We start from the raw sequence: 49,218 nt of genomic DNA, 5'->3' as shown, positions 1-49,218 counted from the left end.
GGCCGCCCGCCGGTGCTCGGTGCCGGCCGCCTCGCGCAGCCCGAGTGCGGGCGCCACGGCCTCGGCCCTGCGGGCGCGCTCCATGCGCTCCCGGTCCGCCTCGCGGGTCCCGGCGCGCTCCTCCAGCCGGGCGGCCCGCTCCCGCGCCTCGGCGAACCGGTGCTGGAGGCGGGCCACTTCGCGCACGTCCTCCAGTACGCGGTCCGCGGCGGCCCGTGCCGACTCGGTGGCTTCCTGGGCGCGGTGGGCGATCGTGAGGGTCTCGCGGGCCGTGCTCCTGGCGACCGCCGCCCACTCCAGCACGGCCCCGGCGAGCCCCGGGTCGCCCGGTTCGAGGTCGGGCAGCGGCAGTTCGACGAGGTCGCCGGCCGCCTGGTGCATCCGGTGGGCGTCGGCGAGCAGTTCGGCGTCCCCGGCGCGCACCCGCGTCTCGGCCGTGCGTCTGCGCTCGGCCAGCCGCTGCTCGACGGCGGTGAAGCGCCGGGTGTCGAAGAGGCGGCCGAGGAGTCTGCCGCGGGCCTCGGCGTCGGCCCGCAGGAAGCGCGCGAAGTCGCCCTGGGGCAACAGCACGACCTGGCAGAACTGTTCGCGGCTCATCCCGAGGAGCTGGGTGATCTCCTCGCCGATCTCCTGGTGGGAGCGGCTGAGGTCCTTCCAGGAGGCGCCCGGCGCGTGGTACTCGCGCAGCCAGCTCTGCGCCTTCTCCGTCGTGGTGCCCGTGCCGCGCCGCTTGGGGCGCTCGAAGGGCGGCTGCCGGGTGACCTCCAGACGGCGTCCGGCCACGGTGAGTTCGAGCGCGACCTCGGTGCGGGTGGCCGCGGGCGCGTGGTCGCTGCGCAGCGAACCGCCCTGCCGGGCGCCCGGCACGGAGCCGTAGAGCGCGAAGCAGACGGCGTCCAGGACGGAGGTCTTTCCGGCGCCGGTCGGCCCGTGCAGCAGGAAGAGCCCCGCGGCCGACAGGTCGTCGAAGTCGACCTCCTGGGCACCGCCGAACGGCCCGAAGGCGGTGATGCGCAACCGGTGCAGCCTCATCGGCCCTCCTCGAAGTCCGGCCCGTGGAGGGGACCTTGCGGCTGGACGAGGCCCTGCGGCTGGACGAGGTCCTGCGGCTGGGCGGGGCCTTCCCGGCCGTCCGGGGCGTACGGCGGGGTCACCTGGCGACCTCCCGGACCGTGTCGTCGGCGCGGACCGTGTCGAACGCGTCCCGCAGCACCGCCTGTTCGCGCTCGTCGGGTCCGGCGCCGCGCACATGGGCCACGAAGTCCTCCGCGATCTGCTGGTCGCCGCGGCCCGCGAGCCGCCGCGCGTACGAGACGTCCGGGTCGTCCGGTGCCCGCTCCGGGGCGAAGACGAGGCTGAGCGTGTGCGGGAACCGCACGGTGAGGCGTGCCATGGGGTCGGCGGGGCGCACCGGGTCGGTGAGGGTGGCCTCGACCCACGCCTCCTCGTGGCGCGCCAGCCCCGGATCGGCGAGCAACTGCGCCAACTCCCCCCGGATACGGGCCAGTGCGCGCGGTACGGGGCAGTCGACGCGCTCGGCCCCGACCGAACCGTCCGCCCCGAGGTCGACCAGCCACATGCTCTTGCGGTGGTCCGCCTCGGAGAAGGAGTACGGCAGCGGCGACCCCGAGTACCGCACGCGCGCGGTGATGGCCTGGCTGCCGTGGAGATGGCCGAGCGCGACGTAGTCGACCCCGTCGAAGACACCGGCGGGGACGGACGCGACACCGCCCACCGTGATGTCCCGCTCGCTGTCGCTGGCCTCGCCGCCCGTGACGAAGGCGTGGGCGAGGACGACGGAACGGGTGCCCGGCGCGCGGGTGGCGAGGTCGGCCCGCACCCGGTCCATGGCGGCGGCGAGCACGCTCTCGTGGCCCGCCTTCTCCACCCCGAACTCGTCCTTCACCAGCGCCGGTTCGAGATACGGCAGTCCGTAGAAGGCCACGTCCCCGAAGGCGTCGCGCAGCAGCACCGGTGTGCCGCAGGCCGCCGGCTCGGTGCGCAGGTGGATGCCCGCGCGGTCGATGAGCCCGGCGCCGACACCGAGCCGGCGCGCCGAGTCGTGGTTGCCGGAGATCATCACGGTGGGGACGCCGAGGCCGGCCAGGCGGTGCAGCGCGTCGTCGAAGAGCCGGACCGCGGCCAGCGGGGGCACGGCCCGGTCGTACACGTCGCCCGACACGACCACCGCGTCCACGCCGCGCTCGCGCACGGTGGTGACGAGGTGGCCGATGAACTCGGCCTGGGCGCCGAGCATGTCGACCCGGTGGAACGCCCGGCCCAGGTGCCAGTCGGAAGTGTGCAGGAGCCTCATGATCCCCGAGACTAACGGCTGGGTCGGACACCACGGGCGGCTGCTCCCGTATCGCCCCGGTCCGCGGCCTATGCGTCCCCGTACGCCTCTCCGCCCGGTTCGAACCCCGCCGTCCCCGCCGTGCTGTCGGCCAACCAGCTCCGGAAGTGGGCCACATCGGCGTCGGGCAGGGCGATCTCCAGGGTGACGGCCTCCCCGTAGCGCACGTCGCGCACGTCGCGGCCGGTCGACCGCAGGTCGTTCTGCAGCCTGCCCGCCCGCTGGTGGTCGACGGTCACGGTCGCGAGCCTCAGGCGCCTGCGGGTGCGCGTGCCGAGGGCGTCCAGCGTCTCCCCGACCACGCCGCCGTAGGCGCGGATGAGTCCTCCCGCGCCGAGTTTGACGCCTCCGTAGTAGCGGGTGACGACGGCGGCGACGTACCGCATGTCGCGCCGCAGCAGCATCTGGAGCATCGGGAGGCCCGCGGTGCCGCCCGGTTCGCCGTCGTCGCTCGCCTTCTGCACGGCGGCGTCGGCGCCGATGACGTACGCGAAGCAGTTGTGCGTCGCGTCCGCGTGCTCCTTGCGGACGGCCGCGACGAAGTCCCGCGCCTCCCGCTCGGTGGCCGCCGGTGCCAGCGCGCAGCGGAAGCGCGAGTGGCCGATCTCGGTCTCGTGCACGCCTGCGCGGGCCACGGTGCGGTACTCGTCCTGCATCGGACCAGCGTATGCGTGCCGCGCGCGTGCGCACGACCACCGGTCACCGCGACCGCGAGCGTCACCCGGAGCCCTTGGGGCCCCGCGGCACGATCATGTCCGTGAGCAGGGCCGCGCCGGGGCCGAGCGCGGCCCAGGCGCTGCCGTGCCAGGCGAGGACGGCGACGGCCGAGGTGGGGAACTTCCTGCGGACGTCCTCCAGCGCGTCGCCGAGGCCGTCCCCGGCCAGCGCCAGGACCAGTTCCTCCAGGCCGGGGTTGTGCCCGACGAGCAGCAGGGTCCCGACCTCCGCGGGCACCTCGCGCACCACGTCGAGCAGCTCGGGCACCTCCGCCGCGTACAGCCGCGCGTCGTGCCGTACCGGCGGGGGCGTGCCCCACTCGGCGGCGGTCAGCTCCCAGGTCTGCCGGGCGCGGACGGCGGTGGAGCAGAGCGCGAGGTCCGGCAGGCAGTCGGCCGCGGCGAGGGCACGGCCGGCGGCCGGGGCGTCCCGGCGCCCGCGCGGCGCGAGGGGCCGCCGGTGGTCGGGGACGCCGTCCGGCCAGGCGGACTTGGCGTGCCGCAGGACGGCGAGCCGGCGCAGCGGGCCCGCTCCGGCGCGCGCGATCACGCCGGAGCCCCGCGGCCGACGTCCTGGGTGAGTCCGAGCCCGAGGAGCCGGTCCGCATAGGCGTACGTCTCGAAGCGGGCCCCGTCCGGAACGGTCCCCGAGGTCTCCACCCCGCGCAGCACGGCGAGCACGGCGGGCACGTCCAGGTCGTCCTCCCAGGCGGCGCGCAGCCGGTCCCGTACGGGGTCGGGGATGGGGCCGGAGGGCCGGGTGGCCCAGGCGGCGACCGCGCTGCGCCAGTGCTTCACCCGCCGCTCCGCCTCGGCGAGGTCGGCCGCGCCGAGCCGCAGGGGTTCCCGGCGGGGGCGGGCGAGCAGGGCGTAACGCAGGGCCGTGGCGCTCTCCTCGTCGTCCGCCGCACCGCTGTCGAGGCGNACCGCGCTGCGCCAGTGCTTCACCCGCCGCTCCGCCTCGGCGAGGTCGGCCGCGCCGAGCCGCAGGGGTTCCCGGCGGGGGCGGGCGAGCAGGGCGTAACGCAGGGCCGTGGCGCTCTCCTCGTCGTCCGCCGCACCGCTGTCGAGGCGGGCCGGGGCGACCTCCAGGCACAGACCGCCGGCCGCCGCGGCCGGTGGCGCGGCACCGGCCGCGGCGCCGGCCGTGTGCCCGGCCGTGTGGCCGGCCGTGTGGCCGTCCGTGTGGCCGTCCTCCGCCGGGGCCAGTACGTGCAGCACCTGCGCCTCGCCCAGGCCGGGGGCGTCCGGGCCCGGGCCGTCCGGGCCGCTCTCCCGTCCGTCCTCGAAGGGCTCGAAGGGCTCGAAGGGGCGGATGCCGAGCGCCGTGGCCCTGGCGCGGAGTTCGGCGCGTCGGTCCGTGCCGGTGAGGACGGTCCAGACGGGTGTCCCGCCGATCTCCAGGGCCCGTACGAGGACGTCGGCGACGAGGAGCACGCGCAGGCCGGTGGTGTCGGGGCGCGGCACATGGGCCTGGACGCGGGTCAGGCCCCGGCGGGCGGGGGTGGCGGTGGCGGAGGCGCCTGTCCGGGCGTCGGTGATACGCAGCACGGGCCGAGCGTAGGCGGACGGGACGCCGTGCGCGGGGATCCCGACGTCATTCCGGACGCGCGTCAGCGGATTCCTGGGGCGCCGGCCGGCCCAGGGTGCCCAGGAAGCGGACGTGCGGCCGGCCGTCGGCGTCGCGGGTGACGGCGGCCCGGACGCCGTACACCCCGGCGATGAGGTCCTCGGTGAGGACGTCGCCCGGGGTCCCGCAGGCCACCGTGCGTCCTTCGCGCAGGACGAGGAGCCGGTCGCAGAACATCGCAGCGAGGTTCAGGTCGTGCAGGGCGACGACGCTGGTGACCGGGAGCGAGGCGACGAGGGCCAGCAGGTCGAGCTGGTGCTGGATGTCGAGGTGGTTGGTCGGTTCGTCCAGGAGCAGTTCGCGGGGTTCCTGGGCGAGGGCGCGGGCGATCTGGACGCGCTGGCGCTCGCCGCCGGACAGGGTGTGCCAGGACTGGTGGGCGCGGTCGGCGAGACCGGTGCGCGCCAGGGCCTCGCGCACGGCCTCCTCGTCGGCCCCGGACGGGGGCGACCAGGCGCGCCGGTGCGGGGTGCGGCCCAGGCGCACGACCTCCAGGACGCTCATCTCCGCCTGGGTGTCCGCCTGCTGCTCGACCACCGCGACCCGGCGGGCGATGTCACGGCGGCCCAGCGCGGCGAGCGGCCGGCCGTCGAGGGTGACGACGCCCGAGGCCGGGGCGAGGACGCCGGAGAGCAGGCGCAGGAGGGTGGACTTGCCGGAGCCGTTCGGGCCGAGAAGGCCGACGGTGGTGCCGGGGGCGGGGCTGAGGGTGACGCCGTCCAGGATGACGCGCCCGTCGGCGGTGCGGGTGACATGCCGGGCCCGCAGCCCTTCGGCCGGCCCGGCGTCCGTGTGCGAGGCACCGCGCCCGGCATCCGCGTGCGCGCCGCCGCGCCCGGCGTGGGTGTGTGCGCCGCCGCGGGCGCCGGTCGCGCGCGCGGCCGTCATCGCGCCCTCCGTGTCCGGTACAGCACCAGCACGAACACCGGTACGCCGATGAGCGAGGTGACCACGCCGACGGGCACCTCCTGGGGATCGAGGACGGTACGGGCCAGGGTGTCCACCCAGACCAGGAACACCGCGCCGGCGAGGGCGGCGACCGGCAGCAGCCGGGCGTGGCCGGAGCCGACCAGCGCCCGCGCGGCGTGCGGCAGGACGAGGCCGACGAAGCCGATGGCGCCCGCCGAGCTGACGAGGGCGGCGGTCAGGAGGGCCGTGGCGCACAGCAGCACCAGCCGCGTGCGGGCCACGGACACCCCGAGGGTGGCGGCGGCGTCCTGGCCGAAGGCGAAGGCGTCGAGCGTGCGCGCGTGCGCCAGGCAGACCGCCAGCGCGACGGCCAGCACCGCGAGGCAGATCCGGACGTCGGTCCAGCCGGTCCCGCCCAGCGAGCCGAGCAGCCAGAACAGCACACCGCGGGTGGTCTCGGCGTCGGCCGCGGTCAGGACGACGAAGGAGGTGAGCGCGGAGAAGAGCTGCATCGCGGCGACTCCGCTGAGCACCACCTGGTCCGTCGTGCCGCCGAGGGTGTGGCTGAGCAGCAGGACGAGCCCGAAGGAGAGCAGCGCGCCGAGGAACGCGCCCGCGGAGACGGACACCAGGCCGCCGCCCGCCCCGAGGACCACCACGACGACGGCGCCGGTCGAGGCGCCCGAGGACACGCCGAGGACGAACGGGTCGGCGAGCGGGTTGCGCAGCAGGGACTGCATCACCGCGCCGCACACGGCGAGTCCGGCGCCGCAGACGGCGGCCAGCAGGGTGCGCGGCAGGCGCAGCTCCCAGACGATGCCGTCCCGGACGGGGCTCAGTCCGCTGCTCCCCCAGCCGAGGTGGGAGGCGACCACGGACCAGACGTCCCCGACCCGGATGTCCGCGGGGCCGATGGTGATCGCGACGGCGACGGACGCGACGAGCAGGGCCGCACCGGCCGCGCAGAGCGGCCACACACCCGGTCGTGTCACCCCGCGAGCCCGAACTCCCGCAGGGCCGCCGCCACTTGCTCGACGCCGTCGACGGTGCGGATGGTCGGGTTCAGGGCCTGCCCGCTGAGCCGGACGTACCGCTTCTCCCTGACGGCGGTCATGTTCCTGGTGACCGGGTCGGACTCCAGGAACTCGATCTTCCTCTCCGCGGACTCGGCGGTCTGCGACTTGCGGGTCAGATCGCCGATGACGAGGACGTCGGGGTCACGGTCGGCCACCGTCTCCCAGTTGATCTGGGGCCATTCCTGGCGGGTGTCGTCGAAGACGTTCCTCGCGCCCAGCGCCCGGGTCATGATGCCGGGGGACCCGCAGCAGCCCGCCATGTAGGGCGACTCGGCGTTGGCGAACCAGTACAGGAGGGAGACGTCCGTGGCGTCGGCGCCGGAGGTGGCCCTCGCCATGCGCCGCTCCAGTTCGGCGACGAATTCCTCGCCCCGCTCCTCGACGCCGAACACCTCGGCCAGATCGCGTATCTCGTCGTGGACGGCGTCGATGCCGAGCGGCTCACTGCGGGCGCCGTCGCCGTCGCCGGTGTTGTCCTTGCCCACGCAGTCCGAGGGCGCGACGTACGCGGGCACGCCGAGTTTCTCGAACTGCTCCCGGGTGGCGACGCCTCCCTTGCCGAGCACGGACTCGAACGAGGCGGCGACGAAGTCGGGGTCGGCGTCCAGGACCCGTTCGAAGGAGGGGGCGTTGTCGGCGAGCCGCTCCACCTTCGCGTTGGCCTTCTCCAGAGCCTTCGGCACGGGGTCGGTCCAGGTGGCGGTGCCGGCCATGCGGTCGGCCAGGCCCAGCGAGAGCATGATCTCGGCGGAGCCCTGGTTGAGGGCGACGGCCCGGCGTGGCGGGGACTCCACCCGTACGGTGTGCCCGCAGTTGTCCAGGGTGACGGCGGCTCCGGTGTCCGCGCCGGGCGGGTCGGCCGCTCCGCAGCCGGTCAGCAGGAGGGCCGCGCACAGGAGCAGGGCGGCAGGGCGGGCGGGGCGTGCGAAGGGCACGGAAGTTCCTCGGGCGTCGAGGGCTCGGACGCGGAGCCCGGTCGTACGGTGCTCCCCCGCCGTCCTGTGACCGCGGGGGCCGCCAGCAGGTCTTCGGACTCGGGTTCACCCGGACGGGGCGCCTTCCCGGACCGTCGTTCCGGTCCAGTGGCCGATGCCCCGCCCGTCACCCTCACCGCTGCGCGTCAGCTCCGGATTTCCACCGGATTCCCTGACCCACGTACATGGGTTCGACTGGCTCCGGCAAGCTATCACGGCGCCTTTCGCGACGGCGCGGCCCCTCGGCGGGACCTGCGCCGGGACCGGCGCCGGGAATCACCGCGGCGTGTCCGCTGTTGTGCCGCGCAGCAGCCACCACCCCATTCCCAGGAGGCCCCGTGCACGGCGACCAGGCAACGATCCGCAAGATCCTCACCGAGCTGGGCGACACCTGGGCCGTCGTCGGCCTGTCGTCGAACGAGGAGCGTCCCGCGTACGGCGTCGCGGCGGTGCTCAAGCGCTACGGCAAGCGCGTGGTCCCGGTGCACCCGAAGGCCGAGACGGTCCACGGGGAGAAGGGGTACGCCTCCCTGGCGGACATCCCCTTCGAGGTCGACGTCGTCGACGTGTTCGTCAACAGCGACCTGGCCGGTTCCGTCGCCGACGAGGCCGTCGCCATCGGCGCCAAGGCCGTCTGGTACCAGCTCGGCGTGATCGACGAGGCCGCCTGCGGGCGCACCCGCGCGGCGGGCCTCGACATGGTCATGGACCGCTGCCCGGCGATCGAGATCCCCCGCCTGGGCTGACCCGCGCGGCCGGGCCCGTTCCGGTGGCGCGGTCCCACCGCTGTTCCTCCGGGGTCACCGCTGTTTCTTCGAGGTCACCGTGAACTGCGCCCCGTCGGGGTCGCGCAGCACCGCCTCCGCGGCGGTCGCCCCGTCCCGGACCGTGCCCCCGTGGGCCAGTGCGGCGCGCACGCAGGCGCCGACGTCGGCGACCGCGAAGTGCACCTGCCAGTGGGGCCGGATCGTGGGGTCGGGGGCCGCCTCCACCGCGCCCGAGTGGATACGGGCCACGACGTCGCCCTCGCTGCGCAGGACCACCTCGTCCCCGTCGTAGTGCACCTCGCAGCAGCCGGGCCGCGAGGTCGCCCATTCCAGCACCCCGCCGTAGAACATGGCGGCGTCGAAGGCGTTGCGCGTGTGCAGGCGCAGGAAGGCGGGGGCGGCCCGCCGCCAGGTGTCCCAGCCGACGACGAGCCGGCCCTCCCAGATGCCGAAGACGGCTCCGTCGCGGTCCGCCAGCAGGGCCGCCCGCCCCGGCGGGAAGCCGATGGGCCCGACGGCGGTCGTCCCGCCGCGCTCCTGGCCGCGGGCGACCGCCTCGTCGGCGCTGTCCACGGCGAAGTACGGGGTCCAGGCGACGGCCATCTGCCACATCGAGGCGACGGCCGCGATGCCCGCGACCGGCACTCCGTCCGCGTAGGCGATCCGGAAGCGGTCCATCAGCGAGGCCGTCCGGAAGTGCCAGCCCAGCACCGCCCGGTAGAAGTCCTCGGCGGTCTGCTGGTCGCGCGCCGTCAGGCTGACCCAGCACGGGGCACCGGCCACCGAGTGGCTGGAGACGACGTCGTTGCGGACACTTGCGTCGCTGTTCATGGCAGTACCGTTCCTGAGATCGCGCCGGGGGCGTGGGCGGGTACCCGACAGCGCCGCAAGCGCTCGCCGGGCCGTGGTTCCGTCTCCCTCAGCATCCCCCGCCCGCGCCCCCCGCGCCCGGAGGCAGGCGGGATCCCGGTCCCCGAGCACCCGGAAGGCCACGTCCGGAACGGGCCGGACGCCCGTTCCCCGGCGGACAGATCACCCGGCGGCCCACGCCGCGCAGGTTGACGAGGGCCGCGAGCCGCGCCGTCCGGCCGGTCCCGCGGGGCCGGCCGGACGGCTCAGGCGACCCCGAGCCCCTCCACCACCTCGGCGTTCGGCAGTTCCGCGAAGGCCCGCCCGGGCACGAGCAGCTTGCCGCGCCGCCGGCCGCTGCCCACCAGTACGTACGGCAGGTCGACGACGGCGGGGTCGACCAGCACCGGCCACCCGGCGGGCAGCCCGATCGGGGTGATGCCGCCGTACTCCATGCCCGTCCCGCCGGTCGCCGTGTCCATCGACGCGAACGATGCCTTGCGCGCGCCGAGCCGGCGCCGGACCACGCCGTTCACGTCGACCCGGGTGGCGGACAGCACCACGCAGGCGGCGAGGGTCGTCTCCCCGCCGCGCCTCCCCTCGACGACCACGCAGTTCGCGGACCGGTCGAGGAGGTCGGGGCCGTAGTGCTCCAGGAAGGTCGCGGTGTCGGCCCACTCCGGCTCGGTGTCGACGTACACGATCCGCTCGGCGGGAACGCTCCCGCGCCAGTCGCGTACGGCGTCGGCGACCGGGCCGGTCAGTACGTCGAGGCGTTCGGGGGCGGGCGTGGCGTCGGCGAAGTCTCCGAGGGGTGCGCGCATGCCCGCACGCTAACAGGCGGGCGAAGGGCCTTCGCCGGGTGCCTCAGCGCACACCGGGGACCGACACCGTCATGACCATCTCCACGGGTACGTCACCGGCGTTGGCGTACGTGTGCGGGGTGTTGGCCTCGAAGGAGGCGCTCGCGCCCGCCGGGACGCGGTACTCCGTGCCGTCGACGGTGAGCGCCAGCTCGCCCTTCGTGACGTGGATGAGTTCGACGGTGCCCGCGGGGTGCGGGTCCGAGGGGCTGCCCTCGCCCGGCATCAGCAGCCAGTCCCACATCTCCAGCGGGCCGGGCGCGTCGGCGCCCGCGAGGAGCCGGTTGTAGCTGCCGGCATCGGTGTGCCAGAGCCGTACGGCCTGCTCGGCCGGGACGATCCGGACCGTCGGGCCCTGCTCGTAGTCGAGCAGGGTGGTGATGCTGATGCCCAGCGCGTCACCGATCTTGACGACCGTGCCGAGGCTGGGGTTGGTCCGGGCCTGCTCGATCTGGATGAGCATGCCGCGGCTGACCCCGGCCCGGGCGGCGAGCGTGTCCAGCGTGAAGCCGCGCTCGGTGCGCCAGCGTCTGACGTTGCGCGCCAGCGACTGGGTCAGCAGGTCGAGGTCCGACACATTCCGTCCAATATTTTGAATTACGCAATTCAGTCGACCGGGCCACGGAGGGGCCGGCGGATCGGTCACCGAACTTTACTGCCCTGTCCGGCCGGTGTGCCGGCTGCGGGCCGTCGTGGCTGGTCGCGCAGTTCCCCGCGCCCCTTCGGGGCCCGTCTCTCCGGGGGCCCGTAGTGCTGCCAGGCCCTCCGCGTCCAGTTCGGCCAGTGCCAGTAGCTGTTCCGGGGTGATGCCGTCGGGGATCGGGACCGGCGCCGGGGTCCTGAGCGGCGGCTGCCAGCCGTCGTCCGGGGTCCAGCGCCGCACGACCCGGGCCGGCGCCCCGGCCACCACCGCGTGGTCGGGCACGGCACCGCGCACCACCGCACCGGCCGCCACCACCACGTTCCGCCCGATGCGCGTCCCCGGCAGGATCACCGCGCCCGTGCCGATCCAGCAGCCCGGGCCGATCTCCACCGGCTCCATCCGCGGCCACTGCTTGCCGATGGGCTTGTGCGGATCGTCGTACGAGTGGTTGGTGGACGTCACGTACACATAGGGACCGAAGTAGCAGTCGCTGCCGATCGTGACCGTCGTGTCGGCGATGACGTGGCTGCCGCGGCCGAGGACGACGCCGTCGCCGATGCTCAGTATGGGCTCGGGGCCGAGGTCGAGGTCGGGCATCAGCCCGGCGGTCAGGGTGACCTGTTCGGCGATGACGCAGTGGTCGCCGAGGCGGATCCACGGCTCGCCGAAGACCGTGCCCTGCGGGAAGGCGAGCCTGGTCCCCGTCCCCAGCGCGCCGAAGCGCAGCCGTCCGGGGCGCTCGGCGGTCACCGCGCCCGTCCGCCGCACCCAGGCCCAGCCGGCGTGGACGGCCCGCTGGACCAGACGGCGCCGCCGGGACGAGAACGTGTTCTTGCTCTTGGGCACCCGCACACCGTACTCAGCGGCCCGTCCGCCCAGGAGCCCGTCCGGCTGTGATCTTCGCCCCACCCGTCGCGGTCCCGTCCCCGTACGTCCCTGTACGGTGCCGGTACCCACGAGGACGAGGAGACGGCGATGACGCACGGGGCGCTGGTCATGGGGATCGGCGGCAAGGAGCCGCGGATCGACGCGGAGGCGTTCGCCGCGCCCACGTCCGTGGTGATCGGCGACGTCGTCCTGCGGCCGGGCGCGAGCCTCTGGTACGGCGCGGTGCTGCGCGCGGACTGCGGTCCGATCGTCATCGGCGCGGACAGCAACGTGCAGGACAACTGCACGCTCCACGTCGACCCCGGGTTCCCGGTCACCGTCGGGGAGCGGGTGTCCATCGGGCACAACGCCGTCGTGCACGGGGCGACGGTCGAGGACGGCTGTCTGGTCGGGATGGGGGCCACGGTCCTCAACGGGGCGGTGATCGGGGCCGGTTCGCTCGTCGCGGCGCAGGCGCTGGTGCCGCAGGGCATGCGGGTCCCCCCGGGCTCGCTCGTGGCCGGGGTGCCCGCGAAGGTGAAGCGGGAGCTCACCGACGAGGAGCGGGAGGGGATCTCGCTCAACGGGGCGCTGTACGTGGAGCTGGCGAAGGCCCACCGGGCCGCCCACGGAGGGTAGGCCCGGGTTCCGCGGACGGCCGCGGGTCCGTCCCCGACGGGGCTAGTCGGTCGCCGGGACCGGCTCCCGCTCCGGTGCCATGTTCCTCGCCTTGCGCCTGAGGACCAGCATCGAGGTGAGGCCGATCAGCACGGCGGCCACCAGGCCGAGCCAGGAGAAGCGCTTGAGCCAGGACTCGGCGACCACGCCCACGTAGTAGACGACCGCGGTGGTGCCGCCCGCCCAGAGGATCCCGCCGAGCACGTTGGCCGTCAGGAACTTCCAGTACGGCATGCGCAGCACACCCGCGAGCGGGCCCGCGAAGATGCGCAGCAGGGCGATGAAACGGCCGAAGAAGACGGCCCACATGCCCCACTTCTGGAAGGACCGCTCGGCGGTGGCGATGTGGCCCTCGCTGAAGTGCTTCGGGAACCTCGCGCCGAGCCGGGCCAGCAGCGGGCGCCCGCCCTTGCGGCCGATGGCGTAGCCGATGGAGTCCCCGATGATCGCCCCGGCGGTCGCGCAGACGCCGAGCACCACGGGGTCGATGTCGCCGTGCTGGGAGGCGAGCAGGGCCGAGGAGACCAGGATGATCTCGCCCGGCAGCGGGATGCCCAGGCTCTCCAGTCCGATGACCAGGGCCACCAGCGCGTAGATGCTGACCGCGGGCACGGTCTCCAGCCATTCCTGGACGTGCAACGCCTGTTCCTCCCGATCCACCGCGGTCCGGGCCGGGCCCGGCGTGCGCCCGGTCGCGCGCACGCCGGGCAGCCTACCCGTTCACTTCTCCGGCCCGGAGCCTCCGCCGGCCTCCCCCACCCCCTGCCCCTACGCCCTGCCCCCTGCTCACACCCCGGCCCGCACCTCGACCGTCGTACGCAGCCTCAGCGCGCGGGACGAGGCTCCCACCCACACGGTCCGCCGCCCCGTGTCGCGCACGGTGAAGGCCACGTCCAGCCCGTCCGCTGCCCGCCGCACCGCCAGGTCCCCGTACCCGAAGGAGGTGTACGAGAGTGGTTGTTCATCGCGTAGTGCTTGACGGTCGCGATGAGGCCCTCCTCCTGGATGCCCCTGATCTCCTCGGCGACGAGGTCGGCGGAGAGGAGCGGGTCCTCGCTGAAGGTCTCGAAGTCGCGGCCCGCGTAGGGGGTGCGGACGAGGTTGGCCATCGGGGAGAGCAGGACGTCCTGGCCGAGGGCGCGCCCCTCGTGGCCGATGACCCGGCCGTAGCGGCGGGCCAGGGCGGGGTCGAAGGCGGAGGCGAGCAGGACGGGCGCGGGCAGGGCGGTGGCGCGGCGCCGGACGCGGACGCCGGCGGGGCCGTCGGCCAGGCGCAGGGGCGGGATGCCGAGCCGCCGTACGCCGGGGACGTAGCCCGCCTGGCCGAGGGACTCCGGGTCGGTGGCGCCGTGCAGCAGGGAGACCTTCCCGTCCAGGGTGAGCCGGGTGAGGAGGCTCTCGACGCGGGGACCCGCGGCCGGTTCGCGCGCGGCCGCCCGGGCCGGCGCGGGGGCGCCTGCGGTCGCGGCGAGGGCCACGGCGGTGGCCCCGCCCAGCAGGCGCAGGACGGAGCGCCGGGACACGGTGCCGGGCATGAGGTGTCACCCCTCGGTGGGTACGGGCACGAGGAGGCGAACCGCGGGGCGCACGGTCGGCGGCCCTTCCGGGCTCGCCCTCCGGACGCACTGTGCGGCACGGGGACCGGGACACTCCGTCAGGCGCCACCGGAACGGCGGAAATCCCCCGCCTGCGCCGCGCGGGCCCGGCGGTCGTGGTCGGCCGGGGGCGTCAGGGGCGTACGAGCAGCTGGAAGTCGAAGGTGTAGCGGGACGCCCGGTAGACGTGGGTGCCGTACTCCACGGCCCGTCCGGTGTCGTCGTAGGCCGTGCGCCGCATGGTGAGCAGTGCGGCTCCCGCGGGTTCGTCGAGCAGGCGGCCCTCCTGGGCGGTGGCGCTGCGGGCGCCCACGGTCTGGTGGGCGCTGTGCAGGGTGATCCCGGCGGACCGCATCAGCCGGTAGAGGCCGGTCGCCTCCAGCCGCGCGGTGTCCAGGTCGAGGAGCGCGGCGGGCAGGTGGTTGCGCAGGTGGGCCATGGGTTCGCCGTGGGTGGAGCGCAGCCGTTCGAGCACGATGACGTCCCGGCCCTCGGGGATGCCGAGGGCCGCGGCGACCTCCGCCGAGGCCGACTCGATCTCGTTGCGCAGGACCCGGGTGGCGGGACTCTGCCCGGCGGCCGCGAGGTCGTCGTACAGGCTGCTCAGTTCCAGCGGGCGCCGGACCTGGCTGTGCACCACCTGGGTGCCGATGCCCCGGCGGCGTACCAGCAGGCCCTTCTCCACCAGGGACTGGATGGCCTGGCGGACGGTCGGCCGGGACAGGCCGAGCCGCGCGGCGATGTCCACCTCGTTGCCCAGCAGGTCGCCCGGGGCGAGCGCCCCGTGCTCGATGGCGGACTCCAGCTGCTGGGCGAGCTGGTAGTAGAGCGGGATCGGGCTGCCCCGGTCCAGGGCGACCTCCAGGCGTTCGAAGGCCCCGGCGGTGGCCGGACGCGCGGTTCCGGTCTGTGTCACGGCAGCCCTTCCCTTCGGGTGCGGCGTGCGTCAGGAGTTGCTGGGGAAACCCAGGTTGATGCCGCCGCCGTCGGCGGGGTCGGGCCAGCGGGTGGTGATGACCTTGCCCTGGGTGTAGAAGGCCACGCCGTCGTTGCCGTAGATGTGGTGGCCGCCGAAGAGGGAGTCCTTCCAGCCGCCGAAGGAGTGGTAGCCGACGGGGACGGGGATCGGCACGTTGACGCCGACCATGCCGGCCTGGACCTCCAGCTGGAAGCGGCGGGCGGCGCCGCCGTCCCGGGTGAAGATCGCCGTGCCGTTGCCCCAGCGGGAGCCGTTGATCAGCTCGACGGCCTCCTCGTACGTCTCGGCGCGCACCACGCACAGCACGGGGCCGAAGATCTCGTCCCGGTAGGCGTCCGCGGTGACCGGGACCTTGTCCAGGAGCGAGACCCCCAGGAAGAAGCCCTCCTCGTGGCCCGGCACGGTGAGGCCCGTGCCGTCCACGACGACCTCGGCGCCCTGCGCGGCGGCGCCCGCCACGTACGAGGCGACCTTGTCGCGGTGCTCGCGGGTGATGAGCGGGCCCATCTCGCTGCCCGGGTCGTCGCCGGGGCCGATCCGCAGGTTCCCGGCCCGTTCGGCGATCTTCCCGACCAGCTCGTCGCCGGTGCCGCCGACCGCGACGACGACCGAGACGGCCATGCAGCGCTCGCCCGCCGAGCCGTACGCGGCGTTGATGGCCTGGTCGGCGGCGAGGTCCAGGTCGGCGTCGGGCAGCACCAGCATGTGGTTCTTGGCGCCGCCGAGGGCCTGCACGCGCTTGCCGTGCTCGATGCCCTTGAGCTGGATGTACTTGGCGATGGGCGTGGAGCCGACGAAGGAGACGGCGGCGACGTCCGGGTGCTCCAGGAGGCGGTCCACGGCCTCCTTGTCGCCCTGCACGACGTTGAGCACGCCGTCCGGCAGTCCGGCCTCGGAGGCCAGCTCGGCCAGCCGGAACGAGGCGGAGGGGTCCTTCTCGCTCGGCTTGAGGACGAAGGTGTTGCCGCAGGCGACGGCCAGCGGGAACATCCACATCGGCACCATCGCCGGGAAGTTGAACGGCGTGATGCCCGCGACGACACCGAGCGGCTGGCGGATCGCGGCCACGTCGACCCGGTTCGAGACCTGGGTGGACAGCTCGCCCTTCAGCAGCTGCGGGACCGAGCAGGCCAGTTCGACGATCTCCATACCGCGGGCGACCTCGCCGAGCGCGTCGGAGTGCACCTTGCCGTGCTCGGCGGTGATCAGCCGGGCGAGCTCGTCGCGGTGCGCGTCCAGCAGTTCGCGGTACTTGAAGAGCACCGAGGTCCGCTTGGCGAGCGAGGCGGTGCCCCAGCTCCCGAAGGCGGCCTTCGCGGCGGCGACGGCGGCGTCCACCTCGTCCGCGGAGGCGAAGGGCACCTGCTTCTCCTGGGCCCCCGTGGCCGGGTTGTAAACGGGGCCGAAGCGGCCGGAGGTGCCCGCGACGGGCTTCCCGCTGATCCAGTGGTCGATGTTCTTCATACGGTGCCGGTCCTTTTCGTGAACGGGAGGGAGCGGGAGGGACGCCCGGGCGGGTGCGGGAGGGAGCGGGAGGGACGCCCGGGCGGGTGCGGGAGGGTCACAGGTGGCGGCGGCGGCCGGCGGCCTGCCGGTCGTACTGCGCGCGGGCGCGGGTGGCGGCCTCGCGGGAGGCGACCTCGGCGACCGGTACGTCCCACCACGCCTCGGCGCCGGGGGCGGTGGGCGTCGGGTCGGTCTCGACGTACACGCAGGTCGGCCGGTCGGAGGCGCGGGCGGCGGCCAGGGCGTCGCGCAGTTCGCGCACGGTCCTGGCGCGCAGGACGTCCATGCCGAGGCTGGCGGCGTTGGCGGCCAGGTCGACCGGCAGCGGAGCACCCGTGAAGCTTCCGTCGGGAGCCCGGTAGCGGTAGGCGGTGCCGAAGCGCTCGCCGCCCACCGTCTCGGACAGGCCGCCGATGGACGCGTACCCGTGGTTCTGGAGGAGCACCAGGTTGACGGGCAGCCCCTCCTGGACGGCCGTGACGATCTCGGTGGGCATCATCAGGTACGTGCCGTCGCCGACCAGCGACCAGACCGGGACGCCGGGTGCGGCCTGCTGGACGCCGATGCCGGCCGGGATCTCGTAGCCCATGCAGGAGTAGCCGTACTCCAGGTGGTACTGGCGGGGGCCGCGCGCACGCCAGAGCTTGTGCAGGTCGCCGGGGAGCGAGCCGGCGGCGTTGATGACCACGTCCTCGTCGCCGACCACGGCGTCCAGGGCGCCGAGGACCTGGGTCTGGGTGGGGACCGCGTGCTCGTCGTCCGCCCGGTAGGCGGCGTCCACGACGGCCTCCCAGCGCTCCTTGCCCTCCCGGTACTCCGCCTCGTACGCCTCGTCCACCCGGTGGCCGGCCAGCGCCCCGGTGAGGGCCTCCAGACCGGCGCGGGCGTCGGCGACCAGGGTGCGCGCGCTCAGTTTGTGCGCGTCGAAGGCGGCGACGTTGAGGTTCAGGAACCGCACGTCCGGCTCCTGGAAGAGCGTGCCGGAGGCGGTGGTGAAGTCCGAGTAGCGGGTGCCGACGCCGATGACCAGGTCGGCGGTGCGGGCCAGGCCGTCGGCGACGGCGGTGCCGGTGTGGCCGATGCCGCCGACGTCCGCGGGGTGGTCGTACCGCAGGGAGCCCTTGCCGGCCTGGGTGGACGCGACGGGGATGCCGGTGGCGTCCGCGAACGCCCTGAGTGCCTCCTCGGCCTCGCTGTGGTGGACACCGCCGCCCGCGACGAGCAGGGGGCGCCGGGAGCCCCGTACGGCTTCCACTGCGGCGGCCAGCTCGGCCGGTTCGGGCGCCGGGCGGCGGACGTGCCAGACCCGGTCGGCGAAGAACTCCTCGGGCCAGTCGTACGCCTCGGCCTGGACGTCCTGCGGCAGGGCGAGGGTGACGGCGCCGGTGTCGACGGGGTCGGCGAGCACCCGCATCGCGTTCAGGGCGGACGGGATCAGCGCCTCGGGGCGGTGGACGCGGTCGAACCAGCGGGAGACCGGGCGCAGGGTGTCGTTGACGGACAGGTCGGCCTCGACCGGGTGCTCCAGCTGCTGGAGCAGCGGGTCGGCGACGCGGGTCGCGAAGTAGTCGCCGGGCAGCAGCAGGACGGGCAGCCGGTTGACCGTGGCCAGGGCCGCGCCGGTGACGAGGTTGGTGGCGCCGGGGCCGATGGAGGTGGTGACGGCCTGCGCGGAGAGCCGGTTGAGCTGGCGGGCGTGGCCGACGGCGGCGTGCACCATGGCCTGTTCGTTGCGGCCCTGGTGGAACGGCATGGCCTCCTCGCCCGCCTCGAGGAGCGCCTGGCCCAGGCCCGCCACGTTGCCGTGGCCGAAGATCCCCCAGGTGCCGGCGATCAGCCGGTGCCGCACGCCGTCGCGTTCGGTGTACTGCGCGGACAGGAAACGCACCAGTGCCTGGGCGACGGTCAGACGGAGCGTGGAGCGGCTCATCGGTTCCTCACTGGGATGCGGAGGCGGGACAGGAGGTCGGGGGCACAGGATCGGAGGGTCAGGAGTCGGGGGCCAGCCGGGGGTCGACCGGCTGGCTCTTCCAGGTGTCCCGGATCCAGGCGTGGTCGGGGTGGTCGCGGATCAGCCAGGCGCGGTCGGCGCCGGGGCCCGCCATGACGTTGAGGTAGTACATGTCGTGGCCCGGCGCGGCGATCGAGGGGCCGTGCCAGCCGTCCGGGATCAGCACGACGTCCCCGCCGCGCACCTCGGCCAGCACGTCCGTGCCGCTGCCGTGGCCGGACGGCGAGACCCGCTGGTAGCCGAGCCCGGGGGTGCCCTCGTGGCCGGCGATCTCGAAGTAGTAGATCTCCTCCAGCTCGGACTCCTCGCCGGGCCGCTCCTCGTCGTGCTTGTGCGGCGGGTAGGAGGACCAGTTGCCGCCGGGGGTGATGACCTCGACCGCGATGAGCCTGTCGCACTCGAAGACGTCGGCCGCGCCGAAGTTGCGGACCCGGCGGGAGCAGGTGCCGCTGCCGCGCAGTTCCACCGGCACGGCGTCGGCGGGGCCGTACCGGGCCGGCAGGCGGCGCTCGCAGCGGGCGCCGGTGAGGGCGAACCGGCCGCCCCCGGGGGAGGTGAGGGCGGCGGTCGCGTCCCTGGGCACGTAGACGAAGTCGCTGACGCCGCTGAACACGTCGGCGCGGCCCCGCAGCGCGAACTCGTCCCGGCCGAAGTCGTCGGTGACGGCGACGGAGCAGGAGCCGCCGAGCGGGAGGACGATCCACTCGCTGTCCCCGGCGGTGAACAGGTGCGTACCGCCGGGCGGCAGTTCCAGGACGCGCAGGCTGGAGTACGCCCAGCCCGCGCTCTCCGGGGTGACGTCCACGGCGTACGGGTCGCCGGTGGCCTTGCCCGCGGGCAGATGGTGTGCGCTGGTCACGAGAGGGGGTCCTTCCGATGTCCGGGCGGGCTGGTCGGGCGGGCTGGTCGCGCGGTCAGAGCAGGCCGACCGCGGTGTCCACCGCGGTCTCGACGGTGCCCTCGGCGGGGTAGAGCAGGGACCGGCCGACGACCAGGCCCTGGACGGTGGGCAGCCGCAGGCACTTGCGCCACTTCTCGTACGCGCCCTCCTGGTCCCCGCCGACCTCGCCGCCGAGCAGGACGGCGGGCAGGGTGGAGGTCTCCAGCGCGGCGGCCATGTCGTCCGGATCGCTGGTGACGGGCAGTTTCAGCCAGGTGTACGCGGAGGTGCCGCCGAGGCCGGAGGCGATGGCGATGGAGCGGGTGACGCCCTCCGCGGAGAGGTCGTTGCGGACCTTCCCGTCGACGCGGCGGGAGATGAACGGCTCCACGAACACGGGGAGCCGTCGTGCGGCCATGTCGTCGATCGCCCGGGCGGACGCCTCCAGTGTGGTCAGCGAACCGGGGTCGTCGTAGTCGATGCGCAGCAGGAGCTTGCCCGCGTCGAAGTTCATCCGGGCGATGTCCTCGGCGCGCTGGCCGGTGAAGCGGTCGTCCATCTCGAAGGCGGCGCCGGCCAGGCCGCCGCGGTTCATGGAACCCATGACGACCTTGCCCTCCAGCGCGCCGAGCAGCAGGAGGTCCTCCAGGATGTCGGCGGTGGCGAGCACCCCGTCCACACCCGGCCGGGACAGCGCGACGCACAGGCGCTCCAGCAGGTCGGCGCGGTTGGCCATGGCCAGCCGGTGGTCGCCGACACCGAGCGCGCCGCGTGCCGGGTGGTCGGCGGCCACGATCATGAGGCGGCCGCTGTCGCCGACGAGGGGGCGCCGGCCGCGGCGGGCGGCCGCTTCGGCCACGGCCTCCGGATGCCGGGCGCGCACCCTGACGAGGTCGGGGATGGTGATGCTCAAGGGGTTGGCTCCGTTTCGGGGATTGCGGTGTCAGCCGCGGGAGGTGACGAGGTCCTCGACCTCGGCGGCGGTCGGCATCGCGGAGGAGCAGGCGAGGCGGGAGGCGACCAGGGCGCCGGCCGCGTTGGCGTACCGCATCGTCCTCTCCAGTTCCCAGCCGGCCAGCAGTCCGTGGCAGAGCGAGCCGCCGAAGGCGTCGCCGGCGCCGAGGCCGTTGACCACCTCCACGGGCACGGGCGGCACTTCGGCGGCGGTGCCGTCGCGGTGGACGGCGAGGACGCCCTTGGGTCCCTGCTTGACGACGGCCAGTTCCGCACCGGCTTCGAGGAGCGCCTCGGCGCAGGCGCGCGGTTCCCGGACCCCGGTGGCGATCTCGCACTCGTCGAGGTTGCCGACGGCGACGGTGGCGTGCCGCAGGGCCTCGGTGTAGTACGGGCGGGCCTCCTCCGGGTCCTTCCAGAACATCGGACGCCAGTCGAGGTCGAAGACGGTGGTCCCGGCCCTGTCGCGGGACTTGAGGGCGGCGAGGGTGGCCGAGCGGCTGGGCTCCTCGCTCAGTCCGGTTCCGGTGATCCAGAAGATCTTCGCCGCGCGCAGGGCGAAGAAGTCGAGTTCGTCGGTGTGGATCTCCAGATCGGGCGCCTTGGGCTGCCGGTAGAAGTACAGCGGGAAGTCGTCGGGCGGGAAGATCTCACAGAACGTGACCGGCGTCGGGTGGTGCGGGACCGGGGTGACCCAGCGGTCGTCGACCCCGAATTCCTCCAGAGCCTGGTGGAGATAAGCTCCGAAGGGATCATCGCCGGTACGGCTGACGATCGCCGTCGTGCGCCCCAGGCGTGCCGCGGCGACCGCCACGTTGGCCGCCGAACCGCCGAGGAACTTGCCGAAGGTCTCGACGCGGGCCAGCGGTACGCCGGTCTGCAGGGGGTAGAGATCGACCCCCAGGCGACCCATGGTGATCAGGTCGAAGGACTCGGTCATACGCGTCGCTCCTCGTGGTGGCTGCGGACTTGTGGGGGTGGGGGTGCGGGGACCGGTGTCCTAGGTGTAAGACCGGGCGCCGATCCATGTCAAGACTTTGTACTTACATTCTCACGTGATCGTGAAGTGATGTCTTAACAAAGTATTGACAGCGGGGTATATCAGGGACTTACATCCCCTCCCAGCAGATCCCAACCGAACAGCCGAGCTTTCAGCTCCCTTCTCCCCCTGTCGCACAGTGAGGTGCCGGAAAGATGGACCGCACGTCTCGCCCCCGCTCCCGCAGATTCGCCCTCGTCGCCGCGGCCGCCGCGGCGGCCCTGATGGTCACCGGCTGCTCCAGTGACTCCGGCGGCAAGAAGGCCGAGGAGGACTCGGGCAACGCGTCCGCCGGCAAGGCCGACACCCCCCGCATGAAGGTCGCGATGATCACCCACGCGGCCCCCGGCGACACCTTCTGGGACCTCGTCCGCAAGGGGGCGGAGACCGCCGCCGCCAAGGACAACGTCGAGCTGGTGTACTCCAACAACCCCGACTCGGCGAAGCAGGCCAACCTCGTCCAGAACGCGATAGACCAGAAGGTCGACGGCATCGCGCTCACCCTCTCCAAGCCGGACGCCATGAAGTCCGTGGTCGCCAAGGCCAAGAAGGCGGGCATACCCGTCGTCGGCCTCAACGGAGGCATAGACGACTGGAAGGAGCAGGGCCTCCTCCAGTACTTCGGGCAGGACGAGTTCGTGGCCGGTGAGGCATTCGGCGAGAAGCTCAACGAACTCGGCGCCGAGAACAACATCTGCGTCATCCACGAACAGGGCAGCGTCTCCCTGGAGGCGCGCTGTTCCGGTGTGAAGAAGACGTTCAAGGGCAAGACCACCACCCTCAACGTGAACGGCACGAACATGCCGTCCGTGAAGTCGACGATCAACGCCAAGCTCAAGCAGGACTCCTCGATCGACTACGTGGTCACCCTCGGCGCCCCGTTCGCCCTGACCGCCGTGCAGTCCGTGGACGACGCCGGCAGCAAGGCGAAGGTGGCGACGTTCGACCTCAACAAGGAGATGGTCGACGCCGTCGAGGGCGGCGACATCGAGTTCGCCGTCGACCAGCAGCCGTACCTGCAGGGCTACCTGTCGGTGGACTCGCTGTGGCTGTACAGGACCAACGGCAACTTCAGCGGCGGCGGCCAGGAGCCGGTGCTGACCGGCCCGGCGTTCGTCGACAAGGAGAACGTGGCCGACATCGCGAAGTTCGCCGCGAAGGGCACGCGGTGACACCCATGACCCAGGCAACGGCACCGGCGGCGAGCCCCTCGTCGCCGGCCTCGCCGGCCGCTCCCCAGGACGGCCGGACCTCACGGCGGTCGCTGAGCCGCAGACTGGCGGCGCGCCCCGAGATCGGCGCCCTCATCGCGGCGATCGTGGTCTACGTCTTCTTCTTCACGGTGGCCACCCCCTTCCGTGAGGCGGGTTCGCTGGCCAACGTGCTGTACGAGGCGTCCGTCATGGGCATCATGGCCCTGCCGGTGGCGCTGCTGATGATCGGTGGCGAGTTCGACCTGTCCGCCGGTGTCGCGGTCACCACCTCCGCGCTGACCGCGAGCATCCTGAGCTTCCAGCTGTCCGTGAACGTGTGGACCGGCGTCGTCGTAGCCCTGGTGGTGGCGCTGGCGATCGGCGCCTTCAACGGCTGGCTGCTGGTCCGCACCGGCCTGCCGTCGTTCCTGATCACCCTCGGCTCGTTCCTGATCCTCCAGGGCGCCAACCTGGCCGTCACCAAGTTCTACACCGGGAACGTCGCCACCGACTCCATCAGCGACATGGACGGCTTCGACCAGGCGCGCAAGGTCTTCGCCTCGGAGATCGGCATCGGCGGTGTCGACGTCAAGATCACCGTCTTCTACTGGCTGGTCCTGGCCGCCGCCGCGACCTGGCTGCTGCTGCGCACCAAGTTCGGCAACTGGATCTTCGCGACGGGCGGCAACCAGGAGAGCGCCCGCGCGGTCGGCGTGCCGGTCACCTTCACCAAGATCGCCCTGTTCATGACCGTGGGCGCCGGTGCCTGGCTCGTCGGCATGCACATCCTGTTCTCGTTCAACACCGTCCAGTCCGGCGAGGGCGTGGGCAACGAGTTCCTGTACATCATCGCCGCGGTCATCGGCGGCTGCCTGCTCACCGGCGGTTACGGCTCCGCGGTCGGCCCGGTCATCGGCGCCTTCATCTTCGGCATGGTCTCCCAGGGCATCGTCTACGCCAACTGGAACCCCGACTGGTTCAAGGCATTCCTCGGCGTCATGCTCCTGCTCGCCGCCCTCGTCAATCTGTGGGTCCGCCGCCAGGCAACCCGGAGGTAACCCATGACCGACAACACCACCTCCACCTCCACCGGCGGCACCCCGGCCGACGCCCCGGCGGTCGCCGACGCGCCGGTCACCGGCACGAAGGCCGTCGACGCGAAGGCCGCGGACCGGGACGGCGGACAGCCGATCGTCCAGCTGCGCGGGGCCGGCAAGGCGTACGGCAACGTCCGCGCCCTGCACGGCGTGGACCTGGCAGTCCACCCCGGCCGGGTCGCCTGCGTGCTCGGCGACAACGGCGCCGGCAAGTCCACGCTCATCAAGATCGTCTCGGGGCTGCACCAGCACACCGAGGGCGAGTTCCTCATCGACGGTGAGGCGGTGCGGCTGAACACCCCGCGCGAGGCCCTCGACAAGGGCATCGCCACCGTCTACCAGGACCTGGCCACCGTGCCGCTGATGCCGGTGTGGCGGAACTTCTTCCTCGGCTCCGAGATGACCAGGGGCCCCTGGCCCGTACGCCGCCTGGACATCGCGGCGATGAAGCGGACCGCGGACGCCGAACTGCGCGCCATGGGCATCGTCCTGGACGACCTGGACCAGCCGATCGGCACCCTCTCGGGCGGCCAGCGGCAGTCCGTGGCCATCGCCCGCGCCGTCTACTTCGGCGCCCGCGTCCTGATCCTGGACGAGCCCACCGCCGCACTGGGCGTCAAGCAGTCCGGCGTGGTGCTCAAGTACATCGCCGCCGCCCGCGACCGGGGACTCGGCGTCATCTTCATCACCCACAACCCGCATCACGCCTACATGGTCGGCGACCACTTCAGCGTCCTGCGCCTGGGCACCGTGGAGCTCTCCGCGGCCCGCGGCGACGTCACGCTCGAAGAGCTCACCAACCACATGGCCGGCGGCGCCGAACTGGCCGCCCTCAAGCACGAACTGGCCCAGGTCCGCGGCGTCGACGTCGGCGGGCTGCCCGGGGAGCAGGACGTGAAGGCCCCCCTCGCCGCGTCGGAGGGCACGTCCTGATGACGCGGCGCGGAACGCTGGGCGTGGCCGTCGTCGGCACCGGCAGGATGGGGGCCGACCATGTGCGCCGGCTCCACGAGGTGACGAACGGGGCCCGGGTGGTCGCGGTCGCCGACGTCGACGCGGAACGGGCCAAGCGGACCGCCGACGGCATCGAGGGCTGCTCCGCGCACACCGACCCGGCCGCCGCGATGGCCGCGGACGGTGTCGACGCGGTCCTCGTCGCCTCGCCGGGGGCCGCCCACGAGGCGGCCCTGATGACGGCCTTCGAGCACGACCTGCCCGTCCTGTGCGAGAAGCCCCTCACCCCCGGCCCGGCCTCGGCGCTGCGCGTCCTGGAGGCGGAGCAGCGGCTCGGCCGGCGCCGGGTGCAGGTGGGCTTCATGCGCCGGTACGACGCCGAGTACATGCGCCTCAAGGCGCTGCTGGGGACGGGGCGGCTGGGCCGGCCGCTGATGCTGCACAACCGGCACCGCAACGTGGCGACCCCGCCCGGCTTCACCGGCGAGATGATCGTCAACGACTCCCTCGTGCACGAGATGGACATCACCCGCTGGCTGCTCGGCCACGAGATCAGCGCGGTCACCGTGCTGAAACCGGCGGCGTCGGGCAACGCCCCCGAGGGCCTGCGCGATCCGCAGTTCGTCGTGTTCGAGACGTCCGGCGGCGCGATCGTGGACGTCGAGGTCAACCTCAACTGCGGCTTCGGGTACCAGGTGCAGGCCGAGGTGGTCTGCGAGCGCGGCACGGCCCGCATCGGTGACGGCCACTCCCTGGTCACCCAGCAGGACGGCCGCTGGGGCGGCGCCGTCGCCCAGGACTTCACCGAGCGGTTCGAGGACGCGTACGACCGCCAGGTGCAGGCATGGGTGGACGCCACCCGGCGCGGCGAGGTCACCGGGCCGAGCGCCTGGGACGGCTACGCCGCGGCCGTGATCTGCGAGGCGGGCGTCCGCGCCCAGCGGGAGGGCGTCCGGGTCGAGGTCACCCTCACCGAACGCCCGGCGTTCTACGCCTGAGCCGCCCCTGGAGGGACGGGGACCCCGTCCCTCCAGGGGCGCGGGGAACCGCGCGACCCGCCCTCACCCACCCGCGGCCGACGAGCCCTCCGGCCCGCTCGGCCCGACCAGTCCGGCCCGACCCGCCCGGACTGGCGCTACGCGCCCGGGGGCTCCGTACGCGGCCGGGGCGCGAACCCCGCCCCCCGGTAGCACTCGTCGATCAGCCGCATCGTCGCCACCGCGTCCCCCGCGTCGAGCGGCAGCGCCGCCCCGCCGCGCACATGCGCGGCGAACGCCTCCAGCTGGTACGTGTACGAGGACCGCCTGCCGAGCCGTTCGGTCCGCTCCCCCGCCGGCGTACGGACGACGACCCGGTCGTCCCGGTGCGGCAGGACGAAGTTCAGCGCGGTCGCCTCACCGCGGGAGCCGACGATCCGGCAGGTCATCCGCAGCTCGCCGTGAGCCATGTGGCAGCGGGCGGAGCCGGTGGCCCCACCCGGGAAGGCGAGGTCCGCGTCCAGCCACTCGTCGACCCCGGGGGCACCCGCGCGGCCCTCGCCCCGGGCGCCGGCCAGGCTGGGCTCCCCGCCCGCCCAGGGGGCGAGCATCCGCAGGGCGTGCACGCCGTAGCAGCCGAGGTCCATCAGCGCGCCGCCCGCCAGGGACAGCGACCAGCGGGGGTCCTCGGCGGGTGGGGCGGGGACGGCGACGAACGCCTCGGCGTGCCGCAGCTCGCCCAGTTCGCCGGACTCCAGCAGCTCGTGCAGGCGCCGGGTGACGGGGTGGAAGAGGTAGTGGAAGGCTTCCATGAAGACGGTGCCCGCCTCCGCGGCGGCGCCCTGGACCTCGACGGCCTCCTCCGTGTTGCTCGCGGAGGGCTTCTCCGTCAGCACGTGCTTGCCCGCGGCGAGCGCGGCGAGGTTCCACGGTCCGTGCAGGCCGTTCGCCAGGGGGTTGTAGACCACCTCGACCCCGGGGTCGGCGATCAGGTCGGCGTAGGAGTCCAGGACCCGTTCGACGTCGTTCTCGGCGGCGAACGCCTCGGCCCGGGACCGGTCGCGGGCGGCCACCGCGACGAGGCGGTGGCCGGTCGCGCGGGCGGGGCCCACGAGGGACAGACCGGCGATGCGGGCGGCGCCCAGCACTCCGATGCGCAGCGGTTCGGCGGGGATCGTCATGCGCCGCGTACCTCCTCGATCGTGACGGGGCGGTGCTCGCGCAGGGAGAGGGTGCATGCCTCGGCGATCCAGCCCGCCTCCAGCGCCTCGGCCACGGTGCACGGCGAGGTCAGCCGCCCGGCGACGACGTCGGTGAACGCGCTGAGTTCGGCACGGTACGCCGCGGCGAAGCGGTCCATGAAGAAGTCGTGCGCGGGTCCCGCGGGGAAGGTGACGCCGGGCTCGACGGAGCGCAGCGGCAGCTTGTCCTCCAGGCCGACCGCGATGCTGTCCCGGAAGCCGTGCAGCTCCATGCGGACGTCGTAGCCGCGGGCGTTGTGGCGGGAGTTGGAGACCACGGCGAGGGTGCCGTCGTCCAGCGTCAGGACCGCCGCCGTGGTGTCGGCGTCCCCGGCCTCGGCGATGTAGGGCTCCCCGCGGTTGCTGCCGGTCGCGTACACCTCGGTGACCTCGCGTCCCGTGACCCAGCGGATGATGTCGAAGTCGTGCACGGAGCAGTCCCGGAAGATCCCGCCGGAGGAGGCGATGTACGCGGCCGGGGGCGGCGCCGGGTCCAGGGTGGTGGAGCGCACGGTGTGCAGCGGACCGAGCTCGCCGCCGCGGACGGCGGTGCGGGCGGCCACGAAGCCGGCGTCGAAGCGGCGGTTGTAGCCGATCTGGATCTCCACGCCGCTGTCGAGCACGGCGTGCAGGACCTCGACGCCCTCCTTCATGGTGCGGGCGACGGGCTTCTCGCAGAAGACCGGCACGCCCGCCTCGACGGCAGCGCGGAGCAGGCCGGGGTGGGCGTCGGTCGCGGCGGCGACGACCACGCCGTCCACGCCGGCGGCCAGCACGGCCTCGGGCGAGTCCTTCGCCTCGGCGCCGAAGCGTTCGACGGCCGCCGTGACCGCGCCCCGGTACGGGTCGGCGACGACGAGGGACTCGACCACGTCGAGCCGGGAGAGGGTCTCGGCGTGGAAGGCGCCGATCCGGCCGAGGCCGAGGATGCCGATGCGCATGGTTCGAGGGCTCCTTGCTGATGTGCTGATTGCTGATGTGCTGGTTGCTGACGTTCTTGGATGCGGGCGTGCCTGGACGCGGGCGTACCTGGACGCGGGGCCGGGTCCGCCGGGCGGCGGGTCGGCCCAGTCAGCTCTCGCGGCGTCCGGCGGCGGCCCGCAGCGCGTCCCGCAGTCGGTCCGGAACCCACTCCTCGCGCAGGGCCCGGCGCAGGAGGTCCGCCTGGGACGGCGGGGCCAGTCCTTCGACGGGCGGGTCGGAGTCCAGGTTGGTCGGAAAGGGGTAGCCCTCCGCACAGGACGCGACGACCCGGTCCAGCCACTCCTGGTCCGCGCCCGCCGCCCTGCGCCGGAGCAGTACGGGGTAGACGGCGTTCGACAGGGCCTCGCGGTCCACGGTCTCCATGGCCCGGCCGAAGGCCGAGGACACCTGCAGCAGGTTGGCCATGCGGCGGATGTCCGCCGACCTGTTGTGCCCGGCGGCGTGGAAGAGGGCGGGGTTGAAGAACGCCGCGTCCCCGGCCGCCAGCGGCAGTTGCACGTGGTGCGCCTCGAAGTGTGCCCGGAACTCCGGCAGCCGCCAGGCCAGGTAGCCGGGCTCGTACTTCTGCGAGTGCGGCAGGTACATCGTGGGGCCGGACTCGACGGGCATGTCGCAGTGCGCGACCGCGCCCTGCAGCGTCAGGGCCGGCGAGAGCCGGTGGACGTGCGCGGGGTACGCGGCGGCGGCCTCGTTGCTCAGGAAGCCCAGGTGGTAGTCGCGGTGCACGGTCTGCGCGGCGCCGCCCGGGTTCACCACGTTGATCTGCGAGGTGACCTGGTAGCCGGGGCCCAGCCAGGCGTGCGAGACCAGGGCCAGGAGGTCGTTGGCGTAGTAGTCGGCGAACGCCTCCGGGTCCAGCAGGGCCGCCTTCTCCAGCGCGTTCCAGACCCGGTCGTTGGCGCCCGGCCTGGCGAAGTGGTCGCCCGCGGTGGCACCGGAGGCGCGCTGCCCGGCGATCAGGGCCTCGAAGGCCCCGCTCGCCCGGTCCAGGACGTCCCGGTCGGGGAAGGCGCCCCGGAACACCACGATGCCGGGTCCCTCGGCGAGCGCCCGGACCAGCTCCGTCCGCACGTCGTGGAGGCCCCCGGGCGTACGGATCGCGGCGCGCAGGCCCTCGCCGTCGTATAGCAGCACGTTCCGCTCGACCGCGGCGGCGTACGGGTAGTCCGCGGCGTCGGTGCTCCGTTCCACCAGTTCGCGGAAGGCGCCGAGGTCGCAGTCGTCGGCGGACAGCCAGGCGCGGGCTCCCGGACCGTCCGCGGCCGGCCGCGTGCGGGGTCCTGACAGGGTGCGGGACATCCTCGTCCTTCCGGGGTCGTCCTCCGCGCGGTCCCGGCGGACCGCCCGGCCCGCGTGGCCGCGGGCCGGNCCCGGACCGTCCGCGGCCGGCCGCGTGCGGGGTCCTGACAGGGTGCGGGACATCCTCGTCCTTCCGGGGTCGTCCTCCGCGCGGTCCGCGGCGACGCGGCGACGCGTTGATGTCATTCTTGTGACGCCGCACCCCTCAGGCAATCGTCAGCGAGCCGTCAAAAACCCCTCAAGAGCAGGAGCCGATCCATGGGCCACCCGTACGCGATCAGGGAGATAGCCCGTCAGGCGGGTCTCAGCGAGGCGACCGTGGACCGGGTCCTGAACGGGCGGGGAGGGGTCCGCGAGAGCACGGCCCGGTCGGTGCGCCAGGCCGTCACGGACCTGGACCGGCAGCGGACGCAGGTGCGGCTCACCGGCCGCACCTTCATGACCGACGTCGTCATGCAGACGCCGGAGCGATTCTCCACGGCTGTGCGCACGGCCCTGGAGGCCGAACTGCCGTCGCTGCACCCGGCGGTGCTGCGCTGCCGGTTCCACTTCCGGGAGACGGGCGCGCCGGACGAGCTGATCGCGACGCTGGACCGGATAGCCCGGCGCGGCTCCCAGGGGGTGATCCTCAAGGCGCCGGACGTGCCCGGGGTGACGGCGGCCGTCGGCAGACTGGTGACCGCGGGCATCCCGGTGGTGACCCTGGTGACGGACCTGCCCGCCAGCGGCCGGCTCGCCTACGTCGGCATAGACAACCGGGCGGCGGGCGCCACCGCCGGGTACCTGATGGGCCAGTGGCTGGGCGACCGCCCGGGCCGTGTCCTCACCACCGTCAGCCGCGGCTTCTTCCGCGGCGAGGAGGAGCGCGAGATGGGCTTCCGGGCCACGATGCGCACGCTGCGCCCGGCCCGGCGCCTGGTCGAGGTCACCGACAGCGACGGCCTGGACGCCACCCAGTACGACCTGGTGCTCGACGCGCTGCGGCAGGACCCCGCCATCCGGGCCGTCTACTCGATGGGCGGCGGCAACAACGCCACGCTGGACGCCTTCGACGCCCTCGGGCGGCCGTGCGACGTCTTCGTCGCGCACGACCTCGACCACGACAACGCCCGGCTGCTGCGCGCCGGGCGCCTGTCCGCCGTGCTCCACCACGACCTGCGCCAGGACATGCGCACGGCCTGCCGGGCCGTCATGCGGGCCCACGGCGCCCTGCCCCCGGACCCGGCGCCCTCGCTCCCCTCGGCGATCCAGGTCGTCACGCCGTACAACATGCCTCCGGAGCCGCCCCTGCCCGACGGCCGGGGATGACGGCCGCCCCGACGGCCGGGGGCGGCGGGCCGGGGTGGACGGTCGGGGGCGAATGGTCGCGGGCGGACGGAATCCTCGGTACCGGTACGTCCGCGTTCGGGCACATCTGCTCCCGGTCCGGTACGTACCCGACGAGGGGCAGTGACCCGATCGTGTCCGAAACGGCACTAGGGTTACGGGCCATGTGGCCAGGAAACCAGCCGCCCGGGGGCGAGCAGAACCCGCAGGACCCGAACCAGAACCCGTACCAGCAGCCGGGGTACCAGCAGCCGAATCCGTACCAGCAGCCGGGCTGGCAGCAGACCGGACCCCAGCCGCAGGGCCCGCCCACCCAGCCGATGCAGCCCGGCTGGAGCGCGCCCGGCGCGCCGCAGCCCCCGTCGGGCGGCGGCGGCAACCGGACGAAGCTCGTCGCGATCGTGGCGGCGACGGCCGTGGTCGTCGCGGCCGGTGTCACGGGCCTGCTGGTGCTGGGCGGCGACAAGGACGACGAGGCCGACGGCGGCAAGGACGACAGGGCGAAGCGGACGCCGTCGGCGAGCGCGCCCGAGGACCCGGGCGCGTCCGCGTCCGCCGGGGAGGACGACCCGCGCGGCACGGACAGCGAGAAGCCGACGATCGCGGGCTGGAAGGTCGTCATCAACCCCCGTTTCGGCACGATGTTCGACGTGCCCGCCGAGTGGGAGATCGAGAGCACCGACACGAGCGTCGGGTTCGAGTGGGAGGAGAAGGGCAAGACCGACCGCACCACGGTCACCGCCCCCGCCTACCTCAAGTCCAAGTGGTGCACCAGCGACAGCGACAAGGACGGCCGCGAGGAGGACACCGCGCTGGCCACCGCCGGGACGCGCGGCGAGAACGGCGCGAAGGACGCGGCCGAGGCGGCCGAGACCCGCGTGCCGTGGTGGATCTTCGGTGGGTACACCCAGCCCGACAAGAAGAGCATAAAGTTCGGCAAGGCCAAGCCCTACACGACGAAGTCGGGCCTGGAGGGCAGCGTCGCCGAGGCGTACTCCAGCAACACGCCGCAGAACAAGAAGTGCGACAGCGAGGGCAAGGCCATCACCTTCGGGTTCAAGAACGGCGCGGGCGATTTCGTCACCTGGAACCTGTACGGCGCCAAGGGTGTCGGCGACGAGATCCCCGAGGCGACGGTCCAGAGGATCCTCAGCACCGTGCGCCTCACCAAGGACGCGCCGACGGAGGGCTAGCCTCCCCGGCCTCCCTGGCCACCCCGCCGGGAAAGGGGCCGGCAACCCGTTTGGCAAGTCGGCCCACCGGCGGGGATAGTCGCCGGGTGAACGCCGCCGACTCCCCCTCCCGACCGCGCCGTCCCTCCTGGGCGGGCCGCAACTACACCTTGCTGACCGCCGCCGCGGTCGTGACGAACCTGGGCAGCCAGGGCGCGTTGATCGCGGCGGCGTTCGCCGTCCTGGACGAGGGCGGCGACGGCGGTGACGTGGGTCTGGTGGCGGCGGCCCGCACCCTGCCCCTCGTGCTCTTCCTGCTGATCGGCGGCGCGGTCGCGGACCGGCTGCCCCGGCACCGCGTGATGGTCGCGGCCAACACCCTCAACTGCGTCTCGCAGGCGGCCTTCGCGGCACTCGTGCTCGCCGGTGAGCCGCAGCTCTGGCAGATGATGCTCCTCACCGCCCTGGGCGGCACCGGCCAGGCGTTCTTCAACCCCGCGGCCGAGGGCATGCTGCTCTCCTCCGTCAGCGGCGAGCAGGCCGGCCGCGCCTTCGCGATGTTCCGCCTCGCCATGCACGGGGCGGGGCTCGGCGGCGCGGCGCTCGGCGGTGCCATGGTCGCCGTGGCCGGGCCGGGCTGGGTGCTCGCGGTGGACGCGCTGGCCTTCGCGGTCGCGGGCGGTCTGCGCGCCTTCCTCGACGTCGGCCACATACCGCCCCGGGTGCCGGGCACCGGCCTGCTCGCCGATCTGCGCGAGGGCTGGCGGGAGGTCGTGGGACGGCCCTGGCTGTGGGCGGTCGTCGCCCAGTTCTCGGTCGTGGTCGCCGTCGTCGGCGCGGCCGAGGCGGTGTACGGCCCCCTGGTCGCCCGGGACAGTCTCGGCGGCGCGGGCCCGTGGGGCCTGGCGCTCGCCGCGTTCGGCGCGGGCACCGTCGGGGGCGCGCTGCTGATGATGCGCTGGAAACCCCGGCGGCTGCTCCTCGCCGGGACGCTCTGCGTGTTCCCGCTCGCCCTGCCGTCCGCCGCGCTCGCCGTCCCGGTCCCGGTGGGCGCCCTGTGCGCGGTGATGTTCGTCACCGGCGTCGCCATCGAGGTCTTCGGCGTCTCCTGGATGACCGCGCTGCACCAGGAGATACCGGAGGACAAGCTCTCCCGGGTCTCGGCGTACGACTGGTTCGGCTCGATCGCGATGGTCCCGCTCGCCACCGCCCTCGCGGGCCCCGCGGAGTCCGTCTTCGGGCGTACGGAGTCTTTGTGGGGCTGCGCGGTCCTGGTGGTCGTGGTGACGGCGGCGGTGCTGTTCGTGCCGGACGTCCGGAACCTGACCCGGCGCACGAAGGAGGTGGCGCAGGGGGCGCCCGCGAAGGGCACACCGGCGCACTTCGAAAGCTGACCCGACCGGACGGGACGGGATCGAACCGGACGGGATTGAACCGGATTGGATTGGATTGGATCAGACCGGACCGGACCGGATTGGACCGGTCCCGGCCTTCAGCCGATGCCGAACGCCCCGTCCGGCGGCTGCGGCGACGGCACCGCGTCCTCGTCGCGTACGGGTCCGGCGTCCCCGATGAGGGCCCGCAGCGGGTCCCCGTGCTCGACCCTCGCCGGAAAGGCGTCGGAGGCCGTACGGCGCGTCAGCGTGGCGAGGTCCAGCGGCCGGTGCGAGGCGAGGAGGACCACGTTCCCGAAGCGGCGGCCGCGCAGCACGCCCGGCTCGGCGATCAGCGCGAGCTCCTCGAACGCGGTGGCGAACGTGGCGAGCTGGGAACGCAGGAAGGCGAAGGGCGAGGCGTCGGCGAGGTTGGCCAGGTACACGCCGTCGCCCCGGAGCACGCGCGCGGCCTGACGCGCGTACTCCTGCGAGGTCAGGTGCGCGGGCACCCGGGAGCCGCCGAACACGTCGGCGACCAGGACGTCGGCCGAGGCGGCGGGGGCGGCTTCGAGCCAGGCGCGGGCGTCCGCGCCGTGCAGGGCGATGCCCGCGTCCCCGGGAACGGGCAGCCGCTCGGCGACGAGGTCCAGCAGTGCGCCGTCGGCCTCGACCACGTCCTGCCGGGAGCCGGGCCGGGTCGCGGCGAGGTAGCGGGGCAGCGTGAGCGCGCCGCCGCCGAGGTGCAGCGCGTCCAGCGGGCGCCCCGGTGGCGCGACCGAGTCGAGGACGTGGCCGAGCCGGCGCGCGTACTCGAACTCCAGGTGCGTCGGCTCGTCCAGGTCGACGTAGGACTGCGGCGCCCCGTCGACCGTCAGCAGCCAGGCCCGGCTGCGGTCGACGTCCGGCATCAGTTTGGCGGTCCCGTGGTCCACGGTCCTGGTCACGGGTATCGGCTCGTCCACGGGTCCATTGTGCCCGGGGCCGCCGCGCCCGGTTCCGCCGCAGCCGGTCCGGGGAGGGGGCGGCCACGCGGGCGCCCGCCTCCCGTACGGGACGGAAGGCGGACACCCACCCGGCGACACCGATCCGGCCGGCGCCGATCCGGCCGGCGCCGCTTCAGCCGACGGCGCCTCAGCCGACGGCGGTCACCGTGCCGGCGCCGACCGTGCGGCCGCCCTCACGGATCGCGAAGCCCAGTCCCGGCTCCAGCGGTACCTCGCGCCCGAGTTCGACCGTCATGGTGACGGTCTCACCGGGCCGCGCGACCGCGCGGTCACCGAGGTCGACGTCGCCGACCACGTCCGCGGTGCGGAGGTGGAACTGCGGCCGGTAGCCGGTGGACACCGGCGTCGTCCGTCCGCCCTCGCGCGCCGACAGCACATGGACCCGCGCGGAGAAACGGCGGGCGGGGACGACGCTGCCGGGCGCCGCGACCACGTGCCCGCGGCGCACGGCGTCGCGCGGGACGCCGCGCAGCAGCAGCGCCACGCTGTCACCGGCCTGCGCCTCGTCCATGGGCTTGCCGAACGTCTCCAGTCCGGTGACCACCGTCTCCACGGCGGTACCCGTCACTTCGACACGGTCGCCCACCCTGATCGTGCCGCGTTCGACCGCGCCCGTGACGACCGTGCCGCGGCCGGTGACGGTGAGCACGTTCTCCACCGGCAGCAGGAACGGCGCGTCCACGTACCGCTCGGGCATGGGCACGTACGTGTCCACCGCGTCGAGCAGCGCGCCGATCGCCTCGGTCCACCGGGGGTCGCCCTCCAGCGCCCTGAGCCCGGAGACCCGTACGACCGGTACGGAGTCGCCCCCGTAGCCGTGCGCGGTCAGCAGTTCGCGGACCTCCAGCTCGACGAGGTCGGTGAGCACGGTGTCCTCGCCGTCGTCGACGGCGTCCGCCTTGTTCAGGGCGACGACGATGTGGTCGACGCCCACCTGCCGGGCGAGCAGCACGTGCTCGGCGGTCTGCGGCATGATCCCGTCGGGTGCGGAGACCACCAGGATCGCCCCGTCGAGCTGGGCCGCGCCCGTGACCATGTTCTTGACGTAGTCGGCGTGGCCGGGCATGTCCACGTGGGCGTAGTGCCGGGTGTCGGTCTCGTACTCGACGTGCGCGATGTCGATGGTGATGCCGCGCGCGGCCTCCTCCGGCGCCCGGTCGATCCGGTCGAACGGTACGAAGGTGGCGGAGCCGCGCTCGGCGAGGACCTTGGTGATGGCGGCGGTCAGGGTGGTCTTGCCGTGGTCGACATGGCCCATGGTGCCGATGTTCAGATGCGGTTTGGTGCGCACGTAAGCCTTCTTGGGCATGGCTGTACCTCGAAGCCTCTTCGGTTTCAGCGGAGCTGAGTGAAGGTCCCGGCGCCGGACGGCCGGGACGGGGACCCCGAGGACCCGCCGACCCTCCCCCTGCGGGGTCCGCCGGACGATCCGGGAAGGGTCAGCTTCGGGCGCCTGCGGCGGCCATGGGCTTGAGGACGGTGGCCCTCGGGACGGCAGCCTTCGCGGCGTCCGCGACTGCGGGCGCTGCGAAAGGGAAGGCGTACCGGACCATGGGGCGATCATCGCCGACGGGTCCGCCCACGTCGAATGGTTTTCGGGGCCGTGGGGAGGAGAGACGCCTCACACGCCGGCGCGGGTGACCGTCGGCGAAGTGGCGGCGAAACGCTGCCGCTCGCGCCCCGACGACCGCCGGCGGCACAGCACCGCGGCCGTGCGGTCCGCTTCGCCGGGCCGCGGCGCCCCCGGCGTCCCCCGGCGGGTCGTACGGGCGAGCGCGCGGTGATCACACGAGGTCAAAGCCGGAAGAGGGGCGATTGCCCCGCAGGTGGGCGCGGGCCTTCGCGGCCCGTTCCGGACCCGTCGCGACGGCGCGGGTGACGACCGGCCGCGGCGGCGCGGTGTCCGCGGGAACGCTGCACGGCGGCCCCGAAGACGCCTCCGACGTTCCGGAAGCTGTGACGCCCGTGAGACGAACCATACGGCGCTCACACACACGGGTCGGTTAGTGTCACCGGATGCTCGATGCCACCACCCGCTCTGGGGGCACCGCCACGGTCACTCCCCCGCTCCCCGCCACGGAACTCGTCCCCGCCGAGTTCGCCGCCGAGTTCGCAACCGAGTTCTCCACCCCGCCGGCCGGCCTGGCCGGCCGCTGCACGAGAGTCCTGCTCTCCCCGTGGTCCCGGCTTTCGCTGCTGGTGGCACTACTGCTGTCGGCCGCCGCGACGGTGCTGTTGTTCGAGCCGCAGAGACTGCTGTCCGACGGCTGGCCGCCCCAGCTGAACGGTGCCGCGGCGGCCGTGGTCTTCGCTGTCGCGTACGGGCTGTGCACGGTCGCGTTCGTGCCCCGGCCTCTCCTGAACCTCGCGGCGGGCGCCCTCTTCGGCTGGCAGCTGGGACTGGGGGCCGCGCTCGCCGGTACGGTCCTCGGGGCCGGGACCGCCTTCGGGCTCGGCCGGATGCTCGGGCAGGACGCGCTGCGGCCCCTGCTGCGGGGCCGCTGGCTGAAGGCCGCCGACGGGCAGCTCAGCCGGCACGGCTTCCGCTCGATGATGGCCGCGCGCCTCTTCCCCGGGGTGCCGTTCTGCGCCGCGAACTACTGCGCGTCCGTGTCCCGGATGGGCTGGTTCCCCTTCCTCCTCGCCACCGGCCTGGGTTCGATCCCCAACACCGCCGCGTACGCCGTCGCGGGCGCCCGCGCCTCGGCCCCGACCTCCCCGGCCTTCCTGATCGCGATGGCCTTCATCGCCCTCCCGGCACTGGCCGGCGCGGCGGTCGCCTGGCGCAAACGCCACCACATCCGCTCCCGCTGAGGCGGACACGGCGGGGCACGGCCCTGCTTTTCAGGGGCGCGGGGAACCGCGCGCTCAGCCCTCACCGGGCCGCCGCACCCGGCATACCTCCGAGCCCGCAGCCCGCGACCCCGCAGCATGCGACCCGTGGCTACACCCTTTCCAGCACCATCGCGTTGGCCAGGCCGCCCGCCTCGCACATCGTCTGGAGCGCGTACCGGGCCCCACGGGTCCGCATCGCGTGGACGAGCGTGGTCGTCAACCGTGCCCCGCTCGCACCGAGCGGATGCCCGATCGCGATCGCGCCGCCGTGGACGTTGACCTTGGCGAGGTCGGCACCCGTCTCCCGCTGCCAGGCGAGGACGACGCTGGAGAACGCCTCGTTGACCTCGAACAGGTCGATGTCGCCGAGGGCCAGCGAGGCCCTGCGCAGCACCTTCTCGGTGGCGGGCACGACACCGGTGAGCATCAGCAGCGGATCGGACCCGGTGACGGCGAAGCTGTGCAGCCGGGCCAGCGGCCGCAGGCCGAGCCGGGCCGCGGTCTCGCCCGACGTGATGAGCACGGCGGCGGCACCGTCGTTCACGGGGCTCGCGTTGCCCGCGGTGACGTTCCACCCGATCTGCGGGAAGCGCTCGCCGAAGTCCGCGTCGTAGTAGGCGGACTTCAGCCCGGCCAGGACCTCCGTGCTGCTGCCGGGCCGCACGCACTCGTCGCGCGTCACCCCGTCGAGGGGCGCGACCTCGGCGGCGAAGAGCCCGCTCTCCCACGCCTCCGCGGCCCTGCGGTGCGACTCCACCGCGAAGGCGTCCATCCGCTCACGGGGGATCGACCACTCGGCCGCGATCAGCTCGGCGCTGATGCCCTGCGGGACCAGCCCTTCGGGGTACCGCCCGGCCACCCCGGGCCCGAAGGGGTCCTTGCCCTCCGGCACGTTCGACCACATCGGCACCCGGCTCATCGACTCCACTCCGCAGGCCACGACCAGGTCGTACGCCCCCGAGACGACGCCCTGCGCCGCGAAGTGCACGGCCTGCTGGGAGGACCCGCACTGGCGGTCCACCGTCGTCGCGGGCACCGACTCGGGGAAGCCCGCGGACAGGACGGCGAACCGGGTGGTGTTCATGGCCTGCTCGCCGACCTGGTCGACGGTGCCGCCGATCACGTCGTCGATGAGCGCGGGGTCGACACCGGAGCGCTCGACGAGCGTGCGGAGGGTGTGGGCGAGGAGTTCCACGGGATGGACGTGGGCGAGCGAACCGTTCGGTTTGCCCTTGCCGACCGGGGTGCGTACGGCTTCGACGATGACTGCGTCACGCATGTCTGGCCCCTCGGAGTCAGTGGGTTTGATTTTCCAACTCGCTAAGTGACTCCACAGTAGCCGAGTGGGTTGGAAGAACCAACCCACCCCGTAGAATGCGCCGCATGAAGGAAGCCCGCCCTTGTTCGATCGCCAACACGCTCGCCCTCGTCGGCGAGAAGTACTCGCTGCTCGTGCTGCGCGAGGTGTCCCTGGGCGCCACGCGGTTCGACCAGCTGGCGCGCAACACCGGCGCACCGCGCGACGTACTGACCACCCGGCTGAAGCGGCTCGTCGAGGCGGGCCTGCTGAGGAAGGTCGCCTACAGCGAGAGGCCACCGCGCTTCGAGTACCGGCCCACCCGGGCGGGCCTGGAACTGGAGCCGGTACTGCTCACGCTCATGGCGTGGGGCGACCGCCATCTCACCGGCGACGACCGCCCCATGGTGCTCGAACACGCGGGCGGCGACGGGTCCCTCGGCGGCCACGAACTGGTCCCGGTCGTCACCTGCGCGGAGTGCGGCGAGGAGGTCCGCCACGACGACCTGACGCCCCACCCCCTGGCTCCGGGGTGGACGGTCACGGGTCCCGCGACGGCATGAGCCGCGACGGCCTCCGCGCGACCACGACGGATCACATGACGGCACAGGTCACATGACGGCACGGATCACATGACGGCACGGATCACACGACGGCACAGGTCACATGACGGACCGTCCGGCGGCGGACCGGGCGGCGGCGGACCGGGCGGCACTCGCCACGGGTGCTCCGCCAGGTACGCGGCGATCCCCTCGCACTCCCAGGCACCGTCGGCGACGACGACGCGGTGGCGGCGGGTGAGCGCGTCGCCGGGCGCGAGTTCCAGTTCGCCGAAGAAGGCGAAGGACGGCGCGAGGGCCGCGAAGGGCTCGTTGCGGGGTGACCGAGGTCGTCCAGGTCGGCGCCCACGAGCCGGACGCCGGGTCCACGTCATGCACCTCGATGCGGCGCTCGAACACGGAACACGGAACAACCCGCCGCACCCGCTGCACCCCGCACAAGGGAGGCCCTGTCGTCGCACGGTCACCCGGGGGCGCTACGCTGCCCCGGGCGCGCCTGATCACCGCGGACGACAACGCGGCACGTACGCCTGTCCATTCGCTCCGCTCCCGCCATCAGCACTTGGATCACGAAACTTCATGTCTTGGTTTGAATCCCTCATCCTCGGACTCGTCCAGGGGCTGACCGAGTTCCTGCCCGTCTCCTCCAGCGCGCACCTGCGGCTGACCGCCGCGTTCGCGAAATGGGAGGACCCGGGAGCGGCCTTCACGGCGATCACCCAGATCGGCACGGAGGCAGCGGTGCTGATCTATTTCCGCAAGGACATCGCGCGGATCGTCTCGGCATGGTTCCGCTCCCTCACGAACAAGGCGATGCGACAGGACCACGACGCCCAGATGGGCTGGCTCGTGATCGTCGGCTCGATTCCGATCGGCGTGCTCGGCGTCACGCTGAAGGACCAGATCGAGGGGCCCTTCCGCGATCTGCGCATCACCGCGACCACGCTGATCGTGATGGGCATCGTCCTGGGCGTGGCGGACCGGCTCGCGGCCCGTGACGAGACGGGCGGGAAGCACAGGGCCGCCCGGGAGCGCAAGACGCTCCGGGACCTCAGCGTGAAGGACGGCCTGATCTACGGCCTCTGCCAGGCGATGGCCCTCGTCCCCGGTGTGTCGCGCTCCGGCGCCACCATCAGCGGCGGTCTTCTGATGGGGTACACGCGTGAGGCCGCCGCCCGCTACTCGTTCCTGCTCGCCATTCCGGCGGTGCTCGCCTCCGGCGCCTTCGAACTGAAGGACGCGAGCGAGGGTGGCCATGTCACCTGGGGCCCCACGATCTTCGCCACGATCGTCGCGTTCCTGGTGGGCTACGCGGTCATCGCCTGGTTCATGAAGTTCATCACGACCAAGAGCTTCATGCCGTTCGTCTACTACCGCATCGCACTCGGCATCCTGATCATCGTGCTGGTCAGCATGGGTGCGCTGAGCCCGCACGCGGCGGAGTCGTCGGGCTGACGCCCGCACCGCGCCGGGCGGTTGCCGGCATGACGAGACCGCCCGCCGGATTCCCCCGCGGCGGGCGGCCCGTGCCCGGTGTCCGGGGAGGAGAAGCGGTCGCCTCCTCCGTGCCCGGACAGGCACGACGGTAGCGGCCGCGCCCTTCGCGGGCATCCGAATAAAACGACGGCTTCCGGCCCTTCGGCCCCCGCGGGCCCGGGGCGTGACCAACCGCATACGGCACGGGCGGTCATCCGGTGGCGGGCCGTCAGTCCTTGGCCCTACGCTGATGCGCATGTCCCCCGATCACCTGACTCCTGGTTCCGTGCGGTCCGCAACCGCACTGAATGAGCAGATCCGAGCGTTATGGATCCGCGCGGGCGGTTTCCTCTCGGCGCAGGACCGTGCCGCGTACGAACTGCTGCTCGTGGAGTGGGCCGCGGCGGTACGCGACGAGATCGTCGAAGCGGCCTGAACTCCGGAGCACGCGGGCCCCGCTGCGGCGCCCCGCCCCCAGCCCGGTCCTCCCTCCTCCCCGTCCCGGTCCGGCCCCCGGCCCGGTCCGCCCCCGGCAGACCTTCAGCGGGGGCCTTCCGGTCGGCCGCCCGCAGGTGACCGTCACGTCACCCGCGCCGGCCCCGGCGTCCGCGTCACATGGTCCCGGAAGGTGCGCGGCGGGCGTCCCGTGAGACGCCGGACCGTGTCGGTGGTGCGGTCCTCGGCCCCCTCCCCGTTCGCGCGGTCCATACCGGCGAGCATGGCGGCGTACTCGACCGGCATCGAGGCCGCCAGACGGTCCCGCATCTCCTCGTACGTCAGCGACCGGTGGACGACCGCGCGCCCGGTCACCTCGGTCAGCACGGCCGCGACGTCCGCGTGGCTCAGCGCCTGCGGACCGGTGACGACCAGGTCGGTGCCGGGAGCCCGGACGTCGGTCAGCGCGTGCACGGCGACGGCCGCGATGTCGTCGGCGTCGACGAAGGCCACCCGCCCTTCTCCCGCCGCGGTCATGATCACCCCCTCCTCCCGGATGCTCCGGGCGTGCATGTGGTCGCCGGTGAAGTTCTGCATGAACCACGAGGGCCGCAGCACCGCCCACTCGTCGAACAGTCCGGGCAGGGCCCGGTGCACCTGCCCGACCGCCGGCCCTCCCGCGGGGACCGCGGAGGAGCTGAGCAGTACGGCCCGGCGCAGTCCCGCGGCACGGGCCTGCTCCAGGAAGGGCAGCATGACGTCGGCCGGCGACGCGGAGTCCACGGGCGCGACGAGGTAGGCGCGGTCCGCGCCGTCGAGGGCCGCCGCGTACGTCGCAGGGTCGTACCAGTCGAAACGGACGGCCTCCGCACCGCCGACGGGGACGGCACGGCGGCTCGCGGCCCTGACCCGGTGCCCCCGGGCGGTGAGGCGCGGGACCACACGGCTGCCGGTCGTGCCCGTGGCCCCGAGGACGAGGGCGACTCCGGTCCCGGCCCCGGCCCCGGTCATCGGTCGCCCCGCGTGAAGTCGGCTGCGCCGCCCCGGGGGACGGCGAGCGGGTTCCAGTAGTCGCGGTAGTGCGTGATGCGGCCGTCGGCCACGGTCACCACGGCGATGTAGGTCATGTCGAACGGCGCCCCGGTCTGCACCAGCCGCCCCACACCACGCATCTCCACCACGATCGTCCCGGCCTCGCCGGTCTCGTGGATCCTCAGGTCCGGGAAGTCCCGCAGGTCGATGTGGTCGGGGTAGTGGCGCATGTACTCGGAGACGGCCGCCCTCCCCTCCAGTCGCTTCGGCCACCCGTCGGGCGCGAAGGGGAATTCGAGGACGCCGTGGTCGTCCCACAGGGCGACCCAGGCGGGGATGTCCTTGTCGAGCAGCAGCCGCAGTCCATGGCGGAACAGGTCCGCCGGTCGCGGGGCGGTGGCCGGGGGCATGGCGGTGGTCATGGATCTCCTCGGATACGATACGGACCCGCGGTCCGCTTGATTCAACAATACGGACCGACGGTCCGCTTATGCAACCCGCGCCACCTTCGACCGCCCGCGCCCCGCACCCCGCACCCCGCACCCCGCACCCCGCACCCCGCACCCCGCACCCGGAAGGAACCACGTGTCAGAGCGCAAGCCCCGTGCCGACGCCGTACGCAACCGGGAAGCCGTCCTCGCCGCCGCCGACCGGCTCTTCGCCCGCAGCGACAGTCCCGAGCACGTGACCATGGCCGACATCGCGGCCGAGGCGGGAGTCGGCAAGGGCACGCTCTTCCGTGGCTTCGGAGACCGCACCCGGCTGATCCAGGCGCTCTTCGAGACCCGGCTGGAGCCGATCCGCCGGGCCGTCACGGAAGGCCCGTACCCCCTCGGGCCCGGCACTCCGCCGGAAGAGCGCGCTCCGGCTCTCCTCGATGCCCTCCTGTGCTTCAAGCTCGACCACCGGCACCTCTCGCTGGCGCTGGAGGAGACGGGGACGGGCAGTCCCTACGGCGCGGGGCACTACGACTGGTGGCACACCACGCTCCGGGGCGTCCTGGAGGAACTTCCCGGCTTCGGCGGAAGCGGCTTCGCCGCCCACGCGCTGCTCGCCGCGGTCCGCGCCGACCTCATCGACCACCTGGTCGACAGCCGGGGCACATCGCGCGAGCGGCTGCGGGCGGAACTGGCCGCGTTCACCGCGAAGGTCCTGTCCTGAGTCACCCGTCGTCACCCGTCGTCACCCGTCCGGGCGTCCGTACCGCGCGACCGGTGAATCCCACCGCACGCCCCCTTGGCGCGGTCGGCCGCGTGGCCAACACTGAGCCGATGACGCAGCGCGCGGAACTGGCGACGGTGAGGGACCGGCTCGCGGTCGACGAGGTGGTCACCGAGTACGCGGTGGCGGTCGACGACGGGGACTGGGAGGCGTACCGACGGCTGTTCGTGCCGGACGGGCGGGCCGACTACCGGTCCGCGGGCGGTATCGAAGGGGACGCCGGTGAGATCGCGGGCTGGCTCTCGCGGACCATGGCCCTGTTCCCGATGCGGCAGCATCTGATCGTCAACCGGCGCGTGCGCTTCGGCGCGGCGGAGCAGGGCAGGAACGACACGGCCCGGGTCCAGGCCGACTACGTCAACCCGATGCGCTTCGCGGGACACGACGGCGGTTCCACCGAACCCGACTTCGTGTGCGGCGGCCGGTACGGCTTCGGGCTGCTGCGCACCGACGACGGCTGGCTGCTGAGCGAGGTGGTCGTGCACGAGAAGTGGCGCCGGGACGCACAGCGGCACCGGGAACCCGCCGCCCCCTGAACGACCCCGTCGTTTGTTCACTTCGTACATACGTGCAGGGCCGGGTCGTTACGATGACGGTGGTGGGGTCGGCTCCGGCATCCGTGCCCGGCGGCGCCGTGATCTCCACGGCGGTGAACGGCCTCGCCGCCCTCCCGGTCGTCCTGCGGCCCGCGTCCGCCTGAGGCTTCGGCTGCCGCCGGGTCATTTCGCCGGGAGTTCCCATACGGGTCCTGCCGGAAGTTCTCGTCCGGGTCCTCCCGGGGTACGCACACTGGAGTCACGCACCGTGTTCCGGGGGCCCAGGGAGGCGCTGGATGAACCTGTCCGCCACTGAGTGGCGCCGGCGTCCTGGCTCTCCGTGGTGGCGGGGCGCGGCGGCCGCGCTCGCCGGTGCGCTGCCGATGCCGAGTTTTCCCGCGCCGTCCCTGTGGTGGTTCGCGTACGTCGCGCTGGTGCCGTGGATCCTGCTCGTGCGGTCGGCTCCGACGGGGCGGCGGGCCGCGTACGACGGCTGGCTCGGCGGGCTCGGCTTCATGCTGGCCGTGCACCACTGGCTGCTGCCGAGCCTGCACGTCTTCACCGTGGTCATAGCCGCGCTGCTGGGCGCGCTCTGGGCCCCGTGGGGCTGGCTGGTGCACCGGTTCCTGGCCGGTGTGCCCTCGCCCGGCCGGGTGGCCGCCGCCCTGTTCGTCCTGCCCTCCGGCTGGCTGGCGGTCGAACTCGTACGCTCCTGGGAGGGGCTGGGCGGCCCCTGGGGGGTGCTGGGGTCCAGTCAGTGGGACGTGGAGCCCGCGCTGCGGCTCGCCTCGGTCGGCGGGGTGTGGCTGCTCAGTTTCCTGCTCGTCGGCGTGAACGTCGCGGTCGCCGTCCTCGTCGCGCTACGGCCGTCCCGGGTCCCCGTGCTCCCCGGCCTTCCTGGGCTCGCCGCGCTCCCTGCGCTCGCCGCGCTCGCCGCGACGGTCGCGGTCACCTCGGCGGTCTGGGTCTGGTCGCCCCGCCCGCAGGAAGCCGGCCTGGCCCGGATCGCCGTGGTGCAGCCCGGTGTGATCGGCGGCGCCGACGGCCCCGAGAAGCGGTTCGCGCGCGAGGAGGCGCTCACCCGGGAGCTGGCCGGCCAGGACGTCGACCTCGTCGTGTGGGGAGAGAGCAGTGTCGGGTTCGACCTCGCCGGCCGCCCCGATCTGGCGCGGCGGCTCGCCGCGCTCTCCCGCACGGTCGACGCCGACATCATGGTCAACGTCGACGCGCGCCGCTCGGACGTGCCGGGCATATACAAGAGTTCCGTGCCGGTGGGCCCGCGGGGCCCGACCGGCGACCGCTACGACAAGATGCGGCTCGTGCCGTTCGGCGAGTACGTCCCGGCCCGTTCCCTCCTCGGCTGGGCCACCTCCGTGGGCAAGGCGGCGGGCGAGGACCGCAGGCGCGGCACCGGACAGGTCGTGATGGATGTCGGCGGCGGGCTGCGGGTGGGCCCGATGGTCTGCTTCGAGTCGGCGTTCCCCGACATCGGCCGGCATCTCGCGCGGGACGGCGCCGAGATCCTGCTCGCGCAGTCGTCGACCTCCTCGTTCCAGGACAGCTGGGCCCCCGCGCAGCACGCGTCGCTCGCGGCGCTGCGGGCCGCCGAGACGGGCCGGCCCATGGTCCACGCGACGCTCACCGGCGTCTCGGCGGTCCACGGTCCGGAGGGCGAGCGCGTCGGCTCCCGGCTCGGCACCGACGCGAGCACGTCCGCGGTGTACGAGGTGCCGCTGGCGCGCGGTGTCACCCCTTACGCGTGGTTCGGCGAGTGGCCCCTCCGCCTGGCCCTGCTGGTCCTGGCCGCTTCCGGCGCCGCCGAGGGCGTACGGTCGCTGCGGCTCAGGCGGAGCGCTCCCGCTCCGTCACCGCGCGCACCACGCGCTCGCACAGCTCATGGGTCGCCAGCGCGTCCCGGGCGCTGAGGACCTTGCCCGCGCGCACGGCGTCGAGGAAGGCGAGCACGGCCTGCTCGATACCGCGCTGGCGGGCCACCGGCACCCAGTCGCCGCGCCGCCGTACCGTCGGCTGCCCCTTGTGGTCGACGACCTCGGCGAGGTTGACCACCTGACGCTTGGTGTCCTGCCCGGACACCTCCAGGATCTCCTCGGCGGAACCGCTCAGCCGGTTCATCACACCGAGCGCGGTGAACCCGTCGCCGGCCAGTTGCAGCACGACGTGGTGCAGCAGCCCGTCCTCGGCGCGGGCGCGCACGGTCACGTCGTCGACCGGCCCCGGCACCAGGAACCGCAGGGTGTCCACGACGTGGATGAAGTCGTCGAGGATCATCGTGCGGGGCTCTTCCGGCAGGCCGACGCGGTTCTTCTGCATCAGGATCAGCTCACGCGGGTGCTCGACGCACTGCGCGTACCCGGGTGCGTACCTCCGGTTGAACCCGACGGCCAGGCCGGTGTTCCGCTCCTCCGCGAGCCGTACCAGGCGTTCCGACTCGGCGAGTTCGTACGCGATCGGCTTGTCGACATAGGTGGGGACACCCGCTTCGAGCAGCCGGCCCACGATCTCGGGGTGCGCGTGCGTGGGCGCGTGCACGAACGCCGCGTCGAGGTCCTGCGCGAGCAGCGCCGAGAGGTCCGTGTGCCGCCGTCCGGCCGGTACGTGCAGGCTGTCGGCGACCCGGGTCAGGGTCGCGGGTGTGCGCGTGTGCAGATGCAGTTCGAGTCCCGGGCGGGTGGCGAGCACCGGCAGGTATGCCTTCAGCGCGATGTCGCCGAGTCCGATGCAGCCGACCTTCACGGGGATCTCCTCCGGGGGACACGGATCTGAGGTGGGGTTGGGCGGGGTGAGGCGGGGTGGCACGGGACGGTCCGGGGCACGCGTACGCCCGTCCCGTCGGAAGCACCCGTGCCGTCGGAAGCATACGGCGACCGCGGGGGCCGCCAGTCGGCGATGGTGTCGAAGCTCCGCAGGAAGAGGGCGGGTCCGGCCTTGGAGAGCACGGTGAGCGCGGCGTCGCGCAGCACGGTCCCCGGCCGGCTGCGCATCATGTTGACCCGTGCGATCCCGACGGCCTTGCGGGTGATCGCGGTCGTACGGGGCCTGCGTGCCGCGGTGTACGCGGCGAGGCCCGCGCCCAGCCGGTCCCCTCCCGCACGGTTCCCCGTACTCGCGCCGGCCGTAATCGCGTCGACCGTGCGCGGAGCGGCCGTACTCGGGTCGACCGTGCGCGGGTCGACGTGGTGGGCGAGCACGATCGCGTCCTCCACGGCCTGGTTGCCGCCCTGTCCCAGCGTCGGCGGCATGGCGTGCGCGGCGTCGCCGAGCAGGGCGACGCGGCCGGCGTGGAAGGCGGGCAGCGGTTCCGCGAGGTGGTGGACGTCGTGGCGCAGGACGTCCCCGGGGCGCGTGGCGGCCAGCACGGCCGGGACCGGGTCGTGCCAGTCGCCGAAGAGCCGTACGAGCTCGGCGCGTTCGTCGTCGGCCGCCCTCCCTCCGGCGGGTACGCGGGCGGCGGCGTACGCGTACACCCGGCCGTCCTCCATCGGGTGCGTGCCCCAGATACGGCCCCGCCCCCAGGTCTCGTGCGAGGCGAAGTCCACGCCGGGCAGCGGGACGACGACCCGCCAGGCGGTGAAGCCGGAGTAGACCGGTCCCGGATGCCGCGGGAACAGCGCGCGGCGCACCGCGGAGTGGATGCCGTCCGCGCCGACGACCAGCTCGGCCTCCAGCTCGCCGCCGGAGGTGCTCACCCGCGCGGGGCGGTCGGCGTCCCCGGGATCCGCCAGGGCCGCCGCGGACGTCGTACGCACGACCCCCTCGGGCAGTTGCGCGGCCAGGCAGGCGATGAGGGTGGCGCGGTGCAGGAGGACGAGCGGACCGCCGAAGCGCCCGGCCACCGCGGCGGCGTCGCTCCGCGACAGCCAGCGGCCGCCGGGAGCGCGCAGTCCGCCGTCGCCCTGCCACGCGGCGAGGGCGCGGATCTCGTCGCCGAGCCCGATGACGTCGAGTGCGCGCAGTGCGTTGGGCGCGAGCGAGATGCCCGCGCCGACCGGTTCCAGGGACCGGGCCCGCTCCAGGACCGTGACCCGCCAGCCGCGCCGGTGCAGTGCAACCGCCGCGGTGAGACCTCCGATGCCGCCGCCCACGACCACCGCGCGTGGTGCCTGTGTCATGACCCCTCCAGCGCTCACTACATCTGTAGTATCGATCGCGTCGACCGTACTACAGATGTAGTGCGAGCGGTAGGCTGGCCCTCATGGCCGTACGCAACACTTCCGTGAACAGCGCTCCCGCCGGCAGCGCTCCTGGGGGCGGCACCGGCGCGACCCGTGCCGAACTCGTCGCCGACGCCGCCCTGGGCCTGCTCGCCGAGCGCGGTATGCGCGGGCTCACCCACCGGGCCGTCGACGCGGCGGCCGGGCTGCCCGCGGGGTCCACGTCCAACCTCGCGCGGACCAGGCTGGCACTGCTGGAAGCCGCGGTGCGGCGCCTCGCGGAGCGCGAGGCGCGGGTGCTCGGCCTCGGCGAACCGCCGGATCCGCGGGGCGGGCCCGACTCCTTGGCGGAGGGCCTGGCACGGGCGGTGCACCGTTCGCTGACCGGCAACCGCGAGCTGCTGATCGCCCGTTACGAGCTGGCACTGGAGGCGACCCGCCGTCCGGAGCTGCGGGAGTTCTTCGACGCCACGGGCCGGCAGTTCCGGGACGCGCTGACCGGGCTGCTGACGGCGGCGGGCTCACCGGACCCGGCCCGGCACGTCCTGTCGCTGGCGGCCTGGGCGGACGGGCTGATGTTCTCGTGCGCCGCGGGCGCCTACCACGCGGACGTGCCGTCCCTGGACGACGTACGGACCGGACTGCGGGAGTTGCTGGGCGCGATGCTGCCCGCCTGACCTGCCGGACGGGCGCACGGGCGCACGGACGGACGGGCGCACGCACGGTCGCACGCACGGACGGACGGACGGTGGGCGGGGCGTGGTCGTGGGCCGGGCCCGGTGCTGCGGCACGAAAAGCTCTGGTCAGAGATTTCGGTCGTCCGCGACGATGCGGTCATGACGACGGAACGCACAACACCCGGGACGGACGCCGGTGAACGCGCCATGCTGGAGGGCTGGCTGGACTTCCACCGGAACACCCTCGTCCGGAAGTGCGAGGGCCTGGACGACGCGCAACTCAGGACCGCGTCGGCGGCGCCCTCCGAGCTGTCCCTCCTCGGCCTCGTCCGGCACATGGCCGACGTGGAACGCAACTGGTTCCGCAGGATCCTCCTGGACGACGGCTCCGACCCGATCTACTACAGCGACGAGGACCGGGACGGTGAGTTCCACCTCACCGAGGCGGACACCTGGGAGGAGGCGTACGCCACCTGGCGGGGCGAGGTCGCGATCGCCCGCGACAACGCCGCACGCCTGGGCCCGGACGACCTGTCCGAGGGCTCGGGCAGGGACGGCAGACCCTTCAGCCTGCGGTGGATCTACATCCACATGATCGAGGAGTACGCGCGCCACAACGGTCATGCGGACCTGATCCGTGAGCGCCTCGACGGGGCGACGGGTGTCTGAGACGGCACCGGCCGTCCGGTGTTCACCCGTGCGGGGCACACTCCGCCCGTCGGCCCTTCCCGTGGTGTCCGACCCAGCAGAGTTGACCGGGTGCATCGAACCGCGACCACCGCAACGCTCCTGGTCACCGTGGCCGTCTCAGCCGTCTCGGCCGTCTCGGGCTGTGTGACCGTCCAACGGCCGCCCTCGTCCGGGCTGCCGTCCCCACCGCACCCGGCGCCCGAACCGCGCCCGGACGGCAGGGCGGAGCCGCGGGTCGTGCAGGCCCCGGCCCGTGAGGCACTGGAGCGCACCGGCCCGTCCCGGCGTCCTCCGGCAGCCGCACCCGTGCCCGCACCCCCACCCGTCCGCACTGCCCCGGCCGGCCCCGCCGCGGTCCCGGCGCCACCGTCGCCG

48 protein-coding genes, 1 pseudogene and 1 riboswitch are annotated in these 49,218 nt (G+C 73.7%); of the genes and pseudogenes, 18 read left to right on the top strand and 31 right to left on the bottom strand.

What is annotated here, in order from left to right; all coding sequences use genetic code 11:
• The 8 genes from KM933_RS31520 to KM933_RS31490 form a co-directional block, all read right to left on the bottom strand.
• A partial coding sequence (locus tag KM933_RS31520) for an AAA family ATPase (protein ID WP_221358585.1) occupies positions 1–1,032 on the bottom strand: 1,032 nt, incomplete at its 3' end.
• Positions 1,029–1,154, bottom strand: a complete 126-nt coding sequence (locus KM933_RS39855; protein ID WP_260334433.1) for a hypothetical protein — start codon at positions 1,152–1,154, stop codon at positions 1,029–1,031. The genes KM933_RS31520 and KM933_RS39855, both read right to left, overlap by 4 nt.
• Positions 1,151–2,314, bottom strand: a complete 1,164-nt coding sequence (locus tag KM933_RS31515; protein WP_221358583.1) for an exonuclease SbcCD subunit D — start codon at positions 2,312–2,314, stop codon at positions 1,151–1,153. The genes KM933_RS39855 and KM933_RS31515 overlap by 4 nt, the downstream gene beginning before the upstream one ends.
• A 68-nt stretch (positions 2,315–2,382) precedes the next feature.
• Positions 2,383–3,009 (bottom strand): YigZ family protein, encoded by a 627-nt coding sequence (locus KM933_RS31510; RefSeq protein WP_221358581.1) that lies wholly within the window; start codon positions 3,007–3,009, stop codon positions 2,383–2,385.
• Between the two features lie 61 nt (positions 3,010–3,070).
• The gene (locus KM933_RS31505) at positions 3,071–3,619 is read right to left on the bottom strand and encodes a SixA phosphatase family protein (RefSeq protein ID WP_221358579.1); all 549 of its coding nucleotides are present in this window, start codon (positions 3,617–3,619) and stop codon (positions 3,071–3,073) included.
• Positions 3,620–4,666: 1,047 nt separating this feature from the next.
• Entirely contained in the window at positions 4,667–5,587 is a 921-nt protein-coding gene (locus tag KM933_RS31500; RefSeq protein WP_221358577.1) for an ABC transporter ATP-binding protein, read from the bottom strand.
• Positions 5,584–6,600, bottom strand: a complete 1,017-nt coding sequence (locus tag KM933_RS31495; RefSeq protein WP_221358575.1) for a FecCD family ABC transporter permease — start codon at positions 6,598–6,600, stop codon at positions 5,584–5,586. Before KM933_RS31495 ends, KM933_RS31500 begins: the two co-directional genes overlap by 4 nt.
• Positions 6,597–7,619, bottom strand: coding sequence for an ABC transporter substrate-binding protein (locus KM933_RS31490; RefSeq protein ID WP_221358573.1), 1,023 nt, complete (start codon positions 7,617–7,619; stop codon positions 6,597–6,599). The genes KM933_RS31495 and KM933_RS31490 overlap by 4 nt, the downstream gene beginning before the upstream one ends.
• A 67-nt stretch (positions 7,620–7,686) precedes the next feature.
• Positions 7,687–7,873: riboswitch (cobalamin riboswitch) on the bottom strand.
• A gap of 123 nt (positions 7,874–7,996) precedes the next feature.
• On the opposite strand from KM933_RS31490, the gene KM933_RS31485 reads away from it, so the two are divergent.
• Positions 7,997–8,404, top strand: coding sequence for a CoA-binding protein (locus KM933_RS31485; protein WP_221358571.1), 408 nt, complete (start codon positions 7,997–7,999; stop codon positions 8,402–8,404).
• A gap of 54 nt (positions 8,405–8,458) precedes the next feature.
• Here KM933_RS31485 and KM933_RS31480 read toward each other — a convergent pair whose 3' ends face one another.
• The 4 genes from KM933_RS31480 to KM933_RS31465 form a co-directional block, all read right to left on the bottom strand.
• A complete protein-coding gene (locus KM933_RS31480; RefSeq protein ID WP_221358569.1) occupies positions 8,459–9,256 on the bottom strand; it encodes a VOC family protein in 798 nt (265 codons plus the stop codon).
• Positions 9,257–9,540: 284 nt separating this feature from the next.
• Positions 9,541–10,098 (bottom strand): YbaK/EbsC family protein, encoded by a 558-nt coding sequence (locus KM933_RS31475; RefSeq protein WP_221358567.1) that lies wholly within the window; start codon positions 10,096–10,098, stop codon positions 9,541–9,543.
• 43 nt (positions 10,099–10,141) lie between these two features.
• Positions 10,142–10,714, bottom strand: a complete 573-nt coding sequence (locus KM933_RS31470; RefSeq protein ID WP_308013602.1) for a helix-turn-helix domain-containing protein — start codon at positions 10,712–10,714, stop codon at positions 10,142–10,144.
• 75 nt (positions 10,715–10,789) lie between these two features.
• Positions 10,790–11,626, bottom strand: a complete 837-nt coding sequence (locus KM933_RS31465; RefSeq protein ID WP_221358566.1) for an acyltransferase — start codon at positions 11,624–11,626, stop codon at positions 10,790–10,792.
• Positions 11,627–11,755: 129 nt separating this feature from the next.
• Here KM933_RS31465 and KM933_RS31460 point away from each other — a divergent pair, with 129 nt between their 5' ends.
• The gene (locus KM933_RS31460) at positions 11,756–12,286 is read left to right on the top strand and encodes a gamma carbonic anhydrase family protein (RefSeq protein WP_221358564.1); all 531 of its coding nucleotides are present in this window, start codon (positions 11,756–11,758) and stop codon (positions 12,284–12,286) included.
• A 42-nt stretch (positions 12,287–12,328) separates the two neighbouring features.
• On the opposite strand, the gene KM933_RS31455 is transcribed toward KM933_RS31460, so the two are convergent.
• The 8 genes from KM933_RS31455 to iolC all read right to left on the bottom strand — a co-directional run bounded on the left by KM933_RS31455 (position 12,329) and on the right by iolC (position 21,190).
• Positions 12,329–12,964 (bottom strand): DedA family protein, encoded by a 636-nt coding sequence (locus tag KM933_RS31455; RefSeq protein ID WP_221358590.1) that lies wholly within the window; start codon positions 12,962–12,964, stop codon positions 12,329–12,331.
• 185 nt (positions 12,965–13,149) lie between these two features.
• The gene (locus KM933_RS31450) at positions 13,150–13,860 is read right to left on the bottom strand and encodes a glycoside hydrolase family 3 N-terminal domain-containing protein (RefSeq protein ID WP_430727394.1); all 711 of its coding nucleotides are present in this window, start codon (positions 13,858–13,860) and stop codon (positions 13,150–13,152) included.
• Between the two features lie 193 nt (positions 13,861–14,053).
• Positions 14,054–14,836 (bottom strand): GntR family transcriptional regulator, encoded by a 783-nt coding sequence (locus tag KM933_RS31445; protein ID WP_221358562.1) that lies wholly within the window; start codon positions 14,834–14,836, stop codon positions 14,054–14,056.
• Positions 14,837–14,866: 30 nt separating this feature from the next.
• Entirely contained in the window at positions 14,867–16,363 is a 1,497-nt protein-coding gene (locus KM933_RS31440; protein WP_221358560.1) for a CoA-acylating methylmalonate-semialdehyde dehydrogenase, read from the bottom strand.
• Between the two features lie 97 nt (positions 16,364–16,460).
• Complete coding sequence (iolD, locus tag KM933_RS31435) at positions 16,461–18,335, bottom strand: 3D-(3,5/4)-trihydroxycyclohexane-1,2-dione acylhydrolase (decyclizing) (RefSeq protein WP_221358551.1); 1,875 nt, start codon at positions 18,333–18,335, stop codon at positions 16,461–16,463.
• Between the two features lie 58 nt (positions 18,336–18,393).
• Positions 18,394–19,275 carry a 5-deoxy-glucuronate isomerase gene (gene iolB, locus KM933_RS31430; RefSeq protein WP_221358542.1) on the bottom strand — a complete coding sequence of 294 codons (882 nt, stop codon included), beginning with the start codon at positions 19,273–19,275 and terminating at the stop codon, positions 18,394–18,396.
• A 55-nt stretch (positions 19,276–19,330) separates the two neighbouring features.
• Positions 19,331–20,209 carry a Cgl0159 family (beta/alpha)8-fold protein gene (locus tag KM933_RS31425; RefSeq protein WP_221358540.1) on the bottom strand — a complete coding sequence of 293 codons (879 nt, stop codon included), beginning with the start codon at positions 20,207–20,209 and terminating at the stop codon, positions 19,331–19,333.
• A 30-nt stretch (positions 20,210–20,239) separates the two neighbouring features.
• Complete coding sequence (gene iolC, locus KM933_RS31420) at positions 20,240–21,190, bottom strand: 5-dehydro-2-deoxygluconokinase (protein ID WP_221358538.1); 951 nt, start codon at positions 21,188–21,190, stop codon at positions 20,240–20,242.
• 254 nt (positions 21,191–21,444) lie between these two features.
• Between iolC and KM933_RS31415 the strand changes: the two genes are divergently transcribed.
• From KM933_RS31415 to KM933_RS31400, 4 genes are read left to right on the top strand one after another with little or no spacing between them, the layout of a single operon-like run.
• Entirely contained in the window at positions 21,445–22,461 is a 1,017-nt protein-coding gene (locus tag KM933_RS31415) for a sugar ABC transporter substrate-binding protein (RefSeq protein WP_221358536.1), read from the top strand.
• A 5-nt stretch (positions 22,462–22,466) separates the two neighbouring features.
• Positions 22,467–23,540 (top strand): ABC transporter permease, encoded by a 1,074-nt coding sequence (locus KM933_RS31410; protein WP_221358534.1) that lies wholly within the window; start codon positions 22,467–22,469, stop codon positions 23,538–23,540.
• Between the two features lie 3 nt (positions 23,541–23,543).
• Entirely contained in the window at positions 23,544–24,512 is a 969-nt protein-coding gene (locus tag KM933_RS31405) for an ATP-binding cassette domain-containing protein (protein WP_260334431.1), read from the top strand.
• A complete protein-coding gene (locus KM933_RS31400; protein WP_221358532.1) occupies positions 24,512–25,531 on the top strand; it encodes a Gfo/Idh/MocA family protein in 1,020 nt (339 codons plus the stop codon). Before KM933_RS31405 ends, KM933_RS31400 begins: the two co-directional genes overlap by 1 nt.
• A 137-nt stretch (positions 25,532–25,668) precedes the next feature.
• Here KM933_RS31400 and KM933_RS31395 read toward each other — a convergent pair whose 3' ends face one another.
• The 3 genes from KM933_RS31395 to KM933_RS31385 form a co-directional block, all read right to left on the bottom strand.
• Entirely contained in the window at positions 25,669–26,691 is a 1,023-nt protein-coding gene (locus KM933_RS31395) for a Gfo/Idh/MocA family protein (protein ID WP_221358530.1), read from the bottom strand.
• Positions 26,688–27,692 (bottom strand): Gfo/Idh/MocA family protein, encoded by a 1,005-nt coding sequence (locus KM933_RS31390; protein WP_221358528.1) that lies wholly within the window; start codon positions 27,690–27,692, stop codon positions 26,688–26,690. The genes KM933_RS31395 and KM933_RS31390 overlap by 4 nt, the downstream gene beginning before the upstream one ends.
• Before the next feature lie 130 nt (positions 27,693–27,822).
• Positions 27,823–29,034, bottom strand: a complete 1,212-nt coding sequence (locus tag KM933_RS31385; protein WP_221358527.1) for a phytanoyl-CoA dioxygenase family protein — start codon at positions 29,032–29,034, stop codon at positions 27,823–27,825.
• A gap of 258 nt (positions 29,035–29,292) precedes the next feature.
• Here KM933_RS31385 and KM933_RS31380 point away from each other — a divergent pair, with 258 nt between their 5' ends.
• From KM933_RS31380 to KM933_RS31370, 3 genes are all read left to right on the top strand, one after another.
• Positions 29,293–30,342 (top strand): LacI family DNA-binding transcriptional regulator, encoded by a 1,050-nt coding sequence (locus KM933_RS31380; protein ID WP_221358526.1) that lies wholly within the window; start codon positions 29,293–29,295, stop codon positions 30,340–30,342.
• 182 nt (positions 30,343–30,524) lie between these two features.
• Positions 30,525–31,553 carry a DUF8017 domain-containing protein gene (locus KM933_RS31375; protein WP_221358525.1) on the top strand — a complete coding sequence of 343 codons (1,029 nt, stop codon included), beginning with the start codon at positions 30,525–30,527 and terminating at the stop codon, positions 31,551–31,553.
• Positions 31,554–31,639: 86 nt separating this feature from the next.
• Positions 31,640–32,926: an MFS transporter gene (locus KM933_RS31370; RefSeq protein WP_308013601.1), complete on the top strand. Its 1,287-nt coding sequence runs from the start codon at positions 31,640–31,642 to the stop codon at positions 32,924–32,926.
• Positions 32,927–33,024: 98 nt separating this feature from the next.
• Here KM933_RS31370 and KM933_RS31365 read toward each other — a convergent pair whose 3' ends face one another.
• The gene (locus KM933_RS31365; protein WP_221358521.1) at positions 33,025–33,870 is read right to left on the bottom strand and encodes a spermidine synthase; all 846 of its coding nucleotides are present in this window, start codon (positions 33,868–33,870) and stop codon (positions 33,025–33,027) included.
• Between the two features lie 169 nt (positions 33,871–34,039).
• Positions 34,040–35,221 (bottom strand): elongation factor Tu, encoded by a 1,182-nt coding sequence (gene tuf / locus KM933_RS31360; protein WP_221358519.1) that lies wholly within the window; start codon positions 35,219–35,221, stop codon positions 34,040–34,042.
• A 707-nt stretch (positions 35,222–35,928) separates the two neighbouring features.
• On the opposite strand from tuf, the gene KM933_RS31355 reads away from it, so the two are divergent.
• Positions 35,929–36,726 carry a TVP38/TMEM64 family protein gene (locus KM933_RS31355; protein WP_221358517.1) on the top strand — a complete coding sequence of 266 codons (798 nt, stop codon included), beginning with the start codon at positions 35,929–35,931 and terminating at the stop codon, positions 36,724–36,726.
• A gap of 130 nt (positions 36,727–36,856) precedes the next feature.
• Here KM933_RS31355 and KM933_RS31350 read toward each other — a convergent pair whose 3' ends face one another.
• Positions 36,857–38,026, bottom strand: a complete 1,170-nt coding sequence (locus KM933_RS31350) for a thiolase family protein (RefSeq protein ID WP_221358516.1) — start codon at positions 38,024–38,026, stop codon at positions 36,857–36,859.
• A gap of 104 nt (positions 38,027–38,130) precedes the next feature.
• Here KM933_RS31350 and KM933_RS31345 point away from each other — a divergent pair, with 104 nt between their 5' ends.
• A complete protein-coding gene (locus KM933_RS31345; RefSeq protein ID WP_430727393.1) occupies positions 38,131–38,607 on the top strand; it encodes a winged helix-turn-helix transcriptional regulator in 477 nt (158 codons plus the stop codon).
• A gap of 155 nt (positions 38,608–38,762) precedes the next feature.
• On the opposite strand, the pseudogene KM933_RS39845 reads toward KM933_RS31345, so the two are convergent.
• A pseudogene (locus KM933_RS39845) lies at positions 38,763–38,921 on the bottom strand (DUF6807 family protein); the annotation flags it as partial.
• A gap of 262 nt (positions 38,922–39,183) precedes the next feature.
• On the opposite strand from KM933_RS39845, the gene KM933_RS31335 reads away from it, so the two are divergent.
• Both KM933_RS31335 and KM933_RS31330 read left to right on the top strand, forming a co-directional pair.
• Positions 39,184–40,059, top strand: coding sequence for an undecaprenyl-diphosphate phosphatase (locus KM933_RS31335; RefSeq protein WP_221358503.1), 876 nt, complete (start codon positions 39,184–39,186; stop codon positions 40,057–40,059).
• Positions 40,060–40,336: 277 nt separating this feature from the next.
• Positions 40,337–40,516 (top strand): hypothetical protein, encoded by a 180-nt coding sequence (locus KM933_RS31330; RefSeq protein ID WP_221358501.1) that lies wholly within the window; start codon positions 40,337–40,339, stop codon positions 40,514–40,516.
• 143 nt (positions 40,517–40,659) lie between these two features.
• Here KM933_RS31330 and KM933_RS31325 read toward each other — a convergent pair whose 3' ends face one another.
• Together KM933_RS31325 and KM933_RS31320 are read right to left on the bottom strand one after the other, a co-directional pair.
• Entirely contained in the window at positions 40,660–41,526 is an 867-nt protein-coding gene (locus KM933_RS31325) for an NmrA family NAD(P)-binding protein (protein ID WP_221358499.1), read from the bottom strand.
• Positions 41,523–41,957 (bottom strand): nuclear transport factor 2 family protein, encoded by a 435-nt coding sequence (locus tag KM933_RS31320; protein ID WP_221358586.1) that lies wholly within the window; start codon positions 41,955–41,957, stop codon positions 41,523–41,525. Before KM933_RS31320 ends, KM933_RS31325 begins: the two co-directional genes overlap by 4 nt.
• 175 nt (positions 41,958–42,132) lie before the next feature.
• On the opposite strand from KM933_RS31320, the gene KM933_RS31315 reads away from it, so the two are divergent.
• From KM933_RS31315 to lnt, 3 genes are all read left to right on the top strand, one after another.
• Positions 42,133–42,708, top strand: coding sequence for a TetR/AcrR family transcriptional regulator (locus KM933_RS31315; RefSeq protein ID WP_221358489.1), 576 nt, complete (start codon positions 42,133–42,135; stop codon positions 42,706–42,708).
• Positions 42,709–42,818: 110 nt separating this feature from the next.
• The gene (locus KM933_RS31310; protein WP_221358487.1) at positions 42,819–43,304 is read left to right on the top strand and encodes a nuclear transport factor 2 family protein; all 486 of its coding nucleotides are present in this window, start codon (positions 42,819–42,821) and stop codon (positions 43,302–43,304) included.
• 296 nt (positions 43,305–43,600) lie between these two features.
• On the top strand, positions 43,601–45,229 hold the full coding sequence (lnt, locus tag KM933_RS31305) for an apolipoprotein N-acyltransferase (protein WP_221358485.1): 1,629 nt from the start codon (positions 43,601–43,603) through the stop codon (positions 45,227–45,229).
• Here lnt and KM933_RS31300 read toward each other — a convergent pair.
• Positions 45,147–46,058: a Gfo/Idh/MocA family protein gene (locus KM933_RS31300; RefSeq protein WP_221358483.1), complete on the bottom strand. Its 912-nt coding sequence runs from the start codon at positions 46,056–46,058 to the stop codon at positions 45,147–45,149. The genes lnt and KM933_RS31300 overlap by 83 nt on opposite strands.
• A complete protein-coding gene (locus tag KM933_RS31295; protein WP_221358481.1) occupies positions 46,055–47,434 on the bottom strand; it encodes an FAD-dependent monooxygenase in 1,380 nt (459 codons plus the stop codon). The genes KM933_RS31300 and KM933_RS31295 overlap by 4 nt, the downstream gene beginning before the upstream one ends.
• A gap of 83 nt (positions 47,435–47,517) precedes the next feature.
• Here KM933_RS31295 and KM933_RS31290 point away from each other — a divergent pair, with 83 nt between their 5' ends.
• Both KM933_RS31290 and KM933_RS31285 read left to right on the top strand, forming a co-directional pair.
• Positions 47,518–48,153, top strand: a complete 636-nt coding sequence (locus tag KM933_RS31290; RefSeq protein ID WP_221358471.1) for a TetR/AcrR family transcriptional regulator — start codon at positions 47,518–47,520, stop codon at positions 48,151–48,153.
• A gap of 159 nt (positions 48,154–48,312) precedes the next feature.
• Positions 48,313–48,822, top strand: a complete 510-nt coding sequence (locus KM933_RS31285; protein ID WP_221358469.1) for a DinB family protein — start codon at positions 48,313–48,315, stop codon at positions 48,820–48,822.
• Positions 48,823–49,218: the final 396 nt, after the last annotated feature.

The organism is Streptomyces beigongshangae (assembly GCF_019710745.1).
Lineage (GTDB): Bacteria > Actinomycetota > Actinomycetes > Streptomycetales > Streptomycetaceae > Streptomyces > Streptomyces beigongshangae.
This window is presented reverse-complemented; position numbering and strand designations above follow the sequence as displayed.

What these genes read in the sequence shown, in the direction of transcription:
- KM933_RS31390 (WP_221358528.1), bottom strand. Translation starts at nt 27,692, where the DNA reads ATGCGCATCGGCATCCTCGGCCTCGGCCGGATCGGCGCCTTCCACGCC.
- KM933_RS31345 (WP_430727393.1), top strand. Translation starts at nt 38,131, where the DNA reads ATGAAGGAAGCCCGCCCTTGTTCGATCGCCAACACGCTCGCCCTCGTC.
- KM933_RS31395 (WP_221358530.1), bottom strand. Translation starts at nt 26,691, where the DNA reads ATGACGATCCCCGCCGAACCGCTGCGCATCGGAGTGCTGGGCGCCGCC.
- iolD (WP_221358551.1), bottom strand. Translation starts at nt 18,335, where the DNA reads ATGAGCCGCTCCACGCTCCGTCTGACCGTCGCCCAGGCACTGGTGCGT.
- KM933_RS31285 (WP_221358469.1), top strand. Translation starts at nt 48,313, where the DNA reads ATGACGACGGAACGCACAACACCCGGGACGGACGCCGGTGAACGCGCC.
- KM933_RS31510 (WP_221358581.1), bottom strand. Translation starts at nt 3,009, where the DNA reads ATGCAGGACGAGTACCGCACCGTGGCCCGCGCAGGCGTGCACGAGACC.
- KM933_RS31295 (WP_221358481.1), bottom strand. Translation starts at nt 47,434, where the DNA reads ATGACACAGGCACCACGCGCGGTGGTCGTGGGCGGCGGCATCGGAGGT.
- KM933_RS31400 (WP_221358532.1), top strand. Translation starts at nt 24,512, where the DNA reads ATGACGCGGCGCGGAACGCTGGGCGTGGCCGTCGTCGGCACCGGCAGG.
- KM933_RS31515 (WP_221358583.1), bottom strand. Translation starts at nt 2,314, where the DNA reads ATGAGGCTCCTGCACACTTCCGACTGGCACCTGGGCCGGGCGTTCCAC.
- KM933_RS31380 (WP_221358526.1), top strand. Translation starts at nt 29,293, where the DNA reads ATGGGCCACCCGTACGCGATCAGGGAGATAGCCCGTCAGGCGGGTCTC.
- iolC (WP_221358538.1), bottom strand. Translation starts at nt 21,190, where the DNA reads ATGACCGAGTCCTTCGACCTGATCACCATGGGTCGCCTGGGGGTCGAT.
- lnt (WP_221358485.1), top strand. Translation starts at nt 43,601, where the DNA reads ATGAACCTGTCCGCCACTGAGTGGCGCCGGCGTCCTGGCTCTCCGTGG.
- KM933_RS31310 (WP_221358487.1), top strand. Translation starts at nt 42,819, where the DNA reads ATGACGCAGCGCGCGGAACTGGCGACGGTGAGGGACCGGCTCGCGGTC.
- KM933_RS31325 (WP_221358499.1), bottom strand. Translation starts at nt 41,526, where the DNA reads ATGACCGGGGCCGGGGCCGGGACCGGAGTCGCCCTCGTCCTCGGGGCC.
- KM933_RS31375 (WP_221358525.1), top strand. Translation starts at nt 30,525, where the DNA reads ATGTGGCCAGGAAACCAGCCGCCCGGGGGCGAGCAGAACCCGCAGGAC.
- KM933_RS31460 (WP_221358564.1), top strand. Translation starts at nt 11,756, where the DNA reads ATGACGCACGGGGCGCTGGTCATGGGGATCGGCGGCAAGGAGCCGCGG.
- KM933_RS31440 (WP_221358560.1), bottom strand. Translation starts at nt 16,363, where the DNA reads ATGAAGAACATCGACCACTGGATCAGCGGGAAGCCCGTCGCGGGCACC.
- KM933_RS31355 (WP_221358517.1), top strand. Translation starts at nt 35,929, where the DNA reads ATGCTCGATGCCACCACCCGCTCTGGGGGCACCGCCACGGTCACTCCC.
- KM933_RS31290 (WP_221358471.1), top strand. Translation starts at nt 47,518, where the DNA reads ATGGCCGTACGCAACACTTCCGTGAACAGCGCTCCCGCCGGCAGCGCT.
- KM933_RS31385 (WP_221358527.1), bottom strand. Translation starts at nt 29,034, where the DNA reads ATGTCCCGCACCCTGTCAGGACCCCGCACGCGGCCGGCCGCGGACGGT.
- KM933_RS31405 (WP_260334431.1), top strand. Translation starts at nt 23,544, where the DNA reads ATGACCGACAACACCACCTCCACCTCCACCGGCGGCACCCCGGCCGAC.
- KM933_RS31500 (WP_221358577.1), bottom strand. Translation starts at nt 5,587, where the DNA reads ATGACGGCCGCGCGCGCGACCGGCGCCCGCGGCGGCGCACACACCCAC.
- KM933_RS31415 (WP_221358536.1), top strand. Translation starts at nt 21,445, where the DNA reads ATGGACCGCACGTCTCGCCCCCGCTCCCGCAGATTCGCCCTCGTCGCC.
- tuf (WP_221358519.1), bottom strand. Translation starts at nt 35,221, where the DNA reads ATGCCCAAGAAGGCTTACGTGCGCACCAAACCGCATCTGAACATCGGC.
- KM933_RS31475 (WP_221358567.1), bottom strand. Translation starts at nt 10,098, where the DNA reads ATGCGCGCACCCCTCGGAGACTTCGCCGACGCCACGCCCGCCCCCGAA.
- KM933_RS31330 (WP_221358501.1), top strand. Translation starts at nt 40,337, where the DNA reads ATGTCCCCCGATCACCTGACTCCTGGTTCCGTGCGGTCCGCAACCGCA.
- KM933_RS31335 (WP_221358503.1), top strand. Translation starts at nt 39,184, where the DNA reads ATGTCTTGGTTTGAATCCCTCATCCTCGGACTCGTCCAGGGGCTGACC.
- KM933_RS31320 (WP_221358586.1), bottom strand. Translation starts at nt 41,957, where the DNA reads ATGCCCCCGGCCACCGCCCCGCGACCGGCGGACCTGTTCCGCCATGGA.
- KM933_RS31450 (WP_430727394.1), bottom strand. Translation starts at nt 13,860, where the DNA reads ATGCCCGGCACCGTGTCCCGGCGCTCCGTCCTGCGCCTGCTGGGCGGG.
- KM933_RS31410 (WP_221358534.1), top strand. Translation starts at nt 22,467, where the DNA reads ATGACCCAGGCAACGGCACCGGCGGCGAGCCCCTCGTCGCCGGCCTCG.
- KM933_RS31350 (WP_221358516.1), bottom strand. Translation starts at nt 38,026, where the DNA reads ATGCGTGACGCAGTCATCGTCGAAGCCGTACGCACCCCGGTCGGCAAG.
- KM933_RS31480 (WP_221358569.1), bottom strand. Translation starts at nt 9,256, where the DNA reads ATGAACAGCGACGCAAGTGTCCGCAACGACGTCGTCTCCAGCCACTCG.